Source organism: Variovorax ureilyticus (genome assembly GCF_050632185.1).
Classification (GTDB): Bacteria; Pseudomonadota; Gammaproteobacteria; order Burkholderiales; family Burkholderiaceae_C; genus Variovorax; species Variovorax ureilyticus_A.
The window spans coordinates 4,514,649-4,570,479 of record NZ_CP192579.1 but is presented as its reverse complement, the minus strand read 5'-3'; the positions used below and the strand labels follow the sequence as shown (position 1 = coordinate 4,570,479).

The window sequence follows — 55,831 nt, the reverse complement described above, 5'->3', positions numbered from 1 at the left end:
GATCCGCGCCGGCGACGTGCTGGGCGCGCTCACCGGCGAGGCCGGCTTCACCCGCGAGCAGGTCGGCAAGATCAACGTCAACGATTTCTCCACCTACGTGGCGGTCGACCGGCGCATCGCGCGCGAGGCCGTGCGCAGGCTCTCCGCCGGCCGCGTCAAGGGCAAGTCCGTCAAGGTGCGGCTGCTCGAGGATGTGGCCTAATTACGCTTTTCGCTTTCTCATCAACCAGAGCTTTCCATGTCCAACAAAATCCGCACCGAAGCCGATCGCAAGGCGACCCCCAAGCCCATTCCGATGCCCGGCTACAGCCTGCCCAAGATGGGTGGCGGCCAGAAGGTGAGCCTCGAGCGCGGCACCGCGACCCGCAGCAAGAAGAACCCCGGCAAGCGCGCCAAGAAGGGCGGCTGACGCTTCACCGGGGCCGGTGCATCGCGTGCGCCTTGCCTCGCTGAACATCGCAGAACGCGCCTTTCGGGCGCGTTTTTCATTGGAGCTCTCGCAGCACATGTCCGACGACTACCAGATCGACATTCCGCCTTCGTTCTTCGCGCTCTACACCGACCGGCGGCAGCGTCTCGCCGAACCGATCGCGGTGGTGCGCGAGCGCTACGAGGTCTGCGAGGACCTGGCCAACCACCGGTGCAGCAGGCGCTGACGCTGCACCACGTCGAAGTCCCGTCCGAGGAAGAGATCCTCGCGAAGATCCACGCCGGCCTCGCCGCATCGGGCTCCGGTCTTTCGCCCGCGGAGGCGCAGTGGGTCACGCGGCGTCTCGCCGAGCTGCTGAACTGGCGCAGCCCGTCGTTCGACGGCGAGTCGCCGCCGGAGGCCGCCTAGCTAAGCTGCGGGCAGCGGCCGATGCACCACCTGTTTGGCGACACCACGCGCGACGTCTTCCTTCCGGATCGCCGCCTGCCCCAGCTGCACCCGGGTGCGCTCGCGCTTGAGCAGGCCGAGGCGGTGGCGCCACACACTTTCGGCCAGGGCCTCTGGCAAAGGTGCTATTGATCCGTCGCCAAAGCTCCGGCGTATTGCCATCACGCTCGCCCTGCTGATCGCTTTGGCGGTGGCCGCGATCTTCGCCGGCGACCAGATCGGTCGCGCTCGGATACAGCAAAAGGTCGATGTCGCGGTGAAAGGCGTCCCTTTCCGCGACGATGCCGCGGGGGTCCGCCCGACTGGCCGCCCGCAGCGAATCTCACACCGGGAGAGGGCACCGCGATGACGCGCTACCCCGATGCGGAAGCCTTCGCAAGGCTGTTCAAGACCGGCGACCGGCCGGACGGCACGGCGGTGAAGGTGATGCCCTTCGGCTCGCTGCGCGAGGTGAGCGACACCGACGTGCGAGCGCTGTTCCTGTACCTGAAGACCTTGCAGCCGATGCCGCACGGCTGAAGACACTTGCTCAATCGGTCCATGGCTCTAGGATCAACACCATTGCCCCACGGAGGCCCGCCATGAGCAATGAACTGCGCAACAAGCTGCACGAGCTGCAGGAGCTGTCGACCAACGCCCCCGATCCACAGACCGGCGCGATCATCGAGGCGCTGCGGCTCCAGACCGCCATCCTCAACGAGCGCCTGTTTCGCATCGAGCTCCAGCTCTGCGAGGTCCTCAAACGCGGCGAAGCGAACGCCGACTGAGAGGGCGCGCTGGCGCGCGCCGTGCCGAGGTCCGGCCTGGCCCGGAGTACGTCAGCAAGCGCTTGCATGACACATGCGGCTGGCCTTTCGGCCGGTTCCTGCGTCCGCGCGATCCGGCTACCTTTACGATTCGAAACGAAAACGAAGGAGCAAGCGTGAAACGCGCACACATTGCGGCTTTGACAGGGTTGTCGGTGCTGGCCGGGCTGGCGGCCGGGACGGCGGGCTATGCGGCCCTCCGGCTCGCAGGCTCGGCGAAACTGGCCGGCCGGAGCCATTCCTACGACCGGCTCGCGCAGGCCGAGGGGTCGCGCCTGCTGGTGATCGGCGACAGCATCGCCACCGGCGCCGGCGCGAGCGATCCGGAATCGAGCCTGCCGGGCCTCCTCGCGCGAGCGAATCCTTCACTCACGGTGGTCAACCACGCGCGGCCCGACGCGCGTTTCGAGGACTTCCTGGCGCAACTCGACGGCGACGAGCCGTTCGACGCGGTGCTGGTCCTCGGTGGCGGCAACGACGCGATCCGCATGACCGGCCTCGCCGACCTGCGCCACGCCGTGGAGCGGGTCGCGCAGCGCGCCCGGGTGCGCGCCGGGCTGGTGGTGTTCATGCCGCCGGGCAACCTCGGCAATGCGCGGCCGTTCCTGCCGCCCTGGAACTGGTGGGTGGCCTACCGCTCGCGCCGGCTGCACGCGATCGTCTCGGAAGTCGCGCAGGCCAACGGCGCGCTCTGCGTCTCGCTGTACCAGGAGCCCGAGGACGACCCCTTCGCGCGCCATCCCCGCCTGATGAACGCGAGGGACGGCCTGCACCCCAGCGACGCGGGCTACGAGCTGTGGCAACGCGAGCTCGAAACGCAGGTCCAGCTATCGGCCAGGCTGCGCAAGATCGGGCGGACTGCCGCGCGGCGCGGCGCCGACTTCTGACGCGAACATCGGCTGCACGCGCCACCACGCCGGCAGCAGTTCGCGGATCTCCTGCCGCGCGAAGCGGTCGTCGAGCAGGTAGAGGACGCCCGCGTCCGTCTCGGTGCGGATGACGCGGCCGGCCGCCTGCACGACCTTCTGCAGCCCGGGGTAGACGTAGGTGTATTCGTAGCCGTCGCCGAAGAGCGCGTCCATGCGCTCGCGCATGACCTCGTTGGGCTCGTTGTGCTGCGGCAGGCCGAGGCTCGCGACGAACGCGCCGACGAGGCGGTCGCCCGGCAGGTCGATCCCTTCGCCGAACGCGCCGCCGAGCACCGCGAAGCCGATGCCCCGGCCGCCCGGCATGAAGCGCGCGAGGAAGGCGTCCCGGTCCGCCTCGCGCATGCCGCGCGACTGCGCCCAGGTCGGCACGTCGGGATGCCGGTCCGCGAAGGCGGCCGATGCGTCCGCGAGGTAATCGAAGCTGCTGAAGAAGGCCGGTAGTTGCCCGGACATTGCGCGAACCGGTCCGCGATGATGTCCACGAGCGTCGTGAGCGAGCGGGGCCGGTCGCGAAAACGCGTCGACACGTCCATGGCGACGCGCACCGTGAGCTGCTCGCTGCGGAAGGGCGAGCCCACGTCGAGCGTCGCGGTGTCGTCGGGCAGCCCGAGCGTGTCGCGGTAGAACGAGAAGGGCGCGAGCGTGCCCGAGAAGCAGGTGGCCGATGCGCAGGCGCCGAAGCGGCCCGTCAGGAAGGGCGCCGGAACGAGGTTGCGGATGACAAGCATGCGGGCGCCGTCCGCGCCCAGCGTGCATTCGAAGACCGAATGCCGCGCGAAGGAATCGGTCAACCGCGCGAACCGCAGCACATCGAAGAAGCACTGCTGGAGCGGGCCGAGCGGCTCGTCGGGATGAGCGGTGAAATGCTCGGCCATGACCGCCACCGCATCCAGCAGCGCACGCGCGAAGGACTCGGGGATCTCGTCGCGCGCCTCGTAGGCCGCGACCTGCTCGCGCTGCAGCAGCCGCCATTCGCGGTCGAGGTTGCGCAGCGCCTTGCGGATCGGCACCGGCGCCTTCTGCTCCACGCCATCGATCGCCGCCGAGGCCAGCTCGGCCGAATACATCCCGCGCGCACGGTCGAGCAGGTTGTGCGCCTCGTCGACGAGCAGGGCGACGCGCCAGTCTTCCTCTTTCGTCAGCGCGTAGAGGAAGGCGCTGCCGTCGAAGTAGTAGTTGTAGTCGCCGACGACCACGTCGCTCCAGCGGACGAGCTCCTGCGCGAGGTAGTAGGGGCAGACTGCGTGCTGCAGCGCGATGCGCCGCAGTTCGATGCGATCGAGCCAGCCGGATTGCACGGCCTCGCCGCGTGCGGCCGGCAGGCGGTCGTAGAAGCCGCGTGCCAGCGGGCAGGCTTCGCCGTTGCAGGCGCGGCCGGGGTGCTCGCAGGCTTTCTCGCGTGCGGCGAGCTCGAGCACGCGCAGCGGTGCGCCTTCGCGGTCGAGCGTGCGCAGCGCATCGAGCGCCACGGCACGGCCCGAGGTCTTGGCGGTGAGGAAGAAGATCTTGTCGAGCTTCTGCGTGGGCCCGGCCTTGAGCAGCGGAAAGAGTGTCGCCACCGTCTTGCCGATGCCGGTCGGCGCCTGCGCCAGCAGGCAGCGATCCGAGGCGGCGGCGCGGTACACCGCTTCGGCGAGATCGCGCTGGCCGGGCCGGAATTCGCCGTGGGGGAAGGCGAGCGCGGCGAGCGCCTCGTCGATGTCCGTCCGGTGACTCGCCTCCTGCTCGGCCCAGGCGAGAAAACGGCCGCACAAGGTCTCGAAGTGCTCGCGCAGTTCGTCGCGCGTGCAGGTCTCCTCGAGCACCGTTTCTTCCTCGGTGTCGAGGTCCAGATAGACCAGGGCCACGCCCATGCGCTGGAGGCCGTCGCGTTCGCACAGCATCCACGCATAGGTCTTCGCCTGCGCCCAGTGCAGCGCGCGGTGGTTGGACTTGATGGCGGCGAACTCGCCCCGGAAGGTCTTGATCTCCTCGACGCGCTTGCGATGCGGGTCGTAGCCATCGGCGCGCCCGCGCACGTTGAGTCGCTCGAACTGCCCCGAAAGGATGATCTCGCTTTCATAAGCGGGACCCCGGCGGTTCTGCACCAGGCGATGACCGCCCTGGCCTTCCTGCGCGCTCGGCGCCGGCACGAAGCGCAGGTCGAGGTCGCCCGCCTTCGCGGCGAAGGCGCACAGCGTCTTCACCGAGACGGTGGGTGCCGTGGCCGGGCCTTCGGCGGCAGAGGGATCGGGGCAGGAGGGGGCATCGCGCTGGATGAATATACAGCGCGATGCTTCCGATTGGCCCGTGGGGCCTACAGGATCGCAGTCGCCAGCAAGGCGAGCGAAGCGGCCGCCATGGCCGCGGTGGCGAGCCAGCCGAGCACCTTCAATTTGCGCGAAAGCACGATGCCGACCATCACCCTGGGGCTGGAGGCGGCGATCATCACCGCGACCATCACCGGCACGGAGATGACCGCGTTGATCACGGCCGCACCCACGAGTGCGGCGATCGGATCGAGCCCCGAGAGGCTCACCGCGATGCCGAGCGCCATCGCGGCCGCGAGGATGCCGTAGAAGCTGCGGCCCTGCGAGAGCGTGAGATTCAGTCCCCGGCGCACGCGGAAGTAGCTCGCGACCGCATCGGCGGCGGACCCGGCGAGCACGGGCAGCGCGAGCATGCCGGTGCCGACGACGCCCAGCGCGAAGAGCACGAAGGCCGCATCGCCCGCGATGGGCCGCAGCGCGGCGGCGGCCTGCGCGGTGGTCTCGATCTGGGTCTGCCCGTGCGTGTGCAGGGTCGCGGCGGTGGCCGTGATGATGAAGAAGGCGATGAGGTTCGAGAAGCCCATCCCGGCCACGGTGTCCACGCGCAGCCGCCGCAACTGCCGACGGATCTGCTCGGGCGCGCGACGCAGCGGCTTGTCTTCGGGAACGCGCCGGATCTCCTCCACTTCCTGCGAGGCCTGCCAGAAGAACAGATAGGGGCTGATGGTGGTGCCGAGGACGGCGACCACCATGGTGACGAACTCCCGGCTCCATTGGATCTGCGGCGCATAGATGCCCCGCGCCGCGGCCACCCAGTCGACATCGACGGCGAGCACCACCCCGACGTAGGCCAGCAGCGACAGCGTCAGCCACTTGAGAACGCGCACGTACTGGTTGTATGGCACGAATACCTGCAGCAGCAGCGAGACGATGCCGAAGCCCGCCGCATACCAGGCCGGATGGCCCGGCAGCACCAGCGCGGTCGCGTGGCCCATCGCGTTGAGGTCCGCCGCGAGGTTGATGACGTTCGCGACCAGCAGCAGCACGACGAGGCTCGCCACGATCCAGTTGGGGCAGAAGCGCGTGAAAGTTTCGGTGAGGTTCCGTCCGGTCACGCGGCCGATGCGCGCGCTGGCGAACTGGATGCCCACCATCAGCGGATAGGTCAGCACCACGGTCCAGCCCAGCGCATAGCCGAACTGCGCGCCGGCCTGCGAATAGGTCGCGATGCCGCTCGGGTCGTCGTCGGCGGCGCCGGTGATCAGGCCCGGCCCGAGCTCGGACCACCAGCGCTCGTCGGCGGCGCGGGTGTCGGCGGTTGCTCGGGTCGAGGGCGTGTTCATGGGCGGCTTCGGGTCGATCGCAGGAGCGGCAGTATGCAGGACATCGCCCTCGAGCCGCACCAAGGCCCCGCACGCGGCGGCGGCTTCCTTTATGCTGCCGGCCGTCTACAAGCAGCAAGCCATCCGACCCAACCATGAAGATCCAGAAAGATTCAGTCGTCACCCTGCGTTACAAGGTGTCCGACGCCACCACCCAGAAGCTGATCGACGAGGGCCGCAATCCCATGGTCTATCTGCATGGGGGCTACGAGAACACCTTCCCGAAGATCGAGGCGGCACTGGACGGCAAGGAAGTCGGCTTCCAGGCCACACTCAGCCTGCAGCCCGAAGATGCCTTCGGCGCGCGTGACGAATCACTGGTGCGGACGATCGCCAAGAGCGACTTCCCGCCCGGCGTGAAGGTCGGCGGCCAGCTCGAAGGCCGCAACGACCAGGGCGAGCCGCAGATCTTCAACGTGGTGAAGATCAAGGGCCCGCAGGTGATCCTCGACGGCAACCATCCGCTCGCCGGCAAGGCGCTCAAGTTCAGCATGACGGTGACCGGCGTGCGCGCCGCGACGGAAGAGGAAATCGCCCATCGCCACGTGCACGGCGAACACGGGCACCATCACTGACCGCGCGGACGCAGCGTTGCGCCAGCGCGACCAGAGTGTCTCGCGGACAGCCCTTTCGCGGCGGCGCGACGACCCCATATCCCGAGCATTGCCCGTGTCGGACCGGACGGGGCACCACTCTCAGGAAGTCAGCGCAATGACCACCCCCAGCCCCATCGTCCAGATCAAGGCCCTCGGATTCCCGTGGGAGACGATCGACCCCTTTCTTTTCTGCGCCTATCACGACGACGCCTATCCGCGCGGCAATGCGCAGATGGGCCCGGACGCGCCGCTCGCCGGTCGCGACATCGGCCAGGACTTCAGCCGCAAGGACGGCTGGAGCATGTACCACGGCGCCACCGTCCCGGGCTTCCCGGGCCATCCGCACCGCGGCTTCGAGACGGTGACGATCGTGCGCCGGGGCCTGATCGACCATTCGGACTCGCTCGGCGCGGCCGCGCGCTTCGGTGGCGGCGACGTACAGTGGCTCACGGCCGGCAAGGGCATCGTGCATTCGGAGATGTTCCCGCTGCTCGATGCCGCGGCGCCGAACCCGCTGGAGCTGTTCCAGATCTGGCTCAACCTGCCCGCGCGCAACAAGATGGCGAAGCCGCATTTCACGATGTTCTGGTCCGAGGACGTGCCGCGCTTCACCGCCACCGACGCCGAGGGCCGCACGACCGAGGTCGCCTGCATCGCGGGCAAGGTCGGCCCCGTCGAGGGCGCACCCGGCGCGGGCGGGCCGCTCGCGCCGCCGCCGGATTCATGGGCCGCAGAGGCCGATGCCGACGTCGCGATCTGGACGCTGCGCCCGGCGCCCGGCGCCCGCTGGACGCTGCCCGCCGCGACCGGCAACGGCACGCGGCGCACGCTCTACTTCTTCAAGGGCCGCTCGGTAGCCATCGGCGGCCAGGATGTCAGCGCCCGCAGCGCGATCGAGGTCCGCGCCGACCTCGCGGTGGAGCTGCAGAACGGCGACGAAGTGAGCGAGTTCCTGGTGCTGCAGGGCCGGCCGATCGGCGAGCCGGTGGCGCAGTACGGTCCTTTCGTGATGAACACGCCCGCGGAGATCGCGCAGGCGATGGCCGACTACCGCCGCACCCAGTTCGGCGGCTGGCCGTGGAAGGACGAAGCGCCGGTCCACGGCCGCGACCCGGCCCGCTTCGCCGGGCATCCGGACGGCAGGGAAGAGAAGCCGCAGGGCCACGCGGCGACGACCGCCCTCTGACGCGCTTCAGCGCCGCCCCGCCACTTCACGGATCAGCGCCCACACGCGCTGCGCGAGCGGCGAGGGCGCGCGGTTGCGGCGATGCACGAGCATGATCGAGCGCCGGATCTTCGGCAGCAGCGGCCGCACGACCAGCGCTGGCAGGCCGCTCGGCGGCATGGCCATCGCAGGCATCACGCTGATGCCGATGCCCTGCTCGACCATCCGGAACGCGGTGGTGGGATGGCCGACTTGCTGGCGTACCTCGCAGCGCGCACCGTGCGCGGCGAGCGCATCGTCGATGAGCCGACGGCTGCCCGAGGCGTAGTCGAGAAGCACCAGCTGCTCGCCGTCGAGCATCGGCCAGCGCACGGAGGCCTTTTCCGCGAGGCGGTGGCCGGGCGCCATCACCAGGCAGAAGGGGTCGTCGAGGATGGCCTCGCAATGCAGGTCGTCCGCGGACGGCGGCTCGACCACCACGCCGAAATCGACCTCGCCGGCGCGCACGCTGTCGAGCACGTCCTGCTGGATGCGGTCGAGCAGCACCAGTTCGATCTCCGGATCGCGCCGCGCGCACTCGGCGATACAGGCGGGCATGAGGTTGGCCGACAAGGTCGGGCTGCTCGCGACCCGCACCTTGCCGCGCCGCGCACCGGCCATGCCGTGCACTTCGGCCAGCGCCTGGTCGAGCTCGTCGAGCACCCGGTCGAGCCGCAGCGCGAGCGACTGGCCCGCCTCGGTCAGCACCACTTCGCGCGTGGTGCGGTCGAGCAGCTTCAGGCCGAGTTGCGATTCGAGCTCGACGATCGCGCGGCTGACCGCCGGTTGCGTGAGCCCGACGCGGTCACCGGCGCGGCTGAAGTTGCGCTCCTCGGCCACGGCCTGGAACACGCGGAGCTGCCGGAGGGTGACGTTCATGCAGTCGAATCATAGATCTATCAGATAAATCCATTTCTCTTTTGAATCCGAAACGCGTCCAATCGCGACCCATGGCCCGTTCACGCTACCTCCCCGACAACTTCACGATCGCCCTGGTGGTCGTCGTCACGCTCGCCAGCCTCTGGCCCGCCAGCGGCGGCGCCGCGCACTTCTTCGAGCGCCTCACCACGGTCGCGATCGGCCTGCTGTTCTTCCTCCACGGCGCCAAGCTCTCGCGCGAGGCGATCCTCGGCGGCATCACGCACTGGCGGCTGCATGTGCTGGTCTTCGCGGCCACCTTCGTGATGTTTCCGCTGCTCGGGCTCGCGCTCCGGCCGGTGCTGACGCCACTCGTCACCCCCGAGCTCTACACCGGCGTGCTCTTCCTCTGCGCACTGCCGGCCACGGTGCAGTCGGCGATCGCCTTCACCTCGATGGCGCGCGGCAACATTCCCGCGGCGGTGTGCAGCGCCTCGGCATCGACGATGCTCGGCGTGTTCGTCACGCCCATCCTCGTGAACCTGATCGTCGTGCAGCACGGTGCGGCCGGCGCGTCCCTCGACGCGGTGGGCCGCATCCTGCTGCAACTGATGGCGCCCTTCGTCGCCGGCCACCTGCTCAGGCCGTGGATCGGCGGCTGGATCAGGAAGCGCGCCCCGATGGTCACGCTGGTGGATCGCGGCTCGATCCTGCTGGTGGTCTACACCGCCTTCAGCGCCGCGGTGATCGAGGGCCTGTGGAAGCAGGTGCCGCTGTCGGCGCTGATCGGCCTGCTCGTGGTCTGCGCGGTGATTCTCGGACTGGCGCTCGCCATCACCGCCTGGGCCGGCCGCGCCCTCGGTTTCGACAAGGCCGACCAGATCACCATCGTGTTCTGCGGCTCGAAGAAGAGCCTCGCGAGCGGCATCCCGATGGCGAAGGTGCTCTTCGCCTCGCACGCGGTCGGCGCGATCGTGCTGCCGCTGATGCTGTTCCACCAGATGCAGCTCATGGTCTGCGCGGTGCTGGCGCAGCGCTATGCGCGCCGGCCTGTGGAGCCGGTCAACGCTCAACCGGCAAAAACGCCCGCCTGAGATCGATCCGGCGCTGAAACCAGAAACCCCGCGGAACCGGCTTTGCCGGGCCACTGGGGTTGCCCCCGGTGAGGGGGTGCAGAGCCACACGAAGTGGGCGAGGCTGGGGAGAGCTCTTACCTCGGAGCGTCGCCCTTGCGGTATTCGGCGGTCAACTCATCCAGCTTCTGCTTCAGTGCCGGATCGAGCTCGTAGTCCGCGGCCGCGATCGTCGCGTCGAGCTGCTCCGGACGGCTCGCGCCGAGCAGCGGCGCGGTGATCAGCGGATTCGCCATCACCCATGCCACCGCGAGCGTCGCGAGCGGCACGCCCGCTTCATCCGCGAGCTGGTGCAATTGCGCGACCGTCGCGAAGGACCGCTCGTTCCAGTAGCGGTCCTGGTACATCGAACCGGCGGTGCCGAGCGTGAAGCGCGTGTTGTCCTCCGGCTTCGCGCCGGCCTTGTACTTGCCCGTGAGCAGCCCGCCGGCCAGCGGGTTGTAGGGGATCACGCCCAGCCCTTCCTCGGCCGCGAGCGGCAGCAGCTCGCGTTCGATCTCGCGGAACAGCAGGCTGTAGCGCGGCTGCACCGACACCAGCCGCGTGAGCTTGTGCAGCTCGGCACGGCCGATGGCACGCGCCAACCGGTACGCAAGTAAGTTCGAGACGCCGATGTAGCGCGCGCGGCCCGAACGCACGATCACGTCGAGCGCCTCGAGGCTCTCGTCGAGCGGCGTCTCGCGGTCGTCGTGATGCAGCTGGTAGAGATCGACATGGTCCGTCTGCAGCCGCCTGAGCGATGCATCGATCGCATCCAGCAGGTGCTTGCGCGAATTGCCCTGGTCCCAGCTGTTGGGCCCGACCTTGTTCGCGGCCTTGGTCGCGATGATGAACTCGCTGCGCCGGCTGTTGCCCTTCGCGCGCAACCAGCGGCCGATGATTTCCTCGGTGCGTCCGGCGGTCTCCCACGTCCCGCCGAGCGGGTACACGTCCGCCGTGTCGAGGAAGTTGATGCCGGCGTCGGTCGCGCGGTCGAGGATCTGGTGCGACACGGCTTCGTCGGTCTGCAGGCCGAAGGTCATCGTGCCGAGTGCAAGCCGGGACATGGTGAGGCCGGTGCGGCCGAGGCGGGTGGTGGGGATGCTCATGGGAAGACTCTCCGTTCGCTGGGCAGGGGGCGATCATAGACAGCGGCCCGTTTTCGTGCCGGACACGCGCCCCTCGTCGGCAGCGGTTCAATCCGCTGCCTGCGCGGCCAGCTCGGCGAAACGCATGGACGGCTCCGAGGTCAGCGCACGCGCCACAGCCTGCGCTTCGGAAGACGTCAGCGCCACCAGCATTTCGACCGCGGCCACGCTGGTCGCGAGCGGCACGCCATCGCGAAACACCACGCGCGAACCCGGCACGCGCGCGACCTTCGGTCCGGGCACGACAGAGCCGAGCAGGTTCGCGGGATCGGTGGCCGCCAGGCAGATCAGATGGCCGTCCATCGGCCGGCGCCGCACTTCGCGCATCAGGCCGATGGCCTCCGGCAGCGCGAACTGCTCGCCGGCCACGCCGGCGATGAAGCGGCCGCCGCGGATTTCGCCGCGTGCCTCGAGCCGGCGATACGCACGAACGAGATCACGCCACGGCGGAAGCCAGGTCGCCTCCCGCTCCAGCACACGCCAGCACACGACGCCGTAGCGGCGCAACAGGATGCGTGCGACCTGCTCGACCGCGTCGCTCGCGATGCCGTCCGCCGCAGATGCGCGCTGGCGCACCAGCGACCAGCGGCCGGCGTCCTCGATGCCGAAGAGCGAGGTGCGGCGGCGGCGTCGGCCGTGCGTCGAGGCGCGCTTGGACGGCGGGATCAGCAGGGCGCGCAAGCCGGCGAAGCTGTCGCAGTGCGCGCGGCCGCGCACGACCAACTCGCTGAGCGCGTCCTCGAGCTCGGTGCCAAGCAGCCGCGTGCCGTGGAGCATCTCGTCGAAGAAGGATGCACCGTGCTCCTTCAGGAAAGCCGCGACGCGCTGCGCACGCGAGCCGAGCGCCGCATCGTCCACCTGCGCGGGCGCGAGGCCGGTCCACAGCGATGCGCTGCGGCGCGGCAGGAGCAGCACCGGCGTGGAACGCAGCGACGCTCCGCCGCCTCCGGGCCGCCCGTCGTGCGCGGGTGGACGCAGGCGTGTCCACAGCGTGCGGCCCGCCGTGCACAGGTCGTCGAGCCAGGCCGGCGTGTAGTCCTTCACCCGTGCGGGCAGCAGCTCGGGCTCCCAGCTCGCGGCAGGGGCTTCGTAGCCTTCGAGTTGCGCCAGGATGCCGGCGAGCGCATCGGGGCCGCTGACCCGGCTCTCCGATGCGACGTGCTGCCACTCGAAAAGAAAGCGCGCGAAGTCGCGCGGCTCGACCGGCTCGATCTCGCGCCGCAGACGCTTGAGCGTGTAGCGGTGGATGCGGGCCAGCAGATGCCGCTCGCACCACTCGATCGCTTCGGTGCCCGGCGTGAAGCGGCCTTGCAGCACGTAGCCCTCGCTCTGCAGTGCGGAGAGGGCCGAATCGATACGCCTCTGGGGAAGCTGGAGCTGCGCCGCGAGTGCGGACGCAGTCATCGGCCCCAGGCCGGTCAAGCGCGAGCGCAGCAGTTCGCGCAACGCATCGTCCGCGCCGCCGTCCACCTGCGCGTACTCGGCCGGTGTATCGATGCGAGGCTGCATCGAAGCCTCCGGGTACAGCATCGCGATCTGCGCGAGGCGCTCAGCCACCACCCAGAGGCCGTCGCCGGCGGGCATCGACAGGCGGGTCGTGCGCCCCGCTTGCGCAAGCGCGCCGAGCCACGCCGGCCAGTCCGCGTTCGCCGATGCTTCCGCGTCGGTGATGACGCCGAGCCCATTCAGCGCCTCGTGCATCTCGTCGACGCCGCGCACGCGCGGCCATGCCTCTTCGCGCACGCTGTCGATCGCTTCCTGATCGAGGCGCCCGAGGTCGTCGGCGCCTTCCGGGTCGACATAGCGGCGGCTCTGCACCGCCTGCGTGCGGCGCTCTTCGAGCGGCGCATCGTCGAGAAAGGCATAGGGCCGCGCATTGAGCGCTTCGGCCGCGAGCGGCGAGGGCGCGGGCAGGTCGCGCGCCACGATCTGCACTTCGCCCGATTCCAGGCGACGCAGCAGCCGCAGCCAGCCTTCGGCATCCATCGCGTCGTAGAGGCAGTCCTGCAGCGTCTGCGCGACCAGCGGGTGGTCGGGGATCTCGCGCGCGCCGGTGAGGTTCTCAGCGCACGCGACCTGATCGGGGAACACCGAGGCGAGCAGGTCCTCCGATCGCATGCGCTGCAACTGCGGCGCGACCTTGCGCCCGCCCACGAAACGCGGCAACGCCAGCGAGGTGGTCGCGTTCCAGCGCCAGCGCACATTGAAGAGCGGCGCATCGAGCAGCGCCTGGATCAGCACGTCGAGCGCGGTGGCGGAATGCAGGTAGCGCCCGACCTCCTCGAGCGGAAAACTGTGGCTCGTCGAGAGCGAGAGCACGATCGCGTCCTCGGTCGCCGCGGCCTGCAGCTCGAAGTTGAATTGGCGGCAGAAGCGCTTGCGCAGCGCCAGCCCCCATGCACGGTTGAGCCGGCTGCCGTAGGGCGAATGGATGACCAGCTGCATGCCGCCGGATTCGTCGAAGAAGCGCTCCATCACGATGCGCTCCTGCGTGGGCAATGCGCCGAGCACATGCGCCGCACGCGCGAGGTGGTCCGCGATCTGCCGCGCGGCGGCCGCATCCATGCCGAGCGTGCGGACCAGCCAGTCCAGCGTGGCATCCATGCCCTTCGCGTGCAGCATGTCCGCCACTTCGCCGCGCAGGCGCGACACGCCGAAGGACACCTCGTCGGTCCGGCCCGGCGCCTCGCCGAGCCAGAAGGGGATGTTCGGCGGCGCCCCGAGCGCGTCCTCCACCCGCACGCGCCCCGGCTCGATGCGCAGGATGCGATAGCTCGCGTTGCCGAGCTGGAAGATGTCGCCCGCGAGGCTCTCGACCGCAAAGTCTTCGTTGACCGTGCCGATTTTCTGCGCCTGCGGCTCCAGCACCACGGTGTAGTCGCCGGTCTCGGGGATGGTGCCGCCGGAGGTCAGCGCGGTGAGGCGCGCGCCGCGCCGCTCGCGCAGGCGGTGGTGCACCGCATCGCGATGCACGTAGCTCGCGCGTTGTCCCTGCCGGGTGGCGAAGCCGTCGGCCAGCATGCGCACCACGCTGGCGTAGCTGTCGCGCGTGAGCTGGGCGTAGGGCCACGCGCGCCGCACCAGGGCGAAGAGTTCGTCCTCGTTCCATTCGCGGCCCGCGGTCTCCGCGACGATCTGCTGCGCGAGCACATCGAGCGGCGCCGGCTGCACATGCAGCGCATCGAGCTCGCCGCGCCGCACGCAGTCGAGCAGCGCCGCGCACTCCACGAGTTCATCGCACGACTGCGCAAAGAGCCGCGCCTTCGGCACGCCGCCCACCGCGTGGCCCGATCGTCCGGCGCGCTGCAGGAAGGTCGCGATCGAGCGCGGCGAGCCGAGCTGGCACACCAGATCGACATCGCCGATGTCGAGACCCAGTTCCAGCGAGGCGGTCGCGACCAGCACCTTGAGATCGCCGCGCTTGAGCCGCTGCTCCGCATCGAGCCGCGCCTCCTTCGCGAGGCTTCCGTGGTGCGCGGCCACCACCTCCTTGCCGAGAATCTCGCCCAGATGCCGCGCCGCGCGTTCGGCCATGCGGCGCGTGTTGACGAACACCAGCGTGGTCCGGTGCTCGCGCACCAGCGCGGCGACGCGCGCGTAGACCTGCTCCCACTGTTCGGTCGACATCACGGCCGCGAGCGGCGTCGGCGGCAGTTCGAGCGCGAGGTCGCGCTCTTTGGCATAGCCGATGTCGACGATCTCGCAGTCGGCGACGCCGTCTTCCACCGCATCCGCACCGACGAGGAAGCGTGCGATCTCGTCGATCGGCTTCTGCGTCGCCGACACGCCGATGCGCGTCAGCGGCCCCGTGCAGTTGGCCTGCAGCCGTTCGAGCGAGAGCGCGAGGTGACTGCCGCGCTTGCTCGCGACCACGGCGTGGATCTCGTCGACGATCACGGTGCGCACCGTCGACAGCATCTTGCGGCCCGATGCCGAGCCGAGCAGCACGTAGATCGACTCCGGCGTGCTCACGAGGATGTGCGGCGGCTGGCGCAGGGCCTGCTGTCGCTCCTTGCTCGGCGTGTCGCCGGTGCGCACCGCGGTGCGGATCTCGACGTCGGGCAGATGCAGCTTCGCGAGTTCGCGGCGGATGCCCGCGAGCGGTGCCTTGAGGTTGAGGCCGATGTCGTTCGAGAGCGCCTTCAGGGGCGACACGTAGAGCACCGTCGTCTCGTCGGCGAGGCCCTCGGGCGCGAGGCCTTGCCGCACGAGGCCATCCAGCGCGGCGAGGAACGCGGTCAGCGTCTTGCCGGAACCGGTCGGCGCGGCGACCAGCGTGTGGCGCCCGGCAGCGATCGCCGGCCGGGCGGCGGCCTGGGCCTCTGTCGGGCCCGCGAAGGTCGCGCTGAACCAGTTGGCGACGGCGGGGTGGAAGTCGTGGCGCACGAAACGATGAGATCAGGCCCGCGACACCGATGTCAAGGCACCCGGGCCCGTCGATACATCTCGCTACGCCCGACATCCCGTCACCCCGCGGCGACGCGGCCGGCGACGTTTGACGTCCGTGCGCGAACGGCGTAGGGTTGCCGCCCGCCCCTCCCCGCCTACAGGGCGGGCACAACGCAGGAGACAACAGATGACCGATCTGTCCGCGCATCCGACGCAGATCGCCAGCGCCTGGCTGGCCGATTTCAACACCGCGCTCGAACGGCAGGACATCGACGCTGCCGTGGCGCTGTTCGATGCCGACAGTTACTGGCGCGACCTCGTCGCCTTCACCTGGAACATCCGCACGCAGGAAGGCCCGGAAGCGATACGCGCGATGCTGAATGCGCGCCTTGCCGATACCAAGCCATCGGGATTTGCGGTCGAAGGCGACGCGACCGAGGCCGGTGGCATCGTCGAGGCGTGGTTCACCTTCGAGACCGCCGTCGCGCGCGGACGCGGGCATCTGCGGCTTCGGGGCGGCAAGGCGTGGACGCTGCTCACCACGATGACGGAGCTCAAGGGCTTCGAGGAGAAGAAGGGCGAGCGCCGCATCAAGGGCGCCGAGCACGGTGTCGATACGCATCGCAGGACCTGGCTCGAAAAGCGCGACGATGAATCCAGGACACTCGGCTTCACCGAGCAGCCCTACGTCGTGATCGTCGGCGGCGGGCAGGGCGGCATCGCGCTCGGCGCGCGGCTGCGGCGGCTCGGGGTGCCGACCCTCATCGTCGAGAAGAACGCGCGGCCCGGGGACTCCTGGCGAAAGCGCTACAAGAGCCTGTGTCTGCACGACCCGGTGTGGTACGACCATCTGCCGTACTTGCCGTTTCCGGACGACTGGCCGGTGTTCTCGCCCAAGGACAAGATCGGCGACTGGCTGGAGATGTACACGAAGGTGATGGAGCTCAACTACTGGGGCTCGACCACCGCGAAGAAGGCGCGCTTCGACGAGGCGAAGAAGGAATGGGTGGTCACGGTCGAGCGCGAGGGCAGGGAGATCACGCTGCGGCCCAAGCAGCTCGTGTTCGCGCTCGGTGTCTCGGGCTATCCGAACGTGCCGAAGATCCCCGGCGCGGAAACCTTCGAAGGCGAACAGCACCATTCCAGCGCGCACCCCGGCCCCGAGGCCCGGCGTGGCAAGAAATGCGTGGTTCTCGGCTCGAACAACTCGGCGCACGACATCTGCGCTGCGCTGTGGGAGAACGGCGCGGACGTCACGATGATCCAGCGCAGCTCGACGCACATCGCGCCTTCGGATTCGCTGATGGAGCTCGCGCTCGGCGGCCTCTATTCCGAAGCGGCGGTGAAAGCCGGCGTGACCACCGACAAGGCCGACCTGATCTTCGCCTCGATCCCCTACAAGATCATGGCGCCGCTGCAGGTGCCGGTGTACGACGAGATGAAGAAGCGCGACGCCGACCTCTATTCGCGCCTCGAGAAGGCCGGCTTCCTGCTGGATTTCGGCGTGGACGGCTCGGGCCTCTTCATGAAGTACCTGCGGCGCGGCTCGGGCTACTACATCGACGTGGGTGCATCGGAGCTGGTGGCCAACGGGAGCATCAAGCTCAGAAGCGGTGTGACGATCGAGCGGATCAATCCGCGCTCGGTCACGCTGAGCGACGGCACCGAGCTGCCGGCGGACCTGATCGTCTACGCCACCGGCTACGGTTCGATGAACGGCTGGCTCGCCGACCTCATCTCGCCCCAAGTGGCCGACAAGGTGGGCAAGGTCTGGGGACTGGGCTCGGACACGCCCAAGGACCCGGGTCCGTGGGAAGGCGAGCTGCGCAACATGTGGAAGCCGACGCAGGTGCCGCAGCTCTGGTTCCACGGCGGCAACCTGCACCAGTCGCGTCACTACTCGCAGTTCCTGGCGCTGCAGCTCAAGGCGCGCATGGAGGGCATTCCGACGCCGGTGTACGAGCTGGCGCCGAGCTATCACACGCGTTAAATCAGACCAGCGGTCCGCGTTCGCTGATGAGTTGCATCGCCTCCTCGTCGATGCGCTCCTGATCGAACGCGAGAAAGCGCATCCAGTAGCCGGCGATATCGATGTTGTCGCCGTTCACCAGAATTTGCATCTCGATACGCCGGCCGTTCACGAAAGTGCCGTTGCGGCTGCCCAGGTCGCGGATCGTCACCACCGGCCCATCGGTTGCCAGCGCAGCGTGAAAACGGCTCACACGTTGCGAAGCCAGCACCACATGGTTGTGCTCGGCGCGGCCGACGGTCATTTCGGGTTCGGTGACGGGAACCTGCGTGGTCTGGCCCTTGGGAGTCATCAGTATCAGCAATGCCATCGGGATGCGTTCCTCTTCGCTTCCCCACACTAGCGGCAGAGCCGTTGCACAACAACGGCGCAGTGTTACAAGCCGTGCGCCCTCAGGTGACGGTTGCCAGCGCCGCCGGCCAGCGAAGCTCGTGGCCGGTGCGCGCGGCGAACCCAGCCATGTCTTCCGGCGTATCGATGTCGACGCGGTAGCGGCCGTTGTCGGTGTCGAACCACCGGACGCGCTCCGGATGCGCGTCGCGCCAGCGCCGGCACGCTGCGTTCGCCGCGCCGGCCAGCCATTCGTCGCGCAGTGCGGCCTCGAAGATCACCGGGTTGCCGGGTTCGCCCGCGACGCGCGGCACCACCATCGAGGCGTCGCCGCGCTTCTTGAAAGCGCCGATGAGGGCGGTGATGTCCTGCGCGTTGATCATCGGCTGGTCCGCCAGCGCGACGATCACCGCATCGAGCCTGGGCGACAGCGCCTCAAGGCCGGTGCGCACCGACGAAGCCTGTCCGTCGTCGGGCGAAGGGTTGCGCACCAGCGTGACCGGAAAGTCACGCACCGCGGCCTCGATCGCATCGGCGTGATGCCCGAGCACCACCACCACCTCGTCGACACCCGCGCCCGAGAGCGCGATCAGCTGCCGCCGGATGAGCGGCACGCCGCCGAGCTCGAGCAACGACTTCGGCCGTCCTCCGAGCCGGCTGCCCGCGCCGGCCGCGAGCAGCACCGCGCCGATCACCATGCGCGCGTAGAGGCCGCCGCCGCCCTTGAGGATGCAGCCCATGTCAGTGTCCGCAGCAGGATGACTTGATGACCGCCGGCAGCGGCGGCAACTCGGCCGGGGCACTGCAGCACCTGGCTGCAGCGGGCTTCGCCTCGCCCCCGTGGCGGTGCGACACCACCGCCGCGAGCACCGACAGCGCGATCTCCTCGGGCGTGGTCGCGGGCATCGGATAGCCGGCTGGCGCCACGATCGCATCGACCGCTTCGGCCTTCTCGCCACCTGCGACGAGCGAGGCCTTCAGCACCTGCGCCTTGCGCGCGCTCGCGACGAAGGAAACCTGCCGCGCTTCCAGCGCCAGCGCAAGACGCAGCGCCTGCACGTCGCGCCGCCCCTGTGTTGCGACCACCACCCATGCACCGGGCGCGACCTGCGGCGCGACGACGGCCGGGTCGTCGGTCGCGAAGACCTGACGCGCATCCGGGTATGCGCCGGCATCGGCATCGTGCGCGACGAGCGTCACCGCGAAGCCCACGCGCGGCGCGAGCTGGGCGAGGCTCGCAGCGACGGGCGACGCGCCGATCACGACGAGCCGCGCCAGCGGCAGGACCGGATCGACGAACAGCTCGAGCGTGCCACCGGAGTGGCAGGCCATGCCGAACTCGAGCACGTCGCCCAGGTCCTTCTCTTCCCCTTCGGCGGTGGGTGTGATGCGGATGATCCGCGCATGCCCGTCGGCCAGCACCTGCCGCACCGTGCGCACCACGGCCGGCTGCGCGCAGCCGCCGCCGATCCAGCCGTGGAAATCACCGTCGGCGGTGACCACGGCCTTGTCGCCCGGATGCGCCGAGGCGGGCGCGAGCGCCTTGATCACGCTGACCAGCGCGTAGGGCGTGCCGGCCTGCTGCAGCCGGTGCGCGGCATCGAGGACGGTATCGACGTTGCTCATGGTGACTCCTTGCGGCGGGAAACGGGTTGGATCATGTTCTGTGGCCGGTCGTTCATGCTCATCGCAGGTGCCCCGCGAGTTCCGCAAGGTCGCGCAGGCTGTTCAGGCGCTCGAAGCCTTCGACGAGATCGCCCTTCGCGATCACGTGCGCGATCGCCTGCGAAGCCGGCGGTTGGTCCGATGGATGGAACCAGCGGATGAGCGCGCCGCGCCGGCGCACCTGCGCGAGCTCTTCGGCGAGGCGATGCGGTTCGTCGGCGTCGAATCCATCGGACAGCACCCAGACGCGCGCCTTGCGAGTGAGCTGCGCCCGCACGTGCACGCGATGAAAGTCCGCCACACTGGTCGCGATGCGGGTGCCGCCACCGAATCCCGCGGTGACCGCGTTGATCTTCTCCTGCACTGCAGCAGAGTCGCTGCGCAGCAACGGCGTCACCTCGGCCAGCCGGGTGTGGAAGACAAACACGCGCGCGTTCATCGCCGACACGAACGCGCGCGCGATGCGCAGGAAGAGCTGGGCGTGGGTCTCCATCGAGCGGCTCACGTCGACGAGGATGAAGAGCCGTGGCCACTCGCGCCGCGGCGCACGCCACACCGGGTGCAGCGGCAGGCCGCCGGTGCGCAGGCTCGCGCGCAGGGTGCGGCGAACATCGAGGCGGCGGCCCTGCGGGCTGGTTCGCAGGCGGCGCGTGAGCCGCCTGTGCAGGCGCTGCGCGATGCGCTCCGCGAGGCGTTCGAGCTCGGCGAGGTCCTGCGGCAACCATTGCGAAAGCGACCGGTCGTGCAGCGCGTCGACACGGCTCGCGCCGCCTTGCGCACGTTCACGGGCTTCCTCCTGCGGCTCGACGGGCGCATGCAGGGCGCTGTCGGCGGTCGATGGATGCGCCGATGGCGAACGGGCGTCGAGTTGCTCGTGCAGGCTCTTCACCACCTGCGGCAAGTGGCGGCTCGGGCGCGTGGCGCCGCTCAGCCGGGTCTTGCCCTTCACACGGTCCGGATGCCAGTAGGCGTCGAAGAGCTCCGGCCAGCGCCGCCAGTCGCGCAGGTCGTGGCAGGCGATGGAACGCCACGCCGCATCGAGCCGCGCCGCGCGCTCGACCGGTACGCGCAACGCGGCGGCCACCATGGCCTGCTGCTCCGCGATGCCGACCTTCAGCCCATGGTCGCGCAGCAGGGCCGCGAAGCCGGCGATGCTGTCCAGCGGGCGAGCGAGGGTGTTCATGTGGGTTGCGGGGCTTTCTCGGCAACGCCGACCGCGCGTCGACCCTCGATGAGCTGCCGCACTCGCTCTTCGCCAAGCTGGAAGCGGTCCTCGCGCGTCTTGAGCAGGCAGGCCAGCGTGCCCGCGAGCGCATGCGGATCGTCGGGCAGCGCCTTGAAGTCGAGGCGGTGCAGCGCGCGCACCCAGTCCAGCGTCTCGGCGATGCCGGGCATCTTTTCGAGGTCCTCGCGCCTGAGGCGCTGCACGAAGGCCACCGCCTGCTCGACCAGCGCGCTCTCGGCCTGCGGCAAGGTGGCGCGAACGATCGCGATCTCGCGCGCGAGCGTCGGGTAGTCGAGGTAGTGATACAGGCAGCGCCGCCGCAGCGCGTCGGAAAGCTCGCGCGTGCCGTTGCTGGTGAGCACCGCCTGCGGCACGTGCTTCGCGCGCAGGGTGCCGAGCTCGGGCACGGTGATCTGGTAGTCGGCCAGCACTTCGAGCAGGAAGGCCTCGAACGCCTCGTCGGCGCGGTCGATCTCGTCGATGAGCAGCACGCACGGCGCATCGCTCGAGATGGCCTGCAGCAGCGGGCGTTCGAGCAGGTAGTCGCGCGCGAAGAGGTCGGCTTCCTTCATGCCCTGCGGCTGGGTCTCGTGCAGGCGGATCGCGAGCAGCTGACGGCCGTAGTTCCACTCGTAGGCGGCCTGCGACAGGTCCAGCCCTTCATGGCACTGCAGGCGCACCAGCGCGCGGCCCTGCGCGTGCGCGAGCGCGGCGGCGAGCGAGGTCTTGCCGACGCCGGCATCGCCTTCGACCAGCAGCGGCCGCTGCAATTCGCCGGCCAGCCACAGCGTGGTGGCGAGCGCCTCGTCGGCGATGTAGCCGGCGCGGTGCAGCGATTCGCGCAGCTCGGCTTCGGTCATGGGATCAGGTTCGCTTTCCGCCCAGCCCCGCGAACCAGCCTTTGATGAGGGCCCACAGCATCGCGAGTGCGTTGAGTTCTCGCTGCTGGGGCGGCGCGACAGGTTCGTTGGAGGCGGTCGGCGCTGATGCACCGGCTGGTGCAGCCTCGTCGCTCGCAGGACCCGGCAGCGCCGATGCAGCAGCACGGAAGTTGTCGACGAACTGCGCGAGCAGCATGTCGGAGACCGGCACCAGCAGGCGGCTGCCGAACTGCGCGAACTTGCCGCTGACCGTGACCACCGCCTGACCGGCCAGCACCGAGATGGCCGGCGTTTCGCCGGGCTCGATGGTCGCGCCCAGTTCCATCGATGCGGACGAGCCGCTTCGGTCGGCGCCCTTGCCGAGCATGCGCAGCTTCTTCGCCGCGTCGTCGAGTTCAAGCACCTGGATGTCGCCCGCGAAAGCCGCGTTGGCCGGGCCCACCTTGACCTTCACGTTGCCCTTGTAGTGCGTCTCGTCGACCTGTTCGGTGATCGCCGCACCGGGCATGCAGCCGGCCACGGCCTTCACGTCGCGCAGCACCTGCCACGCGCGGGCCGCGTCCACATCGAGCGGGTAGCGTTTGTCGAGCTTGACTTCCATCGGGGCCTTCTCAGAGTGCGACGCCGGACTTGCGCAGTTGCTGCCAGACGCGGTACGCGGTGTGCGGCATCACCATGTGGTTCACGCCCAGATGCGCAAAGGCATCCACCACCGCCGAGGTGAAGGTCGGGATCGAACCGACATGCGGCGACTCGGCCACGCCCTTGGCGCCCAGCGGGTGATGCGGCGAAGGCGTCACGGTGTGGTCCGTCTCCCACTTCGGGGTTTCGACCGCGGTCGGCAGGAAGTAGTCCATCAGCGTGTTGCCGAGCAGGTTGCCCTGCGCGTCGAAAGGCATCTGCTGGCCCATCGCGACCGCGAAGCCTTCGGTCAGACCGCCGTGGATCTGCCCTTCGATGATCATCGGGTTGATGCGCGTGCCGCAGTCGTCGAGCGCGTAGAAGCGCCGCACCTTGGTCTCGCCGGTGCCGCGATCGATGTCGACCACGCAGAGGTAGATGCCGAAAGGGAAGGTGAAGTTGGGCGGGTCGTAGTAGTGCACCGCTTCGAGCCCCGGCTCCAGCCCGGGCGGCGCCTCGGTGATAGGCGGCCCAGCAGATGTCCTTCATGGTCTTGAACTTCGCGTCGTCGCCCTTGACCTTGAAGCGATCGATCTCCCAGTCCAGATCGGCTTCGCCGACTTCGAGCAGGTGCGCGGCGATCTTGCGCGCCTTGGCGTGGATCTTCCGTGCGGCCAGAGCGATGGCGGCACCGGCCACCGGCGTCGAACGCGAGCCGTAGGTGCCGAGCCCGTAGGGTGCGGTGGAGGTGTCGCCTTCCTCGACCTGGATCACCTCGGAAGGCAGCCCCAATTCGGTCGCGATGATCTGCGCGTAGGTGGTCTGGTGGCCCTGGCCCTGCGTGATGGTGCCCATGCGCGCGATCGCACTGCCGGTGGGGTGCACGCGGATCTCGCAGCTGTCGAACATGCCGACACCGAGGATGTCGCACATCTTGCTCGGCCCTGCGCCGACCACTTCGGTGAACGAGACGAGGCCGATGCCCATCAGCGTGGGACAGTTGGGGTCCGCGCGCTTGGCGGCCTGCTCGGCGCGCAGGCCTTTGTAGTCGCAGGCGTCGAGCACCTTCTGAAGCGCCGTCTGGTAGTCACCGGAGTCGTACTCGAAACCGAAAGGCGAGGTGTACGGGAACTGCTCCTTGCGGATGAAGTTCTTCGCGCGGATCTCGGCTTTGTCGATGGAGAGCTTCTGCGCGAGGATGTCCACCATGCGCTCGATGAGATACACCGCCTCGGTCACGCGGAACGAGCACCGGTAGGCCACGCCGCCCGGCGCCTTGTTCGTGTAAACGCCCTTCACGCTGCACCATGCAGCCGGGATGTCGTAGGAGCCCGAGCAGATGTGGAAGAGGCCCGCCGGGTACTTGGTCGGGTCGGCGCAGGCGTCGAAGGCGCCGTGGTCGGCGACGACGTTGACGCGCAGGCCGGTGATGCGGCCGTCCTTCGTGGCGGCGAGTTCGCCGTCCATGTGATAGTCCCTCGCGAAGGCGGTGCTGGAGATGTTCTCGATCCGGTCCTCGATCCACTTCACCGGCTTGCCCAGGACGATGCTCGCGACGATCGCGCAGACGTAGCCCGGATACACGCCCACCTTGTTGCCGAAGCCGCCGCCGATGTCCGGCGAGACGATGCGGATCTTCGATTCCGGCAGGCCCGAGAGCAGCGACACCACCGTGCGCACCACATGCGGCGCCTGCGAGGTCATGTAGGTGGTGAGCTCGCCGCGGATCGGGTCGAAGCTCGCGACGCAGCCGCAGGTTTCCAGCGGGCAGGGATGCACGCGCGGATAGAAGATGCGCTCGGCCACCGTGACCTCGGCCCCTGCGAATGCCGTGTCGGCCGCGGCCTTGTCGCCGGCCTCCCAGGTGAAGATGTGGTTGGGATGCTCGCGCTTGCCGTGCGCGCCTTCGGTCTTGCCCGCGAGGTCCTCGCGCAGCACGGGCGCGTTGGGTTCGAGCGCGGCGAAGGGATCGATCACCACCGGCAGCTCTTCATACTCGACCTGCACCGCCTCCACGCCGTCCGCGGCCGCGTAGCGGTCCTCTGCGATGACGACCGCGACTTCCTGCATCTGGAAGTGCACCTTCTCGTCCGCGAGCACCGCCTGCACGTCGCCGGCCAGCGTCGGCATCCAGTGCAGCTTGAGCGGCTTGAGGTCATCGGCGGTCAGCACCGCGATCACGCCGGGCACCTTCAGCGCCTCGCTCTTGTCGATCTTCTTCACGCGCGCGTGAGCAAGCGGCGAGCGCACGATGTCCATGTGCAGCATGCCGGGCAGCTTGATGTCGTCGACATAGTTGCCCTTGCCCTGGATGAAGCGGGCGTCTTCCTTGCGAAGGCGGCTGTCGCCGAGGCCTTGCAGCGCAGCGCTGCGTTCGAGGAGTTGGGGATCGATCGGCGCGTTCATGCAGCCACCTTTTCGGTCTGTTGCAGCTTGGCGGCTGCGTACATGACCGCCTTGACGATGTTCTGGTAGCCGGTGCAGCGGCAGAGATTGCCGCTCATCCCGGCGCGCACTTCCTCTTCAGTCGGGTTGGGGTTCTCCTGCAAGAAGCGGTAGGCCCGCATCAGCATGCCCGGCGTGCAGAAGCCGCATTGCAGGCCGTGCTGCGTATAGAAGCCCTCCTGCACCGCATGCAGCACCGCGCCTTGTGCGAGCCCTTCGACGGTGAGCACCTCGGCGCCTTCGCACTGCACCGCGAGATGCGTGCAGCTCTTGACCGACTGACCGTCGACATCGACGGTGCAAGCGCCACAGTGCGAGGTCTCGCAGCCGATGTGCGCGCCGGTGAGCTGGCATTCCTCGCGCAGGAAGTGCACCAGCAGCATGCGCGGCTCGACGGCTTTCTCGATGCGCCTGCCGTTGACCGTCATGTGGACGAGTTGCTTGGCCATGGTGGGGTCTCCGTCGTTCTGTGGGATCTATTGGCAGCGCGAGGCGGCCTTGGCGATCGCGCGCCGGACCATCTGGCCGGCCATCGCGATCTTGTAGTCGCGGTCGCCGCGCAGGTCCTCGACCGGATCGCAAATCGCCATCGCCTTGGCGGCGGCATCGGAAATCGAGGCATCGCCGAGCGGCTTGCCGATCAGCGCGGCTTCGGCGTCCGCGGCGCGCAGCGCCGTCGGCGCCAGGTTGGTGAGCGCGATGCGCGCGTGGCTCACGTTGCCGCCGTCCATGCGCAGCACCACGGCGGCCGCCGCCGTGGCCCAGTCGCCGGTCTTGCGCTTGAGCTTCTCGTAGGCGTAGCCGGTCTTCGGCGCGAAGGCGGGCATGCGGATCTCGACCAGGATCTCGTCCTCGGCCATGTCCGTCATGTAGGTGCCCTGGAAGAAGCCTTCGGCCCGGACCTCGCGCCGGCCTTTCGGTCCTTCGAGCACGAATACGGCATCGAGCGCGATCGCGAGCGCCGGATGGTCGTTGGCCGGATCGCCGTGCGCGATGTCGCCACCGATCGTGCCGCGGTTGCGCACCTGCGGGTCGGCGATCTGCGACGCCGCTTCGGGCAGCAGCGGGACTTTCTGCCACAGCAGCGGGGAACGGATGAGTTCGTTCTCGACCGTCATCGCGCCGATCACCACCGCTGCGCCGTCCTCGCGGATACCGCGCAGCGAATCGATGCGATTGAGGTCGATGAGATGCGCCGGCTGCGCGAAGCGCAGCTTCATCATCGGCAACAGGCTGTGTCCGCCGGCCAGCAGCTTGGCGTCGCCGCCGAGCGTGCCGAGGAGCTGGATTGCGTCGCCCACCGTGCGGGGCGCGTGGTAGTCGAATCCGGAGGGAATCATCGTGCCTGTCTCCTGTCGTTCTGGCGCGCAGCGCGTGCCCGTGCGTGCGGACCGGCAGCTAACTTAGTTCCGGCGCTCGTGAGACAGCGAGTTGCCGCACGAAGCTCGGCCGTGCGTGCACGAAATGCGCGCTCGTTGCGTGAAATGCATCGGGCGCGGGCGGCTTTTGCCGGATCGTGCCGGCTCAGCCCCGCAAGGCCTCGACCTCGGCGATGCCGAGCTGTTCGAGCAGCCGCGGCACGCTGGTGCGCGCGACCGGCAGCGGCGTCGCCTCTCCGCGCAGCTTGAGGCTGACCTTGCCGTCGTCGCGCAGGATCTGCTCGGCGTAGTCGAGGTTGGCAAGGTAGCTGCGATGGATACGCAGGAACGAATCGCCGTCGAGCCGCTCGGCCAGGTCGCTGATGTTGAGGTTGCAGAAGCTCGCCCCCTGCGCGGTACTGACCCAGGTGTAGTGGCCCTCGGCGCGTATGTAAGTCACCGCCTCGATGTCGACCAGCACGATACGGTTCTGCGACACGGTCGGGATCTTCTGCAGCTGCCGCTTGGCCTGCGGCTTCTGCACGGCCGGCTCCTCGCCCGCGACCAGCTCGGTGATGTCGTAGAAGATCAGCGTGTAGCTCGCGGTGTCGCCGCGCAGGTCCGAGAGCTTGGCGACCTTGATGAGCAGCACCCGCTCGGGGATGTTGATGATCATCGTCATGGGGGGCGGGTTGCTCACCGGGCACTCGGCCTGATCGAGCAGGAACTTGACCTTCGGCTGCGAGCGCTCGGGGTGGAAGGACAGCACCATCTTCTCGAACGGCGCCTTGTCTTCCACCGGCAGCACGCGGCGGGCGAAGCTGTTCATCGCGACGACGCGCAAGTCGCGGTCGAGCTGGACCACGCCGACATCCGAGCGCTCGAGCAAGTACAGGGGGCTGCGACTTTGCATGCGTGTCTCCGTGGTCCTGGCCTGGCTGGCCGGTGGGTCTGATTGAAGCACTGTTGATGCAGATTGCGCAGGGGGTGAGCCCGCAGCCCTGGGCTAGCATCGGCAGGTGGACCTGACCGAACTCCTCGATGCCGCCTCGGCCCGCGAGCTGACGCAACGGCTCGGCGATCGCCTGCTCGACGCGGGCCTCACCGGCTTTCGCGCGCCGCCGCCGGAACCCGCCACCTGCTGCGGCCGGGGCTGCAATGGATGCGTCTGGGAGAGCTACTTCACGGCAGTCGGCTGGTGGCGCGACGACGCGCTCGAGTTGCTCGCGCGCGTGCGCGCAGCCTAGAGGCCCTTTTCCACCATGTCCAGCAGCCGCTGCCCGAGCGCGTCGACCTGCTCGCGCGGCAGGGCGCGCAGGGGGCCGTCGATGACGAGCATCGCCAGGCCGTGCACTGCGGACCAGGCCAGGTACTCAGCGCCCGGACGGCGCTCGGCCGGCATCGCGCCGGCTTCGACGAGGCGGTCGAGCGCGGCGCCAAGGAGCTGGAAGGGATTGAGCCCGCTGTCGCCGCTCTTCGCCTTGTCGGGTTGCGCTTCGACATCCACCTGGGTCGCGAATGCCGTGCGGAAGAGGCCGGTTTCGGATTGTGCGAACCGCAGGTAGCCGGTGCCCACCGCCCGCACGGTCGCGCGTGCGAAAGTGGCCGGATCGGGCATCGGTCGCAGGGTGGCGAGTTCGGCCTCCATCGCGCGCGCGACCGCCTTGAGCGCCGCAGCCCTCACGGCCTGGAGGAGGGCCTGCCGACTCTCGAAATGGCGATAGGCCGCATTGGGCACGACCCCCGCGCGGCGTGTGGCCTCGCGCAGCACGACCGCCTCGGGACCGCCGGCACGCGCCAGTTCGACGCCAGCCGCGAGCAGCGCGCGTCGGAGATCGCCGTGGCGATAGGTGCTGCGCGCACGCGGTGCGGAAGTGGCCGGGACGGTCATGCGGTCTTTCATGTGGACAGCGTCCATTGTCTTTGCTATCGTTTTGTGGACGTTGTACACAAATGCAACGGATTCCCCAAGTCCCCCGTCACTCTCGAAAGGAGATCCCATGCAAGTCCAGCCCTATCTGATGTTCGATGGCCGCTGCGAAGAGGCGCTCGAGTTCTACAAGAAGGCGGTCGGCGCGCAGGTCACGGTGCTGATGCGCTTCAAGGAAAACCCGGAGCCGCCGCGGGCCGACTGCGCCCCGATCGACGGCAACAAGGTCATGCACTCGGCCTTCACGATCGGCGAATCGACCGTGATGGCGTCCGATGGAATGACCGCGACAGGCAAGCCGGTGTTTCAGGGCATTTCGCTGTCGCTGCAGGCGAAGGACGAGGCCGACGCCAAGCGCCTCTTCGATGGCCTCGGCAATGGCGGCCAGGTGCAGATGCCGCTCGGGAAGACCTTCTTCTCGCCGGCCTTCGGCATGGTCGCGGACCGCTTCGGGGTGTCGTGGATGGTGGTGGTGATGCAGGAAGCGGCCTGATCGTCGAGCGCCTCCGAGGCGACAGGTGCCGGGAGTCGCCTGACCGTACATTCGGCGATTCCATCCCCAAGAACCCAAGGAGCAACCGCCCATGATTCATGTCGTCGCCGTCATTACCGCCAAGCCTGGTCAACGCGACAAGATCCTCGAGGCCTACCGCGCCAACCGGCCGGCCGTGCTGGCCGAGGAAGGCTGCATCGAATACACCGCCACGGTCGACGCCGCCGGCATGCCCGCCTCGCGCGGCACCTTCGGCCCCGACACCTTCGTGGTGGTCGAGAAGTGGGCCTCGCTCGCTGCGCTGCAGGCCCACGCCGCCGCGCCGCACATGGCCGCCTACGGCGCGAAAACCAAGGAGTGGACCGAAAGCCGCCTCATCCACGTCCTCGAACCAGCCTGACCCACAGCTCCCCAAGAAAAAGCGCGCCGAAGGGCGCGCTTTTCGTTCGCAGGCTCCCGCGGAACCGGCTCAGCCGGGCCGCAGGGTGCGCCCCCTCGAGGGGGTGCAGAGCCACACGAAGTAGGCGAGGCTGGGGGTTACTTCGAAATGACCCGGACCATCTCCAGGCACTTGTTCGAGTAGCCCCACTCGTTGTCATACCAGCTCACGAGCTTGACGAAGGTGCCGTCGAGCGCAATGCCGGCTTCGGCGTCGAAGATCGAGGTGCGCGGGTCGCCGCGGAAGTCGGTGGCGACCACCTTGTCCTCGGTGTAGCCCAGCACGCCCTTGAGCGCGCCTTCGCTCTGCGCCTTCATCTCCGCGCAGATTTCCTTGTAGGTGGCGGCGTTTTCGAGTTCAACCGTGAGGTCGACCACCGACACGTCGGAGGTCGGCACGCGGAAGCTCATGCCGGTGAGCTTCTTGTTGAGCTCGGGGATCACCACGCCCACGGCCTTGGCGGCGCCGGTGCTCGACGGGATGATGTTCTCGAGGATGCCGCGGCCGCCGCGCCAGTCCTTGTTGCTCGGGCCGTCGACGGTCTTCTGCGTCGCGGTGGCGGCGTGCACGGTGGTCATCAGGCCGCGCTTGATGCCCCACTTGTCGTTGAGCACCTTGGCGATCGGCGCAAGGCAGTTCGTGGTGCAGCTCGCGTTGCTGATGATGGCTTCGCCGGCGTACTTCTTGTCGTTCACGCCGTAGACGAACATGGGGGTGTCGTCCTTGCTGGGGGCCGACAGCAGCACCTTCTTGGCGCCGGCGTCGATGTGCTTCTGCGCGGTTTCCTTGGTGAGGAAGAGGCCGGTGGATTCAAGCACGATGTCCGCGCCGACTTCGTTCCACTTGAGCTGCGCGGGGTCGCGCTCCTGCGTCAGGCGGATCTTCTTGCCGTTGACGATCAACGTGTTGCCTTCGACGTTGATCTCGCCCTGGAAGCGGCCGTGCACCGAGTCGTACTGGAGCATGTAGGCGAGGTATTCGGGTTCGAGCAGGTCGTTGATCGCGACGATCTCGATGTCGTTCTTGAAGTTCTGCACCGCAGCGCGAAGCACGTTGCGACCGATGCGACCGAAGCCGTTGATACCGAGTTTGATAGCCATGTCATTTGCTCCTGGATGATTGAAAACCGAAAGAGGCGGCCGAGATCAGCGCTTGAGCGCCGCTTCGACCGTGGCAGCGACGTTCTCTGCCGTGAACCCGAAGTGCTTGAACAGCACGCCGGCGGGTGCCGATTCACCGTAGGTGTCGATGCCGACGACGGCGGCGACGCCGTACTTCCACCAGCCGTCCGTCGCGCCCATTTCCACCGCAACGCGCAGCACGCCTTGCGGCAGCACGCTCTTCTTGTACTCGACGCTCTGGCGGTCGAAGGTGGTGGTCGATGGCATCGAGACCACGCGCACCGGGATCTTCTTCGCGGCCAGCAGCTCCTGCGCCTTGAGCGCCAGCTGCACTTCGGAGCCGGTCGCGATGATGACGGCCTTCGCCTTCTTGCCGCCCTGCGGTTCGGCCAGCACGTAGGCGCCCTTGTTGATGTCGCTCAGGTCGCTCTTCGGCGAATAGGGCAGGTTCTGGCGCGACAGCAGCAGCGCCGTCGGGCGGCTGGCGTTCTGCAGCGCAACGGCCCAGGCCACCGCGGTCTCGGCGGTGTCGGCGGGGCGCCAGACGTCGAGGTTCGGGATCAGGCGCAGCGAGGCGGCATGCTCGATCGACTGGTGCGTCGGGCCGTCTTCGCCGAGGCCGATGGAGTCGTGCGTGAAGACGTGGATCACGCGCTGCTTCATCAGCGCCGCCATGCGGATCGCGTTGCGGCTGTAGTCGCTGAAGGTCAGGAAGGTGCCGCCGTAGGGGATGTAGCCGCCGTGCAGCGCCACGCCGTTCATGATCGCGGCCATGCCGAATTCGCGCACGCCGTAATTGATGTGGCGGCCGGGCAGCCCGTCGGGAAATTGCTCGTTGCCTTCGCTGCGCACCACCGCGCCCTTGTCGTCGAAGCGCAGGCTCGGCGTGCTCTTGGTGTTGGTGAGGTTGGAGCCGGTCAGGTCGGCACTGCCGCCGAGCAGCTCGGGCAATGCGGCGGTGAAGGCTTCGAGCGCGAGTTGCGAAGCCTTGCGCGACGCGACCGTCTCGGCCTTGGTGTGCGCGGCGACGATCGTGTCCAGGGCCGTCTGGTGGAAATTCTTCGGCAGTTCGCCCTTCATGCGGCGGGTGAACTCTTCCGCGAGGTCCGGAAAGGCCTGCGCGTAGGCGGCGAACCTCTCGTTCCAGGCGGCTTCGGCCTTGACGCCGGAGGCCTTGGCATCCCACTCCTGGTAGACGGCTTCCGGCAGCTCGAAGGGCGCATGCGTCCACTGCAGCGCGCTGCGGGTGAGGCCGATCTCGTCGGCGCCGAGCGGCTCGCCGTGCGCCTTGGCCGTGTTGGCGCGGTTCGGGCTGCCCTTGCCGATCTGCGTCTTGCAGATGATCAGGGTGGGCTTGTCGCCGTGCTTCTTGGCCTTTTCGATGGCCTTCGAGACGTCCTTGACGTCATGGCCGTCGATCGGTCCGATCACCTGCCAGCCGTAGGCCTTGAAGCGCTCTTCGGTGTTGTCGATGAACCAGGGCTTGACCGGGCCGTCGATGGAAATGCCGTTGTCGTCGTACAGCGCGATCAGCTTGCCGAGCTTCCATGCGCCCGCAAGCGCCGCCGCTTCGTGGCTGATGCCTTCCATCAGGCAGCCATCGCCGAGGAAGACGTAGGTGTGATGGTCGACGATGTCGTGGCCCTTGCGGTTGAACTCCGAAGCCAGCAGCTTCTCGGCGAGGGCGAAGCCGACGGCATTGGTGATGCCCTGGCCGAGCGGGCCGGTCGTGGTCTCGACGCCGGGCGTCACGCCGGTTTCGGGGTGGCCGGCGGTCCTGCTGTGGAGCTGGCGGAAGTGCTTCAGCTCGTCGACGGACAGGTCGTAACCGGTGAGATGCAGCACCGCGTAGATGAGCATCGAGGCATGTCCGTTCGAGAGCACGAAGCGGTCGCGATCGAACCAGTGCGGATTGGCCGGGTTGTGCTTGAGATGTTCGCCCCAGAGCGCAACGGCCATGTCGGCCATTCCCATGGGTGCGCCCGGATGCCCCGAGTTTGCGAGTTGTACGGCATCCATTGCCAACGCGCGGATCGCGTTGGCCATCAAGGCTTGGTTGGCCATCTGTGGCTTCCTGGGAGCAAGTTAGGGGGAACCCGGCATTTTAGCGGGCGAGGTCGCGGCCCCTCCCGGCCGCCCGCGGATGGGCTGCTAGAGTGCCAGCCATGCATGGACTGCACCTCACCGCCGATCTCCACGATTGCCGTTGCGCCGCGCGCTGGCTGGTCGACGCGCAGGCACTCGGCGCGGCGTGCGTCGATGCGGCGGAATCGGCCGGGCTCCAGGTGGTGGGCACGCTCTTTCACGCGTTCCCGGCCACGTCGCAGGGACCCGGCGGCGTGACGGCCACGGTGCTGCTCGCGGAATCGCATCTGTGCGTCCATACGTGGCCTGAACAAAGCGGCGTGACGCTCGATGTCTACGTCTGCAACTTCGGTGGGGACCATTCTTCGAAGGCGAGGGCGGTGATGGATTCGCTGGAGGCGCTCTTCATGCCGCGGCACGCCGAGCGGCATGCATTGCAGCGCGGCTCGATCAAGGCCGAAGCGGCATGAACACCTCGACAACCGTGAAGGCGATGATCCTGGCCGCCGGGCGCGGCGAGCGCATGCGCCCCCTGACCGACGCCACGCCCAAGCCGCTGCTCGAAGTCGCGGGCAAGCCCCTGATGCAATGGCCCGTCGAGGCCCTGGCCGCGGGCGGCTTCACCGACTTGGTGGTGAACACCGCGTGGCTCGGCGAGCAGATCCCGGCGCGCTTCGGGGAACGGTTCGACGAATCCACCATCGCCTACTCGCAGGAAGGCAGGGACTTCGGCGGCGCGCTCGAAACGGCCGGCGGCATCGTTCGCGCGCTGCCGATGCTGGGCGATGTCTTCTGGGTCGCTGCCGGTGACGTGTACGCGCCGGATTTCCGGTTCACACGCGAAGCCGTGGAGCGCTTCGTGGCGAGCGGACGCCTCGCGCTGCTGTGGCTGGTGCCGAATCCGGCGCACCACCCGACAGGCGACTTCGGCATCGCCGAGGACGGTCGCGCGCTGAGCGAAGCGGCGCAGAAGTACACCTTTTCGACGATCGCGCTGTACCGCGCCGCGCTTTTCGCGCCCCCGCATTGCGATATCGAAGCCGGCAACCCGCGCGGGATCAAGGCGGCTTTGGCGCCGTTGCTGCGCGATGCGATGCGATCGGGCCTGGTCGGCGCGGAGCTCTACACCGGACGCTGGGCCGATGTCGGCACGCCCGATCGGCTGGCCGAACTGAACAGATGAAAAAACGGCCCGCTCGACGCGGGCCGTATTCGCTGGCGGCTGTCGCGAAGCCCGCCTCAGGGAACGTTCGATGTCGACATCTGGAAGGGCTTGCCGGGCAGCGCCATCGCGCCGCCGTACTCGGCCGCGGCGCCGTTGATCGCGTTGATCGGGCAGCCGTTGGGCGCCGGGCACGCACCGCCGTCGCCGAAGATCACCGGACCATAGCGGTAGTTGCGCATCGCCTTGCCCGTGTAGTCGAGCGCGCTCATCACGTAGCCCTGGTTCGCGAAGTTGTCCGCGTCCTCGACCGCGATCAGGTCCTTCATCTCGCTGTGCTGGATCGTGCGCACGATGCTGCCGCTGTTACCGTTCGAGGCGAAGCGCACCCAGTTGATCTTGTTGTCGCCGCGGGAGGCAACGATGACCTGCTGGCTGCTCGGCTCGAAGCCGGTGTTGGCCGGCTCGCCCTTGGAGGTCGCAAGCGACGTCGGATTGCGGCCGATGCCGGTCACGGTGCCCACTTCGGCGATGTTGCTCGCCGGCGGGTTGGCCGCCATGTTCGAGCCGTCACCCGGTGCGAAGCCGTCGAGGCTGTAGATGTGCAGCGTGCCGTCCTGCGTTGCGACCCAGGCGCGCGGGGTGGAGCCGAAGATCGTGGTCTTCACCGCGGTCGGACGCGCGCCCAGCGACACCGTCTTGAGCACCGTGGGCTTCTGCGAGGCCTGCACGTCGAAGGTGAACGGCCACTGGCTGGCCGACTGGCCGAAGTTGGTCGTCTGGCTCACGTTCGAGCTGAAGTACATGCCGTTGAAGTAGCTGAACAGCGGCTTCAGGTCGATGAACGCGGCCTTCTGCTCCGACTTGGAGATCACCACCGCCACGCCGCCCTTGGCGTAGCTGTAGTAGTTGGCGCCCCCGCTCGCGAAGCTCTGCCAGTTGTTCGTCAGCGGCGAATTGTCCAATCCGATGAACTGGCCGACCTTCGAGCCGGTCTGGTAGAGCGTCCTGAACTGGTCCATGCCGGTCGTGACGGCGATCTCGGTCGGTGCCGCCATGCCCGGCAGGTCGACATAGCCCAGGATCTTCATGAACGCGATGTCGCCCATGTTCACCAGACCCGGGTAGACGCCCATCCATTCCTGCCAGTTGTTGTACCAGGCGGCGGTCTTCGTCGTGACCCCGGTAGAGTCGTAGGGGCTGCATCCGTCGCACAGGCCGGCCAGCGCGATGACCGCCACCTGGCCCTTGAGCGCTTGCGTGTCCCAGACCGTGACCAGCGCGAATTCGCTGTTGTTGGTCATGGCGATGGCGGTCGGCACCTTGTTGGCCGGCAGCTTCACGCTCGCCTCGTTGCGGGCCGTGTTGCTGCCGACCGTCGCGATGACGCCATTCTGGAACGCGACCAGGCCTTCCGAGCAGAAGGCCGGCCGGCCCGCGCAGCGGCCGACGGCGATCGGGTCGCTGCTCACGAGGCCTTGGGCGCGATAGTCCATCACGTTCACGCTGTCGATGCCGCCGCCGGTGACGGCGGCCCGCGTCCAGTTCAGTTGCGGCAGCTGCGCGAACACGTTGTACATGTAGTTCGAGACCTGGATGTCGGACACGCCCACGCGCTGTGACGTGTCGTCCGCCACGAAAGCCGTGTTGGCAAGGTTCGACGAGAACAAGCCTGCGGAGGAACTGGGCGGCCCGCCGACCGACCACCAGAACGGGTAGTCCGGCGCCGGGGCCGTGAGCTTGGTATCGGTGCGCTTGTACAGCGCCACGCCCGCATTGGCGGTGCCGCATGCCACCGCATCCGGGCCATAGCGATAGGCAATGCCGGCATCCTTGCTCAACTGGGCGGCCATGGCGGTGTACTGTGCCGCCACGATGTTCAGCGCGCTGTCGACGATGTCCGTACTCTGGGCTCCGCAGAAGGTCGTCGTCTGCGGTGTGGTCCCCAGGACCGTGCCGCCGGAAGAGACACCTCCATTGCCGGCCGAGGAGGAAGAGGCGGTCTGCGACGCCGAGGCTGCCGCCGCGGCCAGGGCGGCGCCACTGGCACCGCCGCCACCACCACCCCCCGCCGCAGCCGGCGAGCGCGATGGCGCCCAATGACAGCAAAATGGCGCTCTTATGAACAACTTTCAACAAAAAACACCTCCAAAATAACAAGTGGTCGCTTTTTACGTGGGATGACTCCTACGGGCAAACCATCTTGCAAATACTTTCTTCGTGTTTTTTCGCCCACTTGGGAAGCACTTACAAAGGTAGCGAATAGTGACGTTATGACCGCAAATCATCAAGCCCCCCGTCGTATACATCTTTCTACTTATTTAGGCGCCGACGGCATCGCGATCATTCCGACCGCGCCCGAGCGGCAGCGCAACCGCGACAGCGACTTCCTGTATCGACACGACAGCTACTTCTATTACCTGACCGGCTTCACCGAGCCGAACGCCTGGCTGGTGCTGACCGGCGACGGCCGGTCGACGTTGTTCTGCGCACCGAAGGACCTGGAGCGCGAGATCTGGGACGGCTACCGACTGGGTCCCGAGGCTGCGCCGGGGGTGCTGGGGGTCGACGAGGCCTATTCGGTCCACGAACTGGATGTGCGGCTGCCGCGGCTGCTCGAGAACAAATCGGTGGTCTGGTATCCGTTCGCGACGCACAAGGGGCTGGAAACGCGGGTCGACGGCTGGCTTTCCGCAGTGCGTTCCCGGGTGCGCTTCGGCGCGCTGTGCCCCGAAGAGCAGCGCGACCTGTGCGGCCCGCTCGATGAGATGCGCCTGGTCAAGGACGCGCACGAACAGGACACGATGCGCCGCGCCGCGCAGATCAGCGCCCGCGCCCACATCCGCGCGATGCAGCTGTCGGCTCGCATGCTGCGCGAAGGCAAGGACGTGCGCGAATACCACCTCGACGCCGAGCTGCTGCACGAATTCCGGCTCGGCGGCTCGCAGTACCCGGCCTACGGCTCGATCGTGGCGGCGGGCGCCAACGCCTGCGTGCTGCACTACCGCGCCGACACCACCCCGGTGCGCGACGGCGAGCTGGTGCTCATCGACGCCGGCTGCGAGCTGGACGGCTACGCCAGCGACATCACCCGCACCTTCCCGGCCAACGGGAAGTTCACCGGCCCGCAGCGCGCGCTGTACGACCTCGTCCTCGCCAGCCAGGATGCCGCCGTCGCGGCAACCCGCGCGGGCCAGCGCTTCAACGATCCCCACGAAGCCACGGTGAAGGTGCTCTCGCAAGGCATGCTGGACCTGGGCCTGCTCGACGCCAACAAGGTCGGCAGCGTCGACGACGTGGTCGAGAAGCGCGCCTACTTCCCCTTCTATATGCACCGCACGGGCCACTGGCTGGGAATGGACGTCCACGACTGCGGCAGCTACGTCGAGCCGACCCAGCTGGGCGAGATCAGCGAGCGCCGCGATCCGCTGTCCAACGAGATCATCAAGAACCGGCCGAGCCGCATCCTGAAGCCGGGCATGGTGCTGACGATCGAACCGGGCATCTACGTGCGCCCGGCCGAGGGCGTGCCGGAGCAGTTCCACAACATCGGCATCCGCATCGAGGACGACGCGATCGTGACCGAAACGGGCTGCGAGCTGATCTCGCGCGGCGTGCCGGTCAAGGGCGACGAAATCGAAGCGCTGATGAAGGACTGACCCTCGCCCCCAGCCTCGCCTACTTCGTGTGGCTCTGACACCCCCTCTCCGGGGGCAATCCCGGCGGCCCGGCGAAGCCGGTTCCGCGGGATTCCTGGCCTGCCCCCTTGGTCATGCCGCGAGGTGACCGCGGATGAACGCTTCTTCGAAGATCGAATAGCCCGACCAATCGGCGTGCGCGAAGGCGAGGCGGCCGACGCGGACCCGGTCGGGCGCACCGAGCTGCCGCAGCAGCCCGGGCGCCGGAATCGCCATCGCGTGGCCGTAGCGGGTGATGTCGATGCGCGTCGCCAGCGCCGGCAGGTCGGGGTGCGGCACCGACAGCTCCGCGATCAGGTCGTCGCGCCAGCTCCCCCATGGCCGGTCGAGCAGTCGCCGCCGCCCGTCATCGCCATCGAAGGCGCTCGGCCCCAGCGGCCGATACCAGCTCAGCACGGTGGCGCGCGGCGTCGGGTCCAGCGTCTGGTGCCGCGCATCGACGTAACCGAGCCCGCGCGTGCCGTAGAGCACGTTGTCCCAGCTTGGCGCCGCGCCGGGCCGGTCTGCCAGTGGCTCGCGCACATGGATGTTGGCGACGAACCACGGCGAATACCGGACAAGCGAACCGGCGCGCGTCAGCACTTCGGGCGGGTTCTCGACCACGCGCGCGGCGATGAACACCGGCAGTGCGACGATGCATCGCTCGGCCTGCCAACGTGTCCGCGATCGCGTTGCGACATCGAAGGCATCGACCTCCACACCGCCGCGTGCCTCGGCGATGCGTGTGACCACATGGCCGGTCCTCAGGCGCTCCCCCAGGGGATCGGCCAGCCGGCGCATCAGCCAGGCGTTGCCTTCGGGCCAGGTCAGCACGGCGTCGCGTTCGGGGTTGTCGTCACCGGGCGCATGGAATCCGTGACGGCTCGCGAAATAGTGCAGCCCTGCCCAGGCCGACACATGAGCCATGCCGGCGCCGTAGTCGTCGCGGCAGCAGTAGTCCAGATACCAGCGCAGGTGCGCGTCGGTGAACCCTTCTCGGTCGAGCCACGCCTGAAAGGAGAGCGCGTCCAGCGACAGCAGCAGCGGCGCGGTTTCGGCCCTGAGCGTCGGGATCACGAATCGCGCCTCGCGGCGCAGCGCCTCCACACGCTGCGAGAAGAGGCGGTACTGCGCGAGCGTCGCTTCGCCGACGCCCTGCACCGGCAGCAGGCCGTCCTGCCATTCGCCGCGGAAGTAGAGGCGCTCCTGCGGGGTGTGGCAGAGGTGGCGCTCGTCGTATTCCCACCGTCCGGCGACGCGCCGGCGAAGGCCGAATTCTTCGAGCAGGTCCTGCACCTCGCGCGCGTGATCGCCGGGCACCGGCAGGTAGTGCGCCCCGAGCGGGCAGGCGATGCCGTTCACCGCGCCGCCCCGGCTGTTTCCGCCCGCGCTGTCTTCGAGTTCGAGCAGCACGAAATCGTCGATTCCGGCGAGACGCAATGCGCGCGCGGCCGCGAGCCCTGCGATCCCCCGCCAGCGATCAGCACCTGCGTACGGCGCGCGACATCCGGCGTGCCACCCGCCTGCAAGGTGCCGTCACGCAGTGCATGGCCCCGCGCCACGTCGATACCGGTGAAGCCGCCCGCGATCTCCGGTGCCGGCTTGCAGCCGGCCAGCATCGCCGCGCCCGCAGCCCCGCCCAGGAACACGCGGCGCTTCACCGCTTGCCCCACTCCTGCTCGTAGGTCGTGACCAGCACCTGGTTCGACAGCCGGTTCACGTCGGCCGGCACCCGCGACATGTCCAGCGGGAAGTCGAACAGCAGCGGCAGGCTCTCGGCCGAAAGAAAGCGCAGCCCCTTCGGCAGGGCGCCGGCATCGGGCAGGCGGTAGGGCCGGTGGCTCGCGATGATGTAGCCCCACTCGCCGAAGCTCGGCACATGTGCGTGATAGGGCGCGACCTGCAGGCCGACCGATTCGAGGGTCTGCGCGACGGTCCAGAAGCTCTTGCGTGCGATCAGCGGCGAGGTGGTCTGGATCACCGCGTAGCCGCTCGCCGAGAGCCGCTTGTCGAGCAGCGCGTAGAAGGAGCTCGTGTAGAGCTTGCCGATCGCGAAGTTGGTCGGGTCCGGAAAGTCGACCACGATCACGTCGAACATGTCGCCCGGCTGCTGGAGCCACTGGAACGCGTCGGTGTTGACGATCCGCACCTTGGGCGACTTGAGCGAACCGCCATTGAGCGCGGCGAGCGTCTCGTGCTCGGTGAAGAGCCGCGTCATGTTCGGGTCGAGCTCGACCAGCGTCACGCTTTCCACCGACGGGTACTTGAGGATCTCGCGCACCGCCATGCCGTCGCCGCCCCCGAGCACGGCGACCTTCTTCGGTGCGCCGTGCGCAGCCATCGCCGGATGCACCAGCGCTTCGTGATAGCGGTATTCGTCGCGTTCGGCGAACTGCAGGTTGCCGTTGAGGAACAGCCGATGTCCGGCGCTGCCATGCGTGACCACGATGCGCTGGTAGGGCGAGGTGGCACTGAAGACGATGCGGTCCTGGTAGAACTTGTCCTCGGCCAGCGTCGTGATGCGGTCGGCCAGGACGAAAGCCGCCGCGAGCGCGAGCAGTACCAGCGCGCAGGCCGCCGCATGCGCCCCAGCCCGCCGCAGTTCATGGCGAAAAAGCCAGAGCGCCCACAACGCGACCGCCGCGTTCATGAGGCCGAACAGCAGGCCGGTGCGGATCATCCCGAGTTGCGGCACGAGCAGCAGCGGGAAGGCGATCGACACCGCGAGCGCACCGAGGTAGTCGAAGGTCAGCACCTGCGAAACGAGCTCCTTCAGCGCGACGTTGCGGCGGAGGATTCGCATGACCAGCGGAATCTCAAGGCCGACCAGCGCACCGACCGCCAGCACCATGCCGTAAAGCAGCAGCCGGAACGCACCGGGCACATAGGCGTTGGCAATGAAGAGCACCGCCGGCATTCCGCCGCCGATGAGCGCCACCAGCAACTCGATGCGCAGGAAATGCGCCGGCAATTGCCGATCGAAATAGCGCGAGAGCCACGAGCCCACGCCCATGGCGAAGAGATAGGTGCCGATGACGGTGCTGAACTGCAGCACCGAATCGCCGAGCAGGTACGAACTCAGCGCCGCCGCGCTGAGTTCGTAGACCAGCCCGCAGGCCGCGACCACGAACACGCTGGCGAGCAGCGCGATCTCGACGGGCTGCGGGCCGCGCCTCGAAATGGACTCTGTACCGGTCATCGGCCGACGCCGGGCCGCCCCAAGGCGGCCGGGCCCTCCCCTCGGGGGATGGCGAAGCACACGAAGTGACAAGCCGAGGGGCTCAATGATCGGCCGGCGCCGGGCCGCCCCAAGGCGGCCGGGCCCTCCCTCGGGGGATGGCGAAGCACACGAAGTGGCAAGCCGAGGGGCTCAATGGATCGCTGCGGCGACGATCACGCAGATGCCCAAGCTCATGGCCGCGACGACCACACCGAGCGCCACGTTCTGCTTCTCGACGATCTCCTGCCACAGGTCATAGGGCGTGAGCTTGTCGATGACGAGGAAGCACAGCCAGAAGATCGCCACGCCCAACAGCGCATAGACGAGCGACCCGAGGACGACGTCCGGCTTCAACCATTCAAATCCCATGATGAGGACCTCCGGAAAAAAACATCATTTGTGGCCGCCGCCACTGGAATAGCCACCGTACGAACCGCCCGAGCTGCGCACGCCGCCGCCTCCGCCGCCGGAGCCGCTGCATGTGCTCAGGATGAGCAGCAGGATGATGATGATCACCACCACGAGGATGATCGTGCCGCAGCCGACGCTCGAGCCCGCACTCACCGGCCCCGCGTCGTTGCGCTTGAACAGTTCCTTGCCGCCGCCGAGCTTGAAGGCGGCGGCCACGGCGGCGCTGTCGATCTTGCTGCCCGACGACCAGGTGATCTCGTTGGCATAGCGCTCCATCGACAGCAGCGACGAGCCGCTGGCGAAGTCGCGGTTGAAGGTCTTCTGCCCGCGCAGGACCTGCCAATAGAACTCGCCCGCCACGTAGGACGTCTCGGCGTTGTAGGCGTAGAGCTGGCGGTAGTCCTTGCCGAGATAGGTGGCTTTCGACCCGTCCCTGGACATCGTCGGCGCCCCGGTGGTCGGGCGGACCAGGCTCCAGCCGTCCTCCGAGTCGACCAGGAAGCTGAAGCCGCGCTTGCGGTTGAACAGCAGGTACTCGCTCCAGCCGAAATGCTCGTCGTCGCCGGGCGCCACGCCCATGCGGTGCTGGAACCCGACGACCTGCCAATCCAGGCCCTGCAGCTGCCCGACCGTGCCGAGCGGAATCAGCGGCTGCACCGGCTCATCCTGCAGCGCGTGCCGGAGCTCGCCGCCGATGCCCTGGGTCAGATCGATGATGCTGTTGCACGAGGCGCAGGTGATGCTCTTGCTGTCGGCGAGGTTGACGGTGACCGTCGCGCCGCAGTTCGGGCAGTTGAAGCTGCGCGCCTTTTCTTCCTTCGCCGATTCGCCCTGCAGGCCGGTGAGCTGCAGGTCTTCGAGCTGCACCGCGCGGCCGAGCCACGCGCTGGTCGGATCGGTGTCGTACTCCAGGCTCAGCACCTGCCCGTTGTCGCCGCGCAGCTCGACCACCGCGAAACGTCGGCCCAGTTCGGGCAGCCGGGGCAGTTCGCCTTGCGCAGAGACGAGCGCCGCCTGCTCGTTCGACGTGACGGTATAGGCCTGGCCGTTGAAGGCCGTGGTCGCGCCGACGCGCAGCAGAGCGGCGGACGGCGCCTCGCGCTCCAGGTCGAAGGGCAGCGCGAAGACGAAGGCGCCGTTGTCCTCGCTCAGAACCCCGGTGCGGTCGCCGTCGAGCGCGGCGATCCATTCCGTCCAGCGTCCGCCGTCGTAGCCGTACTGCAGCCGGCCGATGAGCGTGAACGGCCGATCGTCGACGCGGCCTGCGGCAAAGAGCTGCAGCGGGCTGAAGTCGTCGAACAGCTCCGCCATCTTGCCGGTGCGCGCGAGCGTCTCGCCCTGGCGCACCACCGTGCTGCGGCAGTACTGGCACACCGCATGCGTGGATTGCGCGGAGCGGAACTCGACCGGCGCTCCGCAGCCGGGGCAGGGCGCGCGGTAGTAGCGCTGATTGGCGCCGTTCTCAGCCATGGCACTCCGAAGAGGGCCAACCTGCGGGTGGGTTGTCTGGTCTTCCCGCGAGAGGTGTGGGCGTCACACGAGTTTTTTCAGAAGCTCCGCCTTCTTGGCGTCGAACTCTTCCTGCGTGAGGATGCCCTTGGTCTTGAGCTCGGCGAGCTTCTCCAGCGTGGTCATCACGTCGGCCGGATTGACCGCCGCGACCGCCGGCTGCTGGGCGGCAGCAGCCGCGGCGGCGCTGTTCTGGCCCAGGCCCTGCGACAGGTTCTGCGCGAGCACCTGCCCCAGCGCGACACCGGCGCCCAGGCCCATCGCGTCGCCCGCGATGCCGCTGCCGCCGCCCGCGCCTTCGGCGATCTTCGGGATGGCCTGCGCGGTCTGGTACTGCATGAACTTGCCCATGTCGTTGCCGACCATGCCCATGCCGATCTTCTGGTCGAGCACCTTCTGCAGCTCTTCGGGCAGCGAGACGTTCTGGACCGTGATGTTCTCGAGCTTGAGCCCGATCTTCGCGAACTCGGGCACGAGCTGCGCCGCGAGCGCCTGCGCGAATTCGATCTGGTTGGCTGCAAGGTCGAGGAAAGGCACGCCGCTCGACGCGATCGCGTTGCTGATGTTCTGCAGCACGAGTCCGCGCAGTTGCCCATCGAGGTCCGCCACGGCGTACACGTCTCGGGTGCCGGAAATCTCGGTGTGAAAGAGCTTCGGATCGCCGATGCGGAAGCTGTAGTTGCCGAAGGCGCGCACGCGGACCGCGCCGAAGTCCTTGTCGCGCACGGTGATCGGCTGCGGCGTGCCCCACTTCTGGTCGACCTGCTGCCGCGTGCTGAAGAAATAGACGTCGCTCTTGAACGGCGACTCGAAGAGCTTGTCCCAGTTCTTGAGGTAGGTGAGGACCGGCAGCGTCTGCGTGGTGAGCTTGTAGATCCCGGGGCCGAAGACGTCCGCGATCTGGCCTTCGTTGACGAACACCGCGACCTGCGATTCGCGAACCGTGAGCGACGCGCCGTTCTGGATCTCCATGTCCGCCATCGGGAAGCGCCATGCCAGGGTGCCGTCGCCGGTCTCGGTCCACTGGATGATGTCGATGAACTGCTTCTTGATGAAATCCATCAGCGCCATGGAGGTGCTCCTACAAGTACTCGGCCGGTGATATTGCCACACTGGGCAGGTCCTTCCCGCCGTGCATTTCCATGCTTCCCCGCGAAGCCCACGTTCCGCAAGCGAGAGAAGGCGAGGTCTACAATCGGCGCCCTTTCAAGAAGCGTCACAGGAGGCACGGCCCAATGTCCGATCCGACTTCATCGATTCCTTCGCCCGAGGACAAACGTGCCGAGCTGCGTCGCGCCGCCCTCGAGTACCACGAGCATCCGGTCCCTGGAAAGATCTCCATCGCCGCGACCAAGCAGATGATCAACCAGCGCGACCTCGCGCTGGCCTATTCGCCCGGCGTGGCGGCCCCCTGCGAGGAGATCGTCAAGGATCCGGTCAACGCCTTCAAGTACACCGCGCGCGGCAACCTCGTGGCGGTCATCACCAACGGCACCGCGGTGCTGGGCCTCGGCGACATCGGTCCGCTCGCTTCCAAGCCGGTGATGGAGGGCAAGGGGGTTCTCTTCAAGAAGTTCGCCGGCGTCGACGTGTTCGACATCGAGATCGACGAGAAGGACCCGGCGAAGCTGGTCGACGTCATCGCCGCGCTGGAGCCCACCTTCGGCGCGATCAACCTCGAGGACATCAAGGCCCCCGACTGCTTCTACGTCGAGCGCGAGCTGCGCAAGCGCATGAAGATCCCGGTCTTCCACGACGACCAGCACGGCACCGCGATCACCGTGGCCGCCGCGATGCTCAACGGCCTCAAGGTCGTCGGCAAGGACATCTCGCAGGTGAAGCTCGTCACCTCCGGCGCGGGCGCTGCGGCGCTGGCTTGCCTGAACCTGCTGCTCAAGGTCGGCCTCAAGCGCGAGAACGTCTACGTGACCGACCTCGCCGGCGTGGTCTACGAGGGCCGGACCGAGCTGATGGACAACGACAAGCGCCAGTACATGCAGAAGACCGACGCGCGCACCCTGTCCGAGGTGATCGAGGGCGCGGACGTGTTCCTGGGCCTCTCGGCCGGCGGCGTGCTGAAGCCGGCCATGGTGGCCAAGATGGCGGCGAAGCCCGTCATCTTCGCGCTGGCGAATCCGAACCCCGAGATCACGCCGGAAGACGCGCATTCGGTGCGCAACGACGTGGTCATGGCCACCGGTCGCACGGACTACCCGAACCAGGTCAACAACGTCCTGTGCTTCCCGTACATCTTCCGCGGCGCCCTGGACTGCGGCGCGACCACCATCACCGATGAGATGGAAGTCGCCGCGGTGCATGCCATCGCCGATCTCGCGCAAGCCGAGCAGAGCGAGCGCGTCGCCGCCGCGTACGCTGGCGAGAAGCTCAGCTTCGGCCCCGAGTACCTGATTCCGAAGCCCTTCGATCCGCGGCTGATGATGAAGATCGCGCCGGCGGTCGCCAAGGCCGCCGCCGATAGCGGCGTGGCGCTGCGGCCGATCGCCGACCTCGACGCCTACCGCGACAAGCTCCAGACCTTCGTCTATGCCTCCGGCACCACGATGAAGCCCATCTTCGCCGCCGCCAAGCGCGCGCCGAAGAAGCGAGTCGCCTTCTGCGAAGGAGAAGAAGAGCGCGTGCTGCGCGCCGCTCAGATCGTGGTCGACGAAGGCATCGCACGGCCCACGCTGATCGGCCGGCCGGCCATCATCGCGCAGCGCATCGAGAAGTTCGGCCTGCGCCTGAAGCAGGACGTGCACTACGACATCGTCAACGTCGAGTGGGACCAGCGCTACCGCGATTTCTGGCAGACCTACCACCGCATGACCGAGCGCAAGGGCACGACGGTGCAGACCGCCAAGATCGAGATGCGCCGCCGCCTGACGCTCATCGGCTCGATGCTGCTGCACAAGGGCGACGTGGACGGGATGATCTGCGGCACCTGGGGCACGACCGCGATCCATCTCCACTACATCGACCAGGTCATCGGCAAGCGTCCCGGCGGCTGCGCCAGCACGCCGCAGAACGTGCCGATCTATGCCTGCATGAATGGCCTGCTGCTGCCGAATCGGCAGCTGTTCCTGGTGGACACCCACGTCAACTACGACCCGACACCCGAGGAGCTCGCCGAGATCACCACGATGGCGGCGGAAGAGATGATGCGCTTCGGCCTGAAGCCCAAGGCGGCGCTGCTGTCGCACTCGAATTTCGGCAGCAGCAACCACCCCAGCGCGATCAAGATGCGGCAGACGCTCGAACTGCTGCGCACCCAGGCGCCGTGGCTCGAAGTGGATGGCGAAATGCACGGCGACGTCGCTTTGGACGGCAAGCAGCGCGCATCGGTCATGCCCCACAGCGCACTGTCCGGCGACGCCAATCTGCTCGTGTTCCCGAACATCGATTCGGCCAATATTGCCTACAACCTGCTCAAGACGGCGGCTGGCGGCAACATCGCGATCGGCCCGGTTCTGCTCGGAGCGGCCAAGCCTGTGCACATTCTCACGCCCAGCGCGACTGTTCGGCGCATCGTGAACATGACGGCACTGACCGTGGCCGACGCAAACGCCGAAAGATAAGAGAAATTTCGCTAGCAAACGCCAACTTTCTAGCGATCGCCAATCCCATTCGCCTGCTCAAAGATTGAGCAGGCGCTTGCTATTTGGGCGCCCCTGATGCACACTAATGGGCTTGAATTTGAGGGTTTACCCCAATGGGTGGATCCCGATTCGGCCCTCGCTCTTTTTTCTGGTGCCCCATGGCGGTTTTCGCCTCGATTTCGTCCCCTGCGTCAAAGTTTGCGCTCACCAGCTTGCTGCTGGTGGCTCTCGCGAATGGCGTCCAGGCGCGCGAATGGTCCGGCACCCGTACCGGCCAGCCGGCACAGGAAACGATCGCGCTGGCCGAATTGCCGGTGCAAGGCCAGCGTACCTACGAGGCCATTTTCAAGGGTGGCCCTTTCCAGCATGAGAAGGACGGCATTGTGTTCGGCAACCGCGAACGCCTGCTGCCTCAGGAACGTCGAGGCCATTATCGAGAGTACACGGTCGAAACGCCCGGTTCGCGTGATCGTGGTGCCCGGCGGATCGTCTGCGGAGGCGAACGAACGACACCATCGGCCTGCTGGTACACGGCGGATCACTACGCGAGCTTCAGGCGGATCGTTCCCTGAACGATGAAATGAATTTGGAGAGGCGCAGAACTGCGTCCTGAGAAAAGATGACGACAACCATGGAAAGACCAGCGGAGATGACCCAATCCCTTCGTGGCGTGCGACCCAACATCGTGCAGTCGATTCGCGCATTTCGCGTGAGCGACCTGCAGGAGGCAGCACATGCAGCCGGTCAGCACTTTCTGTATGCCAACCTCGGCAACGCCCAGACCAAGCAGGACGTCCTGGACCTGATCGCGCAGCAATTCATGTTCCCCCAGCACTTCGGGAAGAACTTCGACGCGCTCTACGACTGCATGACGGATCCGCTGCACAAGTCGGGCCCGCAGCCGGGCTTCGTCATCGTTCTCGAACAGATTCCCGCCAACGCCAAGTTCGACAAGGAAGCGCGCGAGCAGCTTCTCGATATCTTCCGCGACGCGGCGGACTACTGGGGAGATCGGAAGATTCCCTTCCGGTGCTTCTATTCTTTTCTGTAGCCCGTTCTGCGCAAACCAGCCAAGCAGAACGGGCGAACGAGGCTCAACAACACGGCGCCGCAGGTGCCGAGGTCGAAGCGCAAGAGGCCGACCCGACGGCGGAAAAGATGCCGACGGACAAGTTGGTCGACGTGTCTCCGTTGGCGCTGCGGATGAGCAGCCCCTTCAACGCCGGCTACTGGCTCGCGGCAGCGTAGCTGTTGCTCGCCCCCAGGCTGCGCGCACTTCGTGTCGCTTCGCCAACCCCCTGCCGGGGGCGACACCAGCGGCCCGGCCAAGCCGGTTCCGCGGTGTCCACCAACAAAAAGCCCGTCCTTGACGGGCTTTTCTATTTGGGGAGTTGTTGGGCGATGGCGACGTACTCGGCGACGGGGACTTCCTCGGCACGGCGCTGGGTGTCGAATGCGCCGGCGAAGTTCTTCTGCTCCAGCCACTTGCCGAGGCTGTGGCGCAGAAGCTTACGGCGCTGGCTGAAGGCCACTTGCACGACCTCGCCGAGTCGTCCGGCATCGACCTCGGGCGGCTCGGCAAACGGCACCATCCGCACCACGGCGCTGTCGACGCGCGGCGGCGGATCGAAGCTCTCGGGCGGCACGAAGAGGATGTTGTCCATGGCGTAGCGCCACTGCAGCATCACGCTCAGGCGGCCGTAATCGGAGGTCGCGGGCCGAGCGACCATGCGGTCGATCACTTCCTTCTGCAGCATGAAATGCTGGTCGGCAATCAGGTCCGCGAAGCCCAGCAGATGGAAAAGGATGGGTGTCGAGATGTTGTAGGGCAGGTTGCCGACGACGCGAAGCCGCTTGGCCGGCGGCGCCGCCAATCTCGCCGCAAGCGCGCCGAAATCGACCTTCAACACGTCGGATTCGACGACGTCGAGCTGCCCATGGCTGCGCAGGCGCTCGGCCAGATCGCGGTCGAGCTCGATCACCGTCAGGCGACCGAGTCGCTCCACGAGCGGCTGCGTCAGTGCCGCGAGACCCGGGCCGATCTCGACCATCGCATCGCCGGGCTTCGGCGCGATCTCGCGGACGATCGCATCGATGATGGCCATATCGGCCAGGAAGTGCTGGCCGAATCGCTTGCGGGGAATGTGCTGCTTCACCGTCAGGATTGCGGTGGTTCGCGGTATTCCACATAGGCACGCGCACGAACTTCCTGGGCCCAGGTTTCGGTGTTCTGCTCGATCTTCTTCTCGCGCAGCACCGCGCGAGCCGCCTCGCGCTGCTCGACTTGCGTGAGTTTGGTCTCGCGTCGATCGAGCACCTGGATCAGGTGCACGCCGAAGCGCGACACGACGGGATCGCTGATCTGGCCGGGACTCAGGCGGTTCATCGCCTCCTCGAACTCGGGCACGAACTGGCCGGGACGTGCCCACCCGAGATCGCCGCCGCTCTTGGCGCTGCCGTCGTCCGAGTTGTCGCGTGCTAGGCTGGCAAAGTCGGCGGCGCCGCGCTGGATGCGCTCCTTGAAGTCGTTCAGTTGCGCGACCGATTGGGCCGTGGTCCGCTTGGGATCGTTGCGCAACAGAATGTGGCGCACCTGCGTCTGCGTGACGACAGCATCACCGACACCCGGCTGCGACTTGCCCAGCAGCTTCAGCACATGGAAGCCGGCAGGCGACCGGATCGGTCCCACGATGCCGCCCACCGGCGTCGAGTGCGTCGCCTCCACGAACAGTGGCGGATAGCGTTCTGCGCTGCGCATGCCCATGGCGCCGCCGCCGGAACGGTCCGGAGCGTCGGAGTTCTCCTGGACGAGTTTGCTGAAGTCCTCGCCGGCGCGGGCGCGTTGGGCGAGGCCCTGCGCGCGCTGCTGCAGCTTGGCCACATCCGCATCGCTCGCGTTCTCGGGAACGGCGACAAGCAACTGCGCGATGTTGAGGTTCGGCGCAATCGCCGCATTCCCGCCGGCGCGCTGCTCTCGAATGTACTGGTCGACTTCGACGTCGGTGATCTTGACCTTCGACTCGACCTCGCTGTTGCGCAAGCGCGTGAGGATGAGTTGGTCCTGCAGCTCACGCCGGAACTGGTCCTGCGACATGCCCTCCGCAGCGACCCGGCGTCGCAGTTCGGTCACCGTGATCTGGTTCTGCCGGGCCACGGTCTGCTCGGCCTGGTCGACCGCCAGATCGTCGATCTTGATGCCGGATTCCTTCGCGAGCTGCAGCATGGCGCGCTCGTTGATCAGCCGCTCGAGGACAAGGCGGGTGAGTTCCGCACGCGGCATCCGTTCGGCTTCCGGGTTCTCCCGCAGCAAGCGCGCCACCCGCGACTGGACCTCGGTGTTGGTGACCGGCTCGGAGTTGACCAGCGCCACGATGTACTCGGCCGATCGCTGCACATTCGGCGCCTTCGCGCTGGTGGCTGGCGGCGGCACGATCCGCGGACCGGCACGCATGATGTCGGTGATGCCCAGGCCCTGCGCCCCGGCGGAGGCGGCCATTGTCGCGAGACAGGCCAACGTAAGGATGGAGCGAATGTGTTTCATGGCGAAGCTCTGTCTATCTCAGTCGTAATTGGTGAACCGGCTCGGCGCCAGTCCCGGTTGGCGCAGCGGGGTGTAGCGTTGGATGTTCTGCGTCAAAGTGCGCGCCGGGCTCGATCCCACGCTTGCGAAGCCAACGAGTTCGAGCTGAAACATGATCCGGGTGCTGGCTGTGATCTGCCCGGTGGTGATCCGTTCCACCACCACGCGGCCGATCCAGCAGCAGCCGTCGTATTCGAGGCCGAGCACGCCGTCCGTCAGCTTGCTGTCATGCAGACTGTAATTGAGACGACCCACCGCGTACCAGCGACCGCCGCCTTGACCCCGCCCGGGGCCCAGATCCTTGCCGTAGTCGCCCCACAGATCGTTGATCGGCCACTGCCAGCCGACGTCGATCGACCTGCTGCCGTCAGTGGCGGTCGGGGTGCTGTCGGCCTGGTAACGGTAGGCGGCGCTGATGGTGCGGTACGGACCGGGACTGTAGCGGGCGCTGATCGCGGTGCGCGTGGAATCGTGCAGGTCCGGGTTGTACTGGACCGTGCCGTCCACGCTCCACTTCGGCGTCCAGTTGATCTGCGCGCCAAGCAGAATGTCGCTGAAACGATCGGTAACCGGCGTGCCGTTTGGCAACGTGACCAGCTGGTCAGCGAAGCGCAGGCGCTGCGCGACGCCGAAGCGCGCCGCTTCGGCGCCGGTGTCGGGATCGATCAGGCGCGACGTGACCCCGAGGGTGAGCAGGTTGCTGTCGGAGATCCGGTCGTTGCCCGAAAAGGCGTTCTCGGTATAGACGGTCGCGAAGCTGAAGTCGTTGGCCGCCGAATCGTAGTTCGGCAGATCGTTCTGGTTGCGATACGGCGTGTAGACGTAGAACGCGCGCGGCTCGAGCGTCTGCCGGAACGCGCGCCCGAAATAGCTGGCGTCGCGCTCGAAGACCATGCCGCTGTCGAGGCTGAAGGTCGGCACCACGCGGTTGGCCGACGTCGCGCCGTTGGTGATGAGCGGCGCATCGAACTGGTAGGCGGTGGCGTTCAACATCACCTTCGGGATGACGAAGGTGCCCGGGGTCAGGAAGGGGCGGCTCAACGAGGCCAGGCCGAACACGCGCTCGCCGTCGGGCTGCACCGTGCCGGTGAGTTCCTTCTGCAGGGCCGCGCTGGGGCCGCGGAAACGCGAGTAGTCGGTGTTGAGCGTGAAGTCGAAGCCGTTCCAGTCGTACTTGTTGTAGTCGGCCGTGATCTGCGGCAACCGGTCATACGGCGGCACGATGGGCGAGGGAGCGTACTGCAGCGTCTGGTAGCTCAGCGCACGCGCCATGCCGCTCCAGTCGCCCGAACTCCAACGCAAGATGCCGTCGTTGGCCAGCAGTCGCGCCGTGAGGGACGGCGTGCGCGTGAAATCGCGCCAATAGTCGTCGTCGCTCACGCGATTGATGTTCAACGAGCCGGTCAGGGAATCGAGCCCCAGCGACTTGGCATCGAAACGCTGCTCGTGATGCGTCCAGACGCCCCAGCGGTCGCGATCGCGCAGCTTGTCGTCCGGCATGTAGTCGGCGCGGATCTCGCCGCTGTACGAGGGCTCGAGGTAGCGGAACTCGGTGCCCAGGTTGACCCCGCGCTTGCTCATCAGGGTCGGATAGAGCGTCGCGTCGCGATTGGGCGCGATGTTCCAGTAATACGGCGCCGTGACCTCGACGCCGTTCACGCTGTCCATCCCGATGACCGGCGGCAGCATGCCCGACTTGCGATCGTTGCTCAGCGGGAAGCTGAGCGACGGGAACGGTGGCGTGCTGATGCCCATGAACGTGATCTGCGCGCCGGTCGCGACACCGACGTTCTCCTCGGTGTCGGCCGTGATGGTGCGCGCCTTGAGCAGCCAGGCCGGCATCCACCCCGGATAGTCTTCGGGACGGCAGGTGGTGTAGGTGGCCATGCGGGCGATCGACACGTTGCTGTCGATGAAGTCGATTCGCTCCGCATCGCCACGCCCGCCGTTCGCGAGAAACTCGTAGCGCACCCGGTTGAAGAAGCCCTCGAAGGTCTCGAGCTTGAGCTCGAGCTCGGGGCCTTCGTAGATGTTGCCGGCACGATTCACATGCACATTGCCGGTGGCCCGGGCGCGGTCCTCGGGCTGGTAGTACTCGAGACGGTCGGCGCGGATCAGCGTGTCGCCACGCCGCAGCGTGGCATTGCCTTCGACGATGGTGCCGAGGTCGGGCTGCCCGGACATGCGGTCACCGTCGACGAAACTCGGCATCCGTCCGCGCAGGTTCTCCGGAATCACTTCGGTGAGCTGTGGCGTTCGCTTGAGCACCAGCGGTGCATCCAGGGCCGCCTCCTGTGCCCACGCGCCATGCGCATGCAGCAGGGCGAGCGACAGCACGGCCAGCGGCAAAGGCGGGCGGCACCGGCGCCAGGCGGCTCGGTTCAGGTCAGGCATCGGTACGGAAGGACAAATGTCGTCTGGAGGGGAAGGCGGCGCCGGGGGCCGCGGGTTGAGAGGCTCCGCGCCAGGCGGATTTGTAGAATTGATTATCCATGACAGCCTCTCAGCCAGCGGCCAGCGGCGCCGCGACAATTTCCCAGCCTCCCGCGTGGACGGACGCGGCACGCGCACAGACTTTTCAGGGCTGGATCGAGCGCATCGCACCGCAACACCGGTTGCTTCCTGATACGGTCCGGCTCGCCTCCGCCGACGCCAGCTTCAGGCGCTACTTCCGGGTCGACACGAGCGACGAGGCGCTGACGCGCATCGTGATGGACGCGCCGCCGACGCAAGAAAACAGCGCGCCGTTCGTCCATGTTGCCGGCCTCATGGCCGCTGCCGGCGTCAAGGCGCCCCAGATCCTCGAATGGGACCGGGAAAACGGCTTCCTGCTGCTCGACGATCTCGGCTTCCAGACCATGCTGGACGTGATCGACCCCGTCGATCCCGACGCCGCGCGTCCGCTCTACGAACAGGCGATCGACAGCCTGATCCTCTGGCAGCTCGCTTCGAAGCCGGATGTGCTTCCCCCTTACGACAAGGCACTGCTGGAGCGCGAGCTTTCGCTGTTTCCGCAGTGGTACGTCGGCCAGCACCGCGGCATCACGGTCGAAGGCAAGCTCAAGGAGCGCCTCGAACGCACGTTCGGGCTCATCGTGGAGAACAACCTCGCGGCGCCGCACGTCTACGTGCACCGCGACTTCATGCCTCGGAACCTGATGGTTGGCAGTGCCGCACCGCTCGGCGTGCTGGACTTCCAGGACGCAGTCCACGGCCCGATCACCTATGACATCGCGAGCCTGATGCGCGACGCCTTCCTGAGCTGGGAAGAGGACTTCGTGATCGACATGACCGTGCGCTACTGGCAGAAGGCCCGCAAGGCCGGGCTGCCGGTCGACGAGGACTTCGGCGCCTTCTATCGCGCGGTCGAATGGATGGGCCTGCAGCGCCACCTGAAGGTCGCCGGCATCTTCGCGCGGCTCACGCTGCGCGACGGCAAGCCGAAATACCTGGCCGATGCACCGCGCTTCATCGCCTACATCCGGGCCACGGCGGGCCGTTATCGCGAACTCGCGCCGCTCTTGCGCGCGATCGACGAGATCGAAGGCACGCAGCCGCAGACCGGCTTCGCCTACGGAAGGGTATGACGTTCTCCCCCAGGCTTCGCGCACTTCGTGTCGCTACGCCACCCCCTCTCCGGGGGCGCACCCAGCGGCCCGGCGAAGCCGGTTCCGCGGGTGCCCTGGTCCAGGTCACGCCGGTTTCGGGGGCCGTGAGCGACACGCGCGCGCCAAGGGAAGCTGACGTGGCCCGGATTCACTGCGCCGTCGCGCTCGCCGCCAACAGCTCGCTTTCGCTGCCGCCCGGCGCTGCGCGCCACGTGCAGGTGCTGCGGATGCAGCCCGGCGACACCTTGACGCTGTTCGACGGCAGCGGCGGCGAATACGCCGCAAGCGTCGAGCGCATGGGCCGCAGCGACGTCGAGGTGCGCGTGGGCGAGCACAGCGCGATCGAACGCGAGGCCGAGCGCGCCGTGCACCTCGCAGTCGGCATGCCGGCCAACGAGCGCATGGACTGGCTGGTCGAGAAGGCCACCGAGCTCGGCGTCGCCAGCATCCAGCCGCTGATGACGGCGCATGCCGTGCTCCGGCTCAGCGGCGAGCGCGCCGACAAGAAACGCGCGCACTGGGAGGCCATCGCCATCGCGGCATGCGAGCAGTGCGGGCGCAATCGCGTGCCGACGGTCCATCCCGTGCAGACCTTGGCGAACTGGCTCACTGCATCGGCCGGCGACGCGCGGCGATTCGTCCTGAGTCTCGCAGAAGGATCGCGCCCCTGCGCGAAGTCGCGCCGAACGAAGGCGCCGAGGCCTGGGTGCTGAGCGGGCCCGAAGGCGGCCTCAGCACCGCCGAGGAGTCGGATGCGATCGCTCGCGGCTTCGTGCCGGTCTCGCTCGGGCCGCGTGTCCTGCGCGCCGAGACAGCGGCGCTCGCCGCGCTCGCATCGCTTTCCTGACTGTCTTCAACGCCCCGATCCCCTTGCCCCCATGTCATTCCGTCTGTCTTCCTTCCGATTCGCTCCGGTCATGCTCGCGGCGCTTTGCGCAGCAACCGGCGCACAGGCCCAAAGCAACGCCGTGGCCCCGACGCCCTCTCAGGTGCGCCCGGCGGTCGATCAGGCCTACTCGCAGCTTCTCGCCGCACCCGCCATCAAGGATCTGCTCGAAGCGGTCAAGGCCGACCATGAGCGTTCCGTCGAAGACCTGAAGATGCTCACCGAGATCGAGGCGCCGCCCTTCAAGGAGCAGAAGCGCGCCGAGGCTTTTCTCGCACGCCTGAAGGCCCTCGGCCTCAGCGACGCGAAAATCGATGGCGAAGGCAACGTGATCGGCATTCGCAAGGGCACCGGCGACGGCCCCAGGCTGCTGATTTCGGCACACCTCGACACCGTCTTCCCCGTCGGCACCGACGTGAAGGTCAAGGAGCGCGACGGCAGACTCTACGCACCCGGCATCTCCGACGACACGCGCGGTCTCTCGGTGCTTCTGTCGTGGCTCAAGGTGCTGAACGACCACAAGATCCAGACCGTGGGCGACCTGATCTTCGTGGGCAACGTCGGCGAGGAAGAACTCGGCAACCTGCGCGGCATGAAGGCGATCTTCCGCGACCACCTCGACATCGACGGAATGGTCGGCCTCGAGCCTGCGCCGGACGGCAACGTGCTGGTGCTCGGCACCGCCAGCCACCGCTACGAGGTGAACTTCAAGGGTCCGGGCGGCCACAGCTACGCGGCCTTCGGACAGGTGCCCAGCGCGATCCACGGCATGGGCCGTGCGATCGCGAAGATCGCGGACATCAAGACGCCGAGCTTTCCCAAGACGACGTTCACCGTCGGCCTCGTGAGCGGCGGCACGTCGGTCAACACGATCGCGCCGGACGCGCGCATGGCGGTGGACATCCGTTCCGACGACATGGGCGCGCTGCTCGACACCGAGAAGAAGGTCCTCGCCGCGATCGACGAAGCGGTGACGGAGGAGAACAAGCGCTGGAACGTCACGAGCCTGAACGCCACCAGCAAGCTGATCGGCGACCGGCCCGGCGGCCGCACCGGATCGGACTCCGTGATCGTCGAGGCCGCGGTGCGCGCCAACGCGGCCTTCGGCCACAAGACGCTGCTGTCGGGCGCGAGCACCGACGCCAACGTGCCGATGTCGCTCGGCATCCCCGCGATCATCATCGGCAGCGGCGGCAAGACCGGCGGCTTTCACGCGCTCTCCGAATGGATCGACGTGACAGAGGGCTGGAAGGGCGCGCAGAATGCCCTGGTGACCGTGCTCGGACTGGTCGGTGTACAGGGCGTCAGCGAACCGCTGCTGCCGAAGCGCCCGCCGCGTTCCAGGTAGGCGCATTCTTCCATCTGACATTTGAATCTCTAGAGGAGCCCAACATGGGATTGCTCGACTCGGTTCTCGGACAAGTGCTCGGCGGCGCCCAGGCGCAACCACAGACAGGCGGCATCGGCAGTCTCGGTGGCCCGGGCGGGCTGGGTGATCTGGGCAGCATCGCCGGTGCGCTCGGCGGCCTGCTTGCCAACAACGGCGAGCAGGGCGGACTCGGCGGGCTGGTGTCGAAGTTCGAACAGGCGGGCATGGGCGACGTCATCGCCTCATGGATCGGCCACGGCGAGAACGCGCCGATTTCCGGCGGGCAGCTCCACAACGTGCTCGGCGACGACGTCGTCTCGGGCATCGCGCAGAAGCTCGGCATGAACAGCGCGACCCTGCTGCCACTGCTCGCCACGCTGCTGCCGACACTGATCGACCACCTCACGCCCAAGGGCCAGGTGCCCGCCGAAGGACTGGGCAACCAGGACCAACTGCTCTCGTCGCTCAGCGGGCTGCTGCAGAAGGGTTGACGGGCGCAGCCCCCGTCATTTCGACAGGATCATGGCGCCGCGAGGCGCCATTTTCGTGCGTCCACCACATCACGACTCCATGAACCGCAATCTCTGGCTGCTCACCTTTTGCCAAGGCCTGTTCCTCACGAACAACGTCGCCTTCATCGC

At 67.7% G+C, this 55,831-nt stretch carries 49 protein-coding genes and 5 pseudogenes (2 of these 54 only partly in view); 25 read left to right on the top strand and 29 right to left on the bottom strand.

Translation table 11 applies throughout. The features are described 5' to 3' along the window. The 3 genes and pseudogenes from dbpA to ACQ858_RS22650 form a co-directional block, all read left to right on the top strand. On the top strand, nucleotides 1-202 hold the final stretch of the coding sequence (gene dbpA / locus ACQ858_RS22660) for an ATP-dependent RNA helicase DbpA (RefSeq protein WP_431274752.1). It extends 1,199 nt beyond the left edge of the window; the window shows 202 of its 1,401 coding nt (coding positions 1,200-1,401); its start codon lies beyond the left edge, outside the window; it ends in the stop codon at nucleotides 200-202. A 36-nt stretch (nucleotides 203-238) separates the two neighbouring features. Beyond that, nucleotides 239-409 (top strand): hypothetical protein, encoded by a 171-nt coding sequence (locus ACQ858_RS22655; protein ID WP_431274751.1) that lies wholly within the window; start codon nucleotides 239-241, stop codon nucleotides 407-409. Nucleotides 410-506: 97 nt separating this feature from the next. Next, nucleotides 507-838 (top strand): annotated as a pseudogene (locus ACQ858_RS22650) (hypothetical protein). On the opposite strand, the gene ACQ858_RS22645 reads toward ACQ858_RS22650, so the two are convergent. Next, the gene (locus ACQ858_RS22645; protein ID WP_431274750.1) at nucleotides 839-973 is read right to left on the bottom strand and encodes a hypothetical protein; all 135 of its coding nucleotides are present in this window, start codon (nucleotides 971-973) and stop codon (nucleotides 839-841) included. A gap of 249 nt (nucleotides 974-1,222) precedes the next feature. Between ACQ858_RS22645 and ACQ858_RS22640 the strand changes: the two genes are divergently transcribed. From ACQ858_RS22640 to ACQ858_RS22630, 3 genes are all read left to right on the top strand, one after another. Further along, the gene (locus ACQ858_RS22640) at nucleotides 1,223-1,396 is read left to right on the top strand and encodes a hypothetical protein (RefSeq protein ID WP_431274749.1); all 174 of its coding nucleotides are present in this window, start codon (nucleotides 1,223-1,225) and stop codon (nucleotides 1,394-1,396) included. Between the two features lie 62 nt (nucleotides 1,397-1,458). After that, entirely contained in the window at nucleotides 1,459-1,644 is a 186-nt protein-coding gene (locus ACQ858_RS22635) for a hypothetical protein (protein ID WP_431274748.1), read from the top strand. A 155-nt stretch (nucleotides 1,645-1,799) separates the two neighbouring features. Next, nucleotides 1,800-2,570 (top strand): SGNH/GDSL hydrolase family protein, encoded by a 771-nt coding sequence (locus ACQ858_RS22630; protein WP_431274747.1) that lies wholly within the window; start codon nucleotides 1,800-1,802, stop codon nucleotides 2,568-2,570. Here the strand turns inward: ACQ858_RS22630 and ACQ858_RS22625 are convergent. Together ACQ858_RS22625 and ACQ858_RS22620 are read right to left on the bottom strand one after the other, a co-directional pair. Beyond that, nucleotides 2,511-4,417: pseudogene (locus ACQ858_RS22625) on the bottom strand (ATP-dependent DNA helicase). The gene ACQ858_RS22630 and the pseudogene ACQ858_RS22625 overlap by 60 nt on opposite strands. Nucleotides 4,418-4,908: 491 nt before the next feature. After that, nucleotides 4,909-6,204, bottom strand: a complete 1,296-nt coding sequence (locus tag ACQ858_RS22620) for an Nramp family divalent metal transporter (protein WP_431274746.1) — start codon at nucleotides 6,202-6,204, stop codon at nucleotides 4,909-4,911. Between the two features lie 134 nt (nucleotides 6,205-6,338). On the opposite strand from ACQ858_RS22620, the gene ACQ858_RS22615 reads away from it, so the two are divergent. After that, on the top strand, nucleotides 6,339-6,818 hold the full coding sequence (locus tag ACQ858_RS22615) for an FKBP-type peptidyl-prolyl cis-trans isomerase (RefSeq protein ID WP_431274745.1): 480 nt from the start codon (nucleotides 6,339-6,341) through the stop codon (nucleotides 6,816-6,818). Nucleotides 6,819-6,954: 136 nt separating this feature from the next. Next, nucleotides 6,955-8,025, top strand: coding sequence for a pirin family protein (locus tag ACQ858_RS22610; protein WP_431274744.1), 1,071 nt, complete (start codon nucleotides 6,955-6,957; stop codon nucleotides 8,023-8,025). Nucleotides 8,026-8,031: 6 nt separating this feature from the next. Here the strand turns inward: ACQ858_RS22610 and ACQ858_RS22605 are convergent, their stop codons facing one another. Continuing rightward, on the bottom strand, nucleotides 8,032-8,922 hold the full coding sequence (locus ACQ858_RS22605; RefSeq protein ID WP_431274743.1) for a LysR family transcriptional regulator: 891 nt from the start codon (nucleotides 8,920-8,922) through the stop codon (nucleotides 8,032-8,034). A gap of 71 nt (nucleotides 8,923-8,993) precedes the next feature. On the opposite strand from ACQ858_RS22605, the gene ACQ858_RS22600 reads away from it, so the two are divergent. After that, the gene (locus ACQ858_RS22600; protein ID WP_431274742.1) at nucleotides 8,994-9,995 is read left to right on the top strand and encodes a bile acid:sodium symporter family protein; all 1,002 of its coding nucleotides are present in this window, start codon (nucleotides 8,994-8,996) and stop codon (nucleotides 9,993-9,995) included. Nucleotides 9,996-10,111: 116 nt separating this feature from the next. Here ACQ858_RS22600 and ACQ858_RS22595 read toward each other — a convergent pair whose 3' ends face one another. Further along, nucleotides 10,112-11,122 carry an aldo/keto reductase gene (locus ACQ858_RS22595; protein WP_431274741.1) on the bottom strand — a complete coding sequence of 337 codons (1,011 nt, stop codon included), beginning with the start codon at nucleotides 11,120-11,122 and terminating at the stop codon, nucleotides 10,112-10,114. Nucleotides 11,123-11,209: 87 nt separating this feature from the next. Further along, nucleotides 11,210-15,547, bottom strand: coding sequence for a DEAD/DEAH box helicase (locus tag ACQ858_RS22590; RefSeq protein WP_431274740.1), 4,338 nt, complete (start codon nucleotides 15,545-15,547; stop codon nucleotides 11,210-11,212). Nucleotides 15,548-15,737: 190 nt separating this feature from the next. On the opposite strand from ACQ858_RS22590, the gene ACQ858_RS22585 reads away from it, so the two are divergent. Then, nucleotides 15,738-17,540 (top strand): NAD(P)/FAD-dependent oxidoreductase, encoded by a 1,803-nt coding sequence (locus ACQ858_RS22585; protein ID WP_431274739.1) that lies wholly within the window; start codon nucleotides 15,738-15,740, stop codon nucleotides 17,538-17,540. 1 nt (nucleotide 17,541) lies between these two features. On the opposite strand, the gene ACQ858_RS22580 is transcribed toward ACQ858_RS22585, so the two are convergent. From ACQ858_RS22580 to ACQ858_RS22530, 11 genes and pseudogenes are all read right to left on the bottom strand, one after another. Next, nucleotides 17,542-17,889, bottom strand: a complete 348-nt coding sequence (locus ACQ858_RS22580) for an FHA domain-containing protein (protein ID WP_431274738.1) — start codon at nucleotides 17,887-17,889, stop codon at nucleotides 17,542-17,544. 82 nt (nucleotides 17,890-17,971) lie between these two features. Next, a complete protein-coding gene (locus ACQ858_RS22575) occupies nucleotides 17,972-18,649 on the bottom strand; it encodes a nucleotidyltransferase family protein (RefSeq protein ID WP_431274737.1) in 678 nt (225 codons plus the stop codon). 1 nt (nucleotide 18,650) lies between these two features. Continuing rightward, on the bottom strand, nucleotides 18,651-19,535 hold the full coding sequence (locus ACQ858_RS22570) for an XdhC family protein (RefSeq protein WP_431274736.1): 885 nt from the start codon (nucleotides 19,533-19,535) through the stop codon (nucleotides 18,651-18,653). Nucleotides 19,536-19,593: 58 nt separating this feature from the next. Further along, entirely contained in the window at nucleotides 19,594-20,757 is a 1,164-nt protein-coding gene (locus tag ACQ858_RS22565; RefSeq protein WP_431274735.1) for a VWA domain-containing protein, read from the bottom strand. After that, nucleotides 20,754-21,659, bottom strand: coding sequence for an AAA family ATPase (locus tag ACQ858_RS22560; protein WP_431274734.1), 906 nt, complete (start codon nucleotides 21,657-21,659; stop codon nucleotides 20,754-20,756). The genes ACQ858_RS22565 and ACQ858_RS22560 overlap by 4 nt, the downstream gene beginning before the upstream one ends. 4 nt (nucleotides 21,660-21,663) lie before the next feature. Further along, on the bottom strand, nucleotides 21,664-22,281 hold the full coding sequence (locus tag ACQ858_RS22555; RefSeq protein WP_431274733.1) for a CoxG family protein: 618 nt from the start codon (nucleotides 22,279-22,281) through the stop codon (nucleotides 21,664-21,666). A gap of 10 nt (nucleotides 22,282-22,291) precedes the next feature. Then, nucleotides 22,292-22,783 carry a molybdopterin cofactor-binding domain-containing protein gene (locus tag ACQ858_RS22550; protein ID WP_431276927.1) on the bottom strand — a complete coding sequence of 164 codons (492 nt, stop codon included), beginning with the start codon at nucleotides 22,781-22,783 and terminating at the stop codon, nucleotides 22,292-22,294. A gap of 22 nt (nucleotides 22,784-22,805) precedes the next feature. Further along, nucleotides 22,806-24,569 (bottom strand): annotated as a pseudogene (locus ACQ858_RS22545) (aerobic carbon-monoxide dehydrogenase large subunit); the annotation flags it as partial. Between the two features lie 134 nt (nucleotides 24,570-24,703). Further along, nucleotides 24,704-25,195, bottom strand: a complete 492-nt coding sequence (locus ACQ858_RS22540; protein WP_431274732.1) for a (2Fe-2S)-binding protein — start codon at nucleotides 25,193-25,195, stop codon at nucleotides 24,704-24,706. A 27-nt stretch (nucleotides 25,196-25,222) separates the two neighbouring features. Beyond that, nucleotides 25,223-26,086: an FAD binding domain-containing protein gene (locus ACQ858_RS22535; RefSeq protein ID WP_431274731.1), complete on the bottom strand. Its 864-nt coding sequence runs from the start codon at nucleotides 26,084-26,086 to the stop codon at nucleotides 25,223-25,225. Between the two features lie 184 nt (nucleotides 26,087-26,270). Continuing rightward, nucleotides 26,271-27,017, bottom strand: a complete 747-nt coding sequence (locus ACQ858_RS22530; RefSeq protein WP_431274730.1) for a LytTR family transcriptional regulator DNA-binding domain-containing protein — start codon at nucleotides 27,015-27,017, stop codon at nucleotides 26,271-26,273. 106 nt (nucleotides 27,018-27,123) lie between these two features. Here ACQ858_RS22530 and ACQ858_RS22525 point away from each other — a divergent pair, with 106 nt between their 5' ends. Beyond that, nucleotides 27,124-27,351 (top strand): oxidoreductase-like domain-containing protein, encoded by a 228-nt coding sequence (locus ACQ858_RS22525; RefSeq protein ID WP_431274729.1) that lies wholly within the window; start codon nucleotides 27,124-27,126, stop codon nucleotides 27,349-27,351. Here the strand turns inward: ACQ858_RS22525 and ACQ858_RS22520 are convergent. Continuing rightward, nucleotides 27,348-27,995, bottom strand: a complete 648-nt coding sequence (locus ACQ858_RS22520; RefSeq protein WP_431274728.1) for a TetR/AcrR family transcriptional regulator — start codon at nucleotides 27,993-27,995, stop codon at nucleotides 27,348-27,350. The genes ACQ858_RS22525 and ACQ858_RS22520 overlap by 4 nt on opposite strands. Nucleotides 27,996-28,104: 109 nt before the next feature. On the opposite strand from ACQ858_RS22520, the gene ACQ858_RS22515 reads away from it, so the two are divergent. Both ACQ858_RS22515 and ACQ858_RS22510 read left to right on the top strand, forming a co-directional pair. Further along, entirely contained in the window at nucleotides 28,105-28,527 is a 423-nt protein-coding gene (locus ACQ858_RS22515; protein ID WP_431274727.1) for a VOC family protein, read from the top strand. Nucleotides 28,528-28,618: 91 nt separating this feature from the next. Continuing rightward, nucleotides 28,619-28,927, top strand: a complete 309-nt coding sequence (locus tag ACQ858_RS22510) for a putative quinol monooxygenase (RefSeq protein ID WP_431274726.1) — start codon at nucleotides 28,619-28,621, stop codon at nucleotides 28,925-28,927. Nucleotides 28,928-29,064: 137 nt separating this feature from the next. Here the strand turns inward: ACQ858_RS22510 and gap are convergent, their stop codons facing one another. Both gap and tkt read right to left on the bottom strand, forming a co-directional pair. Beyond that, on the bottom strand, nucleotides 29,065-30,066 hold the full coding sequence (gene gap, locus ACQ858_RS22505) for a type I glyceraldehyde-3-phosphate dehydrogenase (RefSeq protein WP_431274725.1): 1,002 nt from the start codon (nucleotides 30,064-30,066) through the stop codon (nucleotides 29,065-29,067). 45 nt (nucleotides 30,067-30,111) lie between these two features. Continuing rightward, nucleotides 30,112-32,151, bottom strand: a complete 2,040-nt coding sequence (gene tkt, locus ACQ858_RS22500) for a transketolase (protein ID WP_431274724.1) — start codon at nucleotides 32,149-32,151, stop codon at nucleotides 30,112-30,114. 101 nt (nucleotides 32,152-32,252) lie between these two features. On the opposite strand from tkt, the gene speD reads away from it, so the two are divergent. Both speD and ACQ858_RS22490 read left to right on the top strand, forming a co-directional pair. Continuing rightward, nucleotides 32,253-32,642 (top strand): adenosylmethionine decarboxylase, encoded by a 390-nt coding sequence (speD, locus tag ACQ858_RS22495; protein WP_431274723.1) that lies wholly within the window; start codon nucleotides 32,253-32,255, stop codon nucleotides 32,640-32,642. Nucleotides 32,643-32,665: 23 nt separating this feature from the next. After that, on the top strand, nucleotides 32,666-33,355 hold the full coding sequence (locus tag ACQ858_RS22490) for a nucleotidyltransferase family protein (RefSeq protein ID WP_431276926.1): 690 nt from the start codon (nucleotides 32,666-32,668) through the stop codon (nucleotides 33,353-33,355). Between the two features lie 56 nt (nucleotides 33,356-33,411). Here ACQ858_RS22490 and ACQ858_RS22485 read toward each other — a convergent pair whose 3' ends face one another. Further along, nucleotides 33,412-35,187, bottom strand: coding sequence for a hypothetical protein (locus ACQ858_RS22485; protein ID WP_431274722.1), 1,776 nt, complete (start codon nucleotides 35,185-35,187; stop codon nucleotides 33,412-33,414). Here ACQ858_RS22485 and ACQ858_RS22480 point away from each other — a divergent pair. Next, nucleotides 35,156-35,437: a hypothetical protein gene (locus ACQ858_RS22480; RefSeq protein ID WP_431274721.1), complete on the top strand. Its 282-nt coding sequence runs from the start codon at nucleotides 35,156-35,158 to the stop codon at nucleotides 35,435-35,437. The genes ACQ858_RS22485 and ACQ858_RS22480 overlap by 32 nt on opposite strands. 170 nt (nucleotides 35,438-35,607) lie before the next feature. Beyond that, entirely contained in the window at nucleotides 35,608-36,993 is a 1,386-nt protein-coding gene (locus ACQ858_RS22475) for an aminopeptidase P N-terminal domain-containing protein (RefSeq protein WP_431274720.1), read from the top strand. 111 nt (nucleotides 36,994-37,104) lie between these two features. On the opposite strand, the pseudogene ACQ858_RS22470 reads toward ACQ858_RS22475, so the two are convergent. From ACQ858_RS22470 to ACQ858_RS22450, 5 genes and pseudogenes are all read right to left on the bottom strand, one after another. Then, nucleotides 37,105-38,630, bottom strand: a pseudogene (locus tag ACQ858_RS22470) (FAD-dependent oxidoreductase). A gap of 38 nt (nucleotides 38,631-38,668) precedes the next feature. Then, nucleotides 38,669-40,210: a polyamine aminopropyltransferase gene (locus ACQ858_RS22465; protein ID WP_431274719.1), complete on the bottom strand. Its 1,542-nt coding sequence runs from the start codon at nucleotides 40,208-40,210 to the stop codon at nucleotides 38,669-38,671. 171 nt (nucleotides 40,211-40,381) lie between these two features. Next, nucleotides 40,382-40,600: a DUF350 domain-containing protein gene (locus ACQ858_RS22460; protein WP_431274718.1), complete on the bottom strand. Its 219-nt coding sequence runs from the start codon at nucleotides 40,598-40,600 to the stop codon at nucleotides 40,382-40,384. 24 nt (nucleotides 40,601-40,624) lie between these two features. After that, on the bottom strand, nucleotides 40,625-42,112 hold the full coding sequence (locus tag ACQ858_RS22455; RefSeq protein WP_431274717.1) for a DUF4178 domain-containing protein: 1,488 nt from the start codon (nucleotides 42,110-42,112) through the stop codon (nucleotides 40,625-40,627). A gap of 63 nt (nucleotides 42,113-42,175) precedes the next feature. Then, the gene (locus tag ACQ858_RS22450; protein ID WP_431274716.1) at nucleotides 42,176-43,222 is read right to left on the bottom strand and encodes an SPFH domain-containing protein; all 1,047 of its coding nucleotides are present in this window, start codon (nucleotides 43,220-43,222) and stop codon (nucleotides 42,176-42,178) included. 164 nt (nucleotides 43,223-43,386) lie between these two features. Here ACQ858_RS22450 and ACQ858_RS22445 point away from each other — a divergent pair, with 164 nt between their 5' ends. From ACQ858_RS22445 to ACQ858_RS22435, 3 genes are all read left to right on the top strand, one after another. After that, complete coding sequence (locus ACQ858_RS22445) at nucleotides 43,387-45,726, top strand: NADP-dependent malic enzyme (protein ID WP_431274715.1); 2,340 nt, start codon at nucleotides 43,387-43,389, stop codon at nucleotides 45,724-45,726. Between the two features lie 179 nt (nucleotides 45,727-45,905). Continuing rightward, a complete protein-coding gene (locus ACQ858_RS22440) occupies nucleotides 45,906-46,319 on the top strand; it encodes a ribonuclease domain-containing protein (protein WP_431274714.1) in 414 nt (137 codons plus the stop codon). A gap of 77 nt (nucleotides 46,320-46,396) precedes the next feature. Then, complete coding sequence (locus ACQ858_RS22435) at nucleotides 46,397-46,798, top strand: barstar family protein (RefSeq protein ID WP_431274713.1); 402 nt, start codon at nucleotides 46,397-46,399, stop codon at nucleotides 46,796-46,798. 328 nt (nucleotides 46,799-47,126) lie between these two features. On the opposite strand, the gene rsmA is transcribed toward ACQ858_RS22435, so the two are convergent. From rsmA to ACQ858_RS22420, 3 genes are read right to left on the bottom strand one after another with little or no spacing between them, the layout of a single operon-like run. After that, the gene (gene rsmA, locus ACQ858_RS22430) at nucleotides 47,127-47,852 is read right to left on the bottom strand and encodes a 16S rRNA (adenine(1518)-N(6)/adenine(1519)-N(6))-dimethyltransferase RsmA (protein WP_431276925.1); all 726 of its coding nucleotides are present in this window, start codon (nucleotides 47,850-47,852) and stop codon (nucleotides 47,127-47,129) included. 53 nt (nucleotides 47,853-47,905) lie between these two features. Next, a complete protein-coding gene (locus ACQ858_RS22425) occupies nucleotides 47,906-49,288 on the bottom strand; it encodes a peptidylprolyl isomerase (protein WP_431274712.1) in 1,383 nt (460 codons plus the stop codon). 18 nt (nucleotides 49,289-49,306) lie between these two features. Further along, entirely contained in the window at nucleotides 49,307-51,721 is a 2,415-nt protein-coding gene (locus tag ACQ858_RS22420; RefSeq protein WP_431274711.1) for an LPS-assembly protein LptD, read from the bottom strand. Nucleotides 51,722-51,819: 98 nt separating this feature from the next. Between ACQ858_RS22420 and ACQ858_RS22415 the strand changes: the two genes are divergently transcribed. From ACQ858_RS22415 to ACQ858_RS22395, 5 genes and pseudogenes are all read left to right on the top strand, one after another. Beyond that, complete coding sequence (locus ACQ858_RS22415) at nucleotides 51,820-52,914, top strand: aminoglycoside phosphotransferase family protein (RefSeq protein ID WP_431274710.1); 1,095 nt, start codon at nucleotides 51,820-51,822, stop codon at nucleotides 52,912-52,914. 158 nt (nucleotides 52,915-53,072) lie between these two features. Next, nucleotides 53,073-53,782 (top strand): annotated as a pseudogene (locus ACQ858_RS22410) (16S rRNA (uracil(1498)-N(3))-methyltransferase). Nucleotides 53,783-53,813: 31 nt separating this feature from the next. Further along, a complete protein-coding gene (locus ACQ858_RS22405) occupies nucleotides 53,814-55,169 on the top strand; it encodes a M20/M25/M40 family metallo-hydrolase (protein WP_431274709.1) in 1,356 nt (451 codons plus the stop codon). A 44-nt stretch (nucleotides 55,170-55,213) separates the two neighbouring features. After that, the gene (locus tag ACQ858_RS22400; protein WP_431274708.1) at nucleotides 55,214-55,681 is read left to right on the top strand and encodes a YidB family protein; all 468 of its coding nucleotides are present in this window, start codon (nucleotides 55,214-55,216) and stop codon (nucleotides 55,679-55,681) included. Between the two features lie 79 nt (nucleotides 55,682-55,760). Further along, nucleotides 55,761-55,831, top strand: the beginning of a protein-coding gene (locus ACQ858_RS22395) for an MFS transporter (RefSeq protein WP_431274707.1). It continues 1,099 nt past the right edge of the window; 71 of the gene's 1,170 nt are visible here — the first part of the coding sequence; its start codon is at nucleotides 55,761-55,763; its stop codon lies off the right edge, out of view.

Bases quoted from the DNA above. Each gene is read 5' to 3' on its own strand.
- ACQ858_RS22655 (WP_431274751.1), top strand. From the start codon at position 239: ATGTCCAACAAAATCCGCACCGAAGCCGATCGCAAGGCGACCCCCAAG.
- ACQ858_RS22640 (WP_431274749.1), top strand. From the start codon at position 1,223: ATGACGCGCTACCCCGATGCGGAAGCCTTCGCAAGGCTGTTCAAGACC.
- ACQ858_RS22635 (WP_431274748.1), top strand. From the start codon at position 1,459: ATGAGCAATGAACTGCGCAACAAGCTGCACGAGCTGCAGGAGCTGTCG.
- ACQ858_RS22620 (WP_431274746.1), bottom strand. From the start codon at position 6,204: ATGAACACGCCCTCGACCCGAGCAACCGCCGACACCCGCGCCGCCGAC.
- ACQ858_RS22615 (WP_431274745.1), top strand. From the start codon at position 6,339: ATGAAGATCCAGAAAGATTCAGTCGTCACCCTGCGTTACAAGGTGTCC.
- ACQ858_RS22610 (WP_431274744.1), top strand. From the start codon at position 6,955: ATGACCACCCCCAGCCCCATCGTCCAGATCAAGGCCCTCGGATTCCCG.
- ACQ858_RS22605 (WP_431274743.1), bottom strand. From the start codon at position 8,922: ATGAACGTCACCCTCCGGCAGCTCCGCGTGTTCCAGGCCGTGGCCGAG.
- ACQ858_RS22600 (WP_431274742.1), top strand. From the start codon at position 8,994: ATGGCCCGTTCACGCTACCTCCCCGACAACTTCACGATCGCCCTGGTG.
- ACQ858_RS22595 (WP_431274741.1), bottom strand. From the start codon at position 11,122: ATGAGCATCCCCACCACCCGCCTCGGCCGCACCGGCCTCACCATGTCC.
- ACQ858_RS22585 (WP_431274739.1), top strand. From the start codon at position 15,738: ATGACCGATCTGTCCGCGCATCCGACGCAGATCGCCAGCGCCTGGCTG.
- ACQ858_RS22580 (WP_431274738.1), bottom strand. From the start codon at position 17,889: ATGGCATTGCTGATACTGATGACTCCCAAGGGCCAGACCACGCAGGTT.
- ACQ858_RS22575 (WP_431274737.1), bottom strand. From the start codon at position 18,649: ATGGGCTGCATCCTCAAGGGCGGCGGCGGCCTCTACGCGCGCATGGTG.
- ACQ858_RS22570 (WP_431274736.1), bottom strand. From the start codon at position 19,535: ATGAGCAACGTCGATACCGTCCTCGATGCCGCGCACCGGCTGCAGCAG.
- ACQ858_RS22565 (WP_431274735.1), bottom strand. From the start codon at position 20,757: ATGAACACCCTCGCTCGCCCGCTGGACAGCATCGCCGGCTTCGCGGCC.
- ACQ858_RS22560 (WP_431274734.1), bottom strand. From the start codon at position 21,659: ATGACCGAAGCCGAGCTGCGCGAATCGCTGCACCGCGCCGGCTACATC.
- ACQ858_RS22555 (WP_431274733.1), bottom strand. From the start codon at position 22,281: ATGGAAGTCAAGCTCGACAAACGCTACCCGCTCGATGTGGACGCGGCC.
- ACQ858_RS22540 (WP_431274732.1), bottom strand. From the start codon at position 25,195: ATGGCCAAGCAACTCGTCCACATGACGGTCAACGGCAGGCGCATCGAG.
- ACQ858_RS22535 (WP_431274731.1), bottom strand. From the start codon at position 26,086: ATGATTCCCTCCGGATTCGACTACCACGCGCCCCGCACGGTGGGCGAC.
- ACQ858_RS22530 (WP_431274730.1), bottom strand. From the start codon at position 27,017: ATGCAAAGTCGCAGCCCCCTGTACTTGCTCGAGCGCTCGGATGTCGGC.
- ACQ858_RS22520 (WP_431274728.1), bottom strand. From the start codon at position 27,995: ATGACCGTCCCGGCCACTTCCGCACCGCGTGCGCGCAGCACCTATCGC.
- ACQ858_RS22515 (WP_431274727.1), top strand. From the start codon at position 28,105: ATGCAAGTCCAGCCCTATCTGATGTTCGATGGCCGCTGCGAAGAGGCG.
- ACQ858_RS22510 (WP_431274726.1), top strand. From the start codon at position 28,619: ATGATTCATGTCGTCGCCGTCATTACCGCCAAGCCTGGTCAACGCGAC.
- gap (WP_431274725.1), bottom strand. From the start codon at position 30,066: ATGGCTATCAAACTCGGTATCAACGGCTTCGGTCGCATCGGTCGCAAC.
- tkt (WP_431274724.1), bottom strand. From the start codon at position 32,151: ATGGCCAACCAAGCCTTGATGGCCAACGCGATCCGCGCGTTGGCAATG.
- speD (WP_431274723.1), top strand. From the start codon at position 32,253: ATGCATGGACTGCACCTCACCGCCGATCTCCACGATTGCCGTTGCGCC.
- ACQ858_RS22490 (WP_431276926.1), top strand. From the start codon at position 32,666: ATGATCCTGGCCGCCGGGCGCGGCGAGCGCATGCGCCCCCTGACCGAC.
- ACQ858_RS22480 (WP_431274721.1), top strand. From the start codon at position 35,156: ATGCCGGCATCCTTGCTCAACTGGGCGGCCATGGCGGTGTACTGTGCC.
- ACQ858_RS22485 (WP_431274722.1), bottom strand. From the start codon at position 35,187: ATGGCCGCCCAGTTGAGCAAGGATGCCGGCATTGCCTATCGCTATGGC.
- ACQ858_RS22475 (WP_431274720.1), top strand. From the start codon at position 35,608: ATGACCGCAAATCATCAAGCCCCCCGTCGTATACATCTTTCTACTTAT.
- ACQ858_RS22465 (WP_431274719.1), bottom strand. From the start codon at position 40,210: ATGACCGGTACAGAGTCCATTTCGAGGCGCGGCCCGCAGCCCGTCGAG.
- ACQ858_RS22460 (WP_431274718.1), bottom strand. From the start codon at position 40,600: ATGGGATTTGAATGGTTGAAGCCGGACGTCGTCCTCGGGTCGCTCGTC.
- ACQ858_RS22455 (WP_431274717.1), bottom strand. From the start codon at position 42,112: ATGGCTGAGAACGGCGCCAATCAGCGCTACTACCGCGCGCCCTGCCCC.
- ACQ858_RS22450 (WP_431274716.1), bottom strand. From the start codon at position 43,222: ATGGCGCTGATGGATTTCATCAAGAAGCAGTTCATCGACATCATCCAG.
- ACQ858_RS22445 (WP_431274715.1), top strand. From the start codon at position 43,387: ATGTCCGATCCGACTTCATCGATTCCTTCGCCCGAGGACAAACGTGCC.
- ACQ858_RS22440 (WP_431274714.1), top strand. From the start codon at position 45,906: ATGGCGGTTTTCGCCTCGATTTCGTCCCCTGCGTCAAAGTTTGCGCTC.
- ACQ858_RS22435 (WP_431274713.1), top strand. From the start codon at position 46,397: ATGACCCAATCCCTTCGTGGCGTGCGACCCAACATCGTGCAGTCGATT.
- rsmA (WP_431276925.1), bottom strand. From the start codon at position 47,852: ATGGCCATCATCGATGCGATCGTCCGCGAGATCGCGCCGAAGCCCGGC.
- ACQ858_RS22425 (WP_431274712.1), bottom strand. From the start codon at position 49,288: ATGAAACACATTCGCTCCATCCTTACGTTGGCCTGTCTCGCGACAATG.
- ACQ858_RS22420 (WP_431274711.1), bottom strand. From the start codon at position 51,721: ATGCCTGACCTGAACCGAGCCGCCTGGCGCCGGTGCCGCCCGCCTTTG.
- ACQ858_RS22415 (WP_431274710.1), top strand. From the start codon at position 51,820: ATGACAGCCTCTCAGCCAGCGGCCAGCGGCGCCGCGACAATTTCCCAG.
- ACQ858_RS22405 (WP_431274709.1), top strand. From the start codon at position 53,814: ATGTCATTCCGTCTGTCTTCCTTCCGATTCGCTCCGGTCATGCTCGCG.
- ACQ858_RS22400 (WP_431274708.1), top strand. From the start codon at position 55,214: ATGGGATTGCTCGACTCGGTTCTCGGACAAGTGCTCGGCGGCGCCCAG.